Consider the following 54,833-nt stretch of genomic DNA (forward strand, 5'->3'; position numbering starts at 1 on the left):
CGGCAGGGATGGTACGGCCTGTGCACGGTGGGGGGGGAGGAGTTGTCTCGGGCCTGAGGGGTGGGCCCGGAGCCCCCTGCCCCCCCGCGGGGGGTGCCGCGACCCGCGTCGCGGCACCCCCGGCGGCATGCAGTGGCCCGGGTGGGAGCAGGCTCAGCCCGCCTTGGCGGCAGCCGGTTCGGCCGGACGCCAGGGGCGGCAGAGCACGAGGTAGGACGCCAGGGAGAGCAGGGCGCAGGCCAGGACGACCACGGCGAGCAGGATGGCGGAGGGTCGGCCGCCGATGCTGCTGAGCGGGGCGACGGCGGCTCCGCAGAGGAAGGTGCCGGTGCCGAGCAGGGCGGAGGCGGAGCCGGCCGCCTGCGGGGGGACCAGGCTGAGGGCCTGGGCGGCGGAGTTCGGCAGGATCACGCCGAGACTGCCCATCAGCACGAACAGGGCCGGGCAGACACCGAGCAGCCCGAAGTCCCAGACCGCCGTCACCAGGACCAGTGCCACCCCGGCGGCGACGGCCGTGCCGAGGCCGCCCAGCATCAGCGCGCCCGAGGTGAAGCGTCGGGCCAGCACCCGTCCGTTCAGCTGGGTCACGGCCACGATCGCCAGCGAGTTGAGGCCGAACAGCAGGCTGTAGGTCTGCGGTGAGACGTGGTAGACGTGCTGGAGCACCACCGAGGAGCCGCTGATGTAGCCGAACAGCGCGCCGAAGGCGAAGGTGCTGGTCAGGACCAGTCCGAGGAAGGGCAGGTCGCGCAACAGCCCGCCCATGGTGCGCAGCGTGGCGGTGAGGCCGCCGCCGCGCCGGCTCGCGGGCGGCAGCGTCTCGCGCAGCACCGCGAAGGCGATCAGGGTGAGCAGCAGGCCGAGCGCGGCGAGGGCGCCGAAGGTGCCGCGCCAGGAGGTGACGCGGAGCAGTTGGGCGCCGAACAGCGGGGCGAGGATCGGTGCGAGGCCGGATATCAGGCCGATCGAGGCGAGGAAGCGGAGCATCGCGACGCCTTCGAAGCGGTCGCGGGCGATGGCCCGGCCGATCACCAGGCCGGCGGCTCCGGCGGCTCCCTGGACGAAGCGGGCGGCCACCAGGACGGTCAGGTTGGGGGCGATGACGCAGGCCAGGCTGGCCAGGGTGTAGACGACCAGGCCGGCCAGCAGCGGGGGGCGGCGGCCGAGGCGGTCGCTGAGCGGGCCGAAGACCAGCTGGCCGGCGGCGACCCCGAACATCGAGAAGGTGAGGGTGAGCTGTACGGCGGCCGGTTGCGCGGAGAAGTCGTCGGCGATCGCGGGCAGGCCGGGGAGGTAGAGGTCGGTGGTGAGGGGGCCGAGGGCGACCAGTCCGCCGAGCATGGCGACGGTGCCCCGGCCGGGGGCGGCCGCGGCGGGGGCCGGGCCGGGAACGGAGCCGGGGGCGGGGACGGCCGTGACGGCGGCTGCGGCCACGGTGGCGGCGGGGCTGGTGGGGAGGGCCGAGGCGGCCGCGGCGAGGTCGGGGGCGGAGTCGGGGGCGGTCGACATGTCGCCGGTGGAACCGGCGGTCGGACCAGGCATGGGGCTCCTCACAGGACGGGCACGGGGTTTGTACTCGCTCCGTCCTACCCCAGCGGCCCCGGGTGCCGATACCCGGGGTCCGCCGCGCGGATCATCACCCGACCGCCGATCCGGGCACCGCGCCGCTCAGCCCGGCGCCCGGCGTCCGGCGTCCGGGGCGCTCAGTGCTTGGCCGCGTGCTCCGCGCGCTGGGCGGCCTGGACGGCGGCGCCGTCCTGCCAGGCGTACAGCTGGTTGCCCGCCAGCGTGACGTTGTAGTGCCCGCAGGTGCCGCTGGCCCTGGCGGTGACCCCCGCGGGGAACCAGCCGGCCTTCAGCCTCACCGGCGCCGGGTGGGAGCCGCCGGCCGGCACGGTGGTGGTGCAGCCGACGGGCAGCCGGCCGTCGGGGAGGGTGGCGCGCAGCAGGCGGTCGTCCCCGGTGGTCGACATCAGGTACCGGACGGAGGCCGCGTTGTCGGGCAGCCAGGCCGGCAGCGAGCGGCTCTCCGCCTTGGCCTCGCTGCCGGTGGTGTACGTCGCCTGCTTCTGGTGGCGCTCGTCGTACCAGTCGGACACCCGCGGGCCGACCACCACGGCCGCGACGGCGAAGGCCATGCCCGTGCCCGCGACTCCGAGTGCGACCTTGCTCATGATGCCGTTCATGCCCGCCCTGCCCTCTCCCTGTCCGTTCCAGGTGCCCGGGCCCGCTGCCCGCGCCCTGTGGTGTCCATCCTGACCGGCCGTGCCCTGTCGGGGCGTCACCACGAGGTCGCGATCGGGTCTGCGACCAAGGGGGTACGGCCTCCACCTTCAGAGGTACATGCAGCCACCTGATGTCGGGGTTGCAGCGTGGTGGAGTCCCGCTCAAGCCCTGCTGGAGCGGGCGTCCAGCGGGGCTGGTGGGGCCGACGGGGCTCAGACGGGGTTCGGCGGGGGTTCAGACGGAGGCCGCGACGGGCCGCGCGACGGGGAACGGCCGGCCGTCCAGAGTCCAGTGCGGGTCGATGGGCCGGCCGAGTGCCGTGTACACCTGGGCGGCGACGTCCGGATGGCGGATCTCCCCGGTGGGCGGCGCGGCGGGGATGCCCGGACCGGAGCAGGCCACCCAGGCGGTGCGCTCCTCGGCGGTGCGCCCGCCGTGGCCGCCGGCGTCGACGTGGCCGTGGTCGGTGACGACGATGACCGTCCACGCCTCGTCCGGGTAGGAGGCGCGGCCGCGTACCGCGTCCAGCAGGCGGCCGAGGCGCTCGTCGGCGGTGCGCATCGAGGCCCGGTACTCCGCTCCGCAGCCGAGGAAGTGCGCGGTCTCGTCGACCGCGCCGAGGTAGACGAAGGAGGCCTCCGGGTCGGCGCCGCCCAGTACGTGCACGGCCTCCCGGGTGACCTCCTCGTCGACCGCCTCCCAGGCCTCGGGGGTGTCCTCGGCCGGGGAGACGTAGGACAGCCGGCCGGGCGCCCGGAAGAGCGGGCCGCCGGCCTCCCTGATCACCAGCGGGTCCCAGCCGGCCGCGACGAAGGTACGGCGGCGGTCCTGCCGGGCGAGCCGGGTGGCGAAGTCGGGGAAGACGTCCAGCCGGTTGCCGCCGAGGTGGTTGCCCCAGACGCCGTGCTTGGCCGGCTCGACGCCGGTCACGATGGTCGCCCAGCAGGGGCCGGACATGGTGGGCGTGGAGTCCGCGACCGTGACCGGCGCCAGGAACCCGGCCTCGGCCACCTCCGCCAGCCGCGGCATCGGGACCTCGTCCAGCAGGTCGTACCGGACGCCGTCGATGCCGACGACGAGCACCCGGGGCCGGGGCAGCGGAGCTATGGACATGGGAGGGGCTTCCTTTCGGGGGTGTGCGGCCGGCCGCACACCCGCAGGCGCCGCCGACCGCGCCATGGTCCACGGCACGCCGTACCGGATGGTGTCCCCCGGGGGAACGGCCGGTGTCCGAGCGGTGTCGGCGCAGTCGCCGCCCTGGGCTTCCCCGAACCCGGACATCGGACCCGGACATCGGACCCGGAGCCGGACCGCAGGTCAGCGCGTCACGGCGTCGGGCGGAACTCGTGGACGACCTCGATCCGGCCCACGATGTGCCGGTTGAACTCGGGCAACTCCTCCGCCGGTACCCAGAGTTCCAGGATCGTCCGGCCGCCGGCCTGCCGGACGGGGTAGCGGGCCAGGAAGGCGGTGTCGACCTCGAAGCGGGTGACGTAGCCGACGCCGGAGGCCGGGACGTTCCAGTCCCTGGCGATCCGGATCGCGTAGTCCTCGTTCAGCACCGGGTAGAAGATCGGCTGGTCGGGCAGCCGGGGCGGCCAGGCACGCCGGCCGGAGGCCTCGACCAGGGCCAGCTCCGCGGGCCCGGTGGGGCGCCAGAGCGTCGTGGTGGGGGTGCTCGCGGGGGTGCCGCTCCAGCCGGTGTCCATGGCAGCCGACCGTAGCCGGGCCGCCGCCGGGGCGGCCAGCCGATTTCCGCCGGCCGTACCGCTCACCGCTCGCCCGCGGTACGGCCGTGCGGGTGGGTGCCGGTCAGCGGTACGCGGACTCGCCGGTGATGGCCTCGCCGAGGACGAGGGTGTGGATCTCGCTCGTCCCCTCGTAGGTGAGCACCGACTCCAGGTTGTTGGCGTGCCGCAGGACCGGGTACTCGGTGGTGATGCCGTTGGCGCCGAGCACCGTGCGGGCGCTGCGGGCGATCTCCAGTGCGGCCCGCACGTTGTTGAGCTTGCCGAAGCTGACGTGGGCCGGGCGGGCCGCGCCCTCGTCCTTGAGCCGGCCGATCCGCAGCGCGACCAGGTACGCCTTCTCGACCTCCAGCATCATCTCGACCAGCTTCTGCTGGGTCAGCTGGAACCCGGCGATCGGGCGGTCGAACTGGATCCTGCTCTTCGCGTAGTCGAGCGCGGTGGTGTAGCAGTCGCGGGCGGCGCCGACGGTGCCCCAGAGGATGCCGTAGCGCGCCTCGTTGAGGGAGGACAGCGGGCCGCGCAGACCGGTGACGCCCGGCAGGACGGCGTCGGCGGGCAGCACGACCTCGTCGAAGACCAGCTCGCTGGTCACCGAGGCGCGCAGCGAGAGCTTGCCGTGCACGTCGTTGGCGGTGAAGCCGGGCATGCCGGGCTCGACCAGGAAGCCGCGGACGCCCTCCTCGGTCTGTGCCCAGACCACGGCGACGTCGGAGATGCTGCCGTTGGTGATCCACATCTTGGCGCCGGAGAGCACCCAGTCGCCGCCCCTGCGCCGGGCGGTGGTCCGCATGTTGGCCGGGTCGGAGCCGAAGTCCGGTTCGGTGAGGCCGAAGCAGCCGATCAGCCGGCCGGCCGCCAGGCCCGGCAGCCAGCGCTGCTTCTGCTCCTCGGAGCCGAAGGCGTGGATCGAACGCATCGCCAGCGAGCCCGTGACGGAGACGAAGCTGCGCAGCCCGGAGTCGGCCGCCTCCAGTTCCATGCACGCCACGCCGTAGGCGACGGCCGTGGAGCCGGTGCAGCCGTAGCCGTCCAGGTGCATCCCGAGGACGCCGAGCGCGCCGAGTTCGGGGGCGAGTTCGCGGGCCGGGAAGACGCCGCGGTCGTACCAGTCGCCGATGTGCGGGCGGATCCGCTCGTCGGCGAACTTCCGCACGGTGTCGCGGATCAGCCGCTCCTCGTCGGTGAGGAGGTCTCCGACGGCGAGCAGGTCGGCGGGGTCGATCCGGGTCGGCTTCGTCATTGAAGCTCCTTGCAGTCTCTGGTCGCGGCGCGGCGGCGGGGTCGCGGCGCGGCGGCGGCGACCGGCCGGCGCGTGGCGGGTACCGACGGGTACAGGCGGTTGCGGCGAGTATTCCGCACGCCGTGGCGGGTGGGACGGAGCGGAGGCAAGGAGTGACCATGTTCACGATCGGCGGGCCGGCCGCCCGCGGTCGCGGCGCCCCCGGCCACCGCCCTCCGCGCGGCGGCGGGGTCGGTGGGCCCGTGGGCGGCGTGGGTACGATGAGCCCTTCTGGAAGCCGAACGAGGGGTGGAGCATGCCGCGCTGGGCACTGATCGTCCAGGAGACCGAGGGCGTCGGCAACGACCGGATCTGGGGCACCAAGGTGCTCGACGAGCTGGAGGGGACCCGGGAGGAGGCGCTCGCCGAGCTGAAGCGCCTCGTCCCGACGTACACCCCGCAGCATCCGTTCAACAGCCGTCAGCGCACGCTGCTGCGGGACGGCGACACCTATCTGCTGATCTCCAAGGGCAGCATGCGGGACTACCACTGCGTGTTCAAGGTGTGGGAGCTGCTCTGGGACAGCAAGCGGCCCGAGATCCAGCAGGAGCGGCTGGAGGAGGGCGCGGCCGGCTGAGAGCCGGTCAGGCCACCCCGCACAGCCGGAGTACCGCCGTGGTGGCGGCTCCCGCGACCACGACCGCGGGGAAGGGTGCGCGGCGCAGGGCGAGGATCCCGGCGACCAGGACGCCGCCCGGGCGCGCCCAGCCGGCGAAGTCGTGCCCCTGGGTGAGGGCGCCGGTGGCCACCAGGGCGACCAGCAGGACGGCGGCGGCCACCGAGAGCAGCCGCTGCACGCGGGCGGAGATGGTCAGGCGGTGGCCGAGCGCCGGTCCGGCGATCCGGAACGCATAGGTGCCGACGGCCAGCAGCAGGATGGCGTACAGGGGCATCAGTGGGCCTCCTCGGCGAGTTCCACGCGCGGCTTCCGTCCGGCTGCCTGGTCCCGCCCGGTTGCCGGCTCGCGCTCGGGGTCCGGCTGCTCGGCACGGTCCGACGGCGCGCGCCCGGCGAGCAGCAGCCCGGCGAGGGCCAGCAGGACGGGCAGGCCGGAGGGCAGGAACGGGGTGGCCGCCACCGCGACGGCCGCGCCGAACAGGGCGGCGTTACGGGTGCGGCGGTCCGTCAGCGAGGGCAGGACGAGGGCGAGCAGGACGGCCGGGAAGGCCGCGTCCAGTCCGAGGGCGTCGGTGTCCCCGATGAAGCCGCCGGCGGCCGCGCCGAGGACGACGGCGGCGTTCCAGACCACGAACAGCGCGAGGCCGCAGAGCCAGAACGCCGCCCGCCGCCGGGGCCGGTCGGGTTGGAGCAGGGTGAAGGCGACGGTCTCGTCCGTCAGCAGGTGCGCGCCGAGCAGCCGCCGCCACCGGGGGCCGTCGAGCACGCCGGCGACGGTGAAGCCGAACGGCAGCAGGCGGGCGTTGAGCACCAGCCCGGTCGCGACGGCGGCGAGCACGCCGCCGCCGGAGAGCACCACGCCGATGGCGGCGAACTGGGCACCCCCGGCGAAGACCAGGACGGACATGGCGACCGGCACCCAGAGCGGCAGGCCGCCCGAGACGCCGATCGCGCCGAAGGAGACGCCGACGAGGGCGTCGGCGAGGCAGACCAGAGCGATGTCACGGAGCGTGGCACGTTCGAGGGTTCGTGATAGCGAACGCATGTCCAGTAGAATGAACCCGATAGCCGCCGTTCGTCAAGCCGAACGAATTGACCTGTGGAGCGAACGCATGAGTGCGAACAGCGTCGGCAACACCTCCCCGACCTCCGCGTCGGCCCCGGCAGCGACCCGTCCACCGACCTCGGGGTCCAGCTCCGGCTCGGAGCTGATCGGGCTGATCGCCGCCGCCATCCGGCGCGAGCGCGAACGCGCCGGGCTCTCGATGGCCGAGCTGGCCCGGCGCGCCGGGATCGCCAAGTCCACGCTGTCGCAACTGGAGTCGGGCGCGGGCAACCCGAGCGTGGAGACCCTCTGGGCGCTCGGCGTCGCCCTGGACGTGCCGTTCAGCCGGCTCGTCGACCCGCCGCGCCCGGTGGTGCGGGTGATCCGGGCGGGCGAGGGGCCGGTCACCCACTCCGAGCGGGCCGACTACGCCGCCACCCTGCTGGCCTCCTGTCCGCCGGGCGCCCGCCGCGACATCTACCGGATCGAGGCCCAGCCGGGCGAGACCCGGGCCTCCGACCCGCACATGCCGGGCACGGTCGAGCATGTGCTGCTGAGCGCCGGGCGGGCGCTGGCCGGACCGGCGGACGCACCGGTGGAGCTCGGTCCGGGCGACTACGTCAGCTACCCGGGCGACGCCCCGCACGTGTTCCGCGCCCTGGCGGCGGGGACGCTCGCCGTGATCGTGATGGAGCACGTCTGAGCGGGCCAGATCACCGCAACAGCCCGTCCAGGAAGGCGTTTCCGAACACCCGGTGCGGGTCGTGGCGATCCAGTACGGCGACCGCCTCGTCCCAGCCCGCGCCGCCGCCGGCCCGGTGGGCGGCGGGGATGACCCGGCCGAGCACGTCCGGATCGGCCCAGGCGGCGTCGTCGGTGTAGGCCCAGCCCTTGGACCACTCGACCCGCAGTCCGGCCCGGCCGCCGTCGAAGGTGCGCAGCAGGAACTGCTCGATCTCCCGGTAGAACCGGTGGAGTCCGGGGGTGCCGGGCAGGCTGAGGATGTCGAGCCAGACGGCGGTGTCCCACTCGGGGCGGTCGGGGCGGGGGCGCAGTGCGGACAGCAGGGGCGGCCGGGCGCCGGGCACTCCGGACGCGGCCGGGTCGTCCAGGCCGGTGACCCGGATCTCCACCGCGCCGTTCACCGGGAACTCGCCGCGGGCCCGGTAGGTGTCCAGCAACTGCCGGTAGTAGGCGGCGAATTCGGAGACGACCCACTGCACGTCGGCGCGCCGGGCGAGGACGGCGTAGCCGTTGGCGGTGACCCGCAGGGTGGTGGGGCGGACGTACTGCAGCAGGGTGCGGGAGGGGCCCCAGAGGTCGGAGTGCAGGCCGCCGGCCAGCAGGTGGGTGAGGACCTCGCCGGTGAGCAGGTCGCGGATCAGTCCGCCGGAGAGCAGTACGTCGGTGATGTCGCCGGTGAGTGCCACCTTGGCGACGAGGTACTGGAGTTGGCCGAAGAGCGGGGCCGATGCCCAGGTGCCGGAGACGAGTTGGCCGGCCAGTCGGGCGACGGGCTCGGGGATGCTGTCGGAGAAGGGGTAGTTGTAGGGCTCGTCCACGGAGCGGGAGCCGAAGGGGCGGTTCGGGGTGACGGTCCAGGTCTTCAGCCAGGGGCGGTCGGTGTAGGCGAACCAGATGGCCTCCGCGCGGCCGTCGCGGTCGACGAAGTCGGCGAAGGTGCGGGGGCGGCCGGCCGTGCCGGGCGGTGCGAACAGCTCGGTCGCCGGGATGTCCAGCCGGCTGACGCAGCGCAGCGGCCGGTCGGCTCCGGCGCGCAGGACGACCTCGGTCACGAGGGCCCGGCCGAGGTGGACGAGGAAGGCGGCGCTGTCGGCCTCGGCGCGGTCGAAGGTGCGCAGTGCGTAGCGGTCGGTGGCGGGGTCGTGGACGACGGCGGTGAGCCGGGTGACCTGGTTGCTGAGCGAGCCGTAGCCGTGGCCGTCGGGTCGGGTCTCGCCGGCGGCGGGGACGGCCGTCCCGTGGCCGCCGATGGCGAGGACGCCGCCGACGGTGAGTTCGCCGGGCGCGGGGCAGGCGGTGACGCCGAGGCCGCGGGCGGCGAGGTGGGCGAGCAGGTCCTCCATGGAGGCGCCGGTCTGGACCCGGACGGTGGCCGGGGAGTCCGCCGCGATGGCGGTCAGGTGGCGGCTGGTGTCGAGCAGCAGGACGCGGGCCGACCCGGGGGTCGCGTCGGCGACGGTGAGCGGTGCCCAGGTGTGCCGGTGGCCGTGGGCGCGCAGCCGCCAGCCGTTGGCGCGGGCCCAGTCGGCGAGGGCGGGGACCTCCTCGGGGGTGCGCGGGGCGCAGGTCCAGAGCTGGTCGGTGCGGATCTCGCCCGCCCAGTTCTCGTACACCCGCTGGTAGAGCTCGGTGCCGGCCGGGAGGCCTGGCGGTACCGGCGCGGCGGCCTCGGCGCTGCCCGGTGCGATCGTCCCGCGGAGCAGCCAGGCCGCGCCGCCGAGTGCCGCCGAGGCGCCCAGCAGCTCCCGCCGGTTGAGGCCGTCCCCGTGTCGCCGTCCCGTCGTCATGCGTCCGCCCCCTGCTTGGTGGTTGTCCCGCCTCGGTGATCATTCGCCCGGTGCCCGGCCGAGCGTACGAACCCGGGCGTCCGGTTGCGGGCCGAATGGTCGCGATCTTCACATCCTGTTCACTCGATCGAGTGAAGATCGCCCGTTTCGCCCCGGCCGACCGGGTTGGTCGCGATCATGATCTGCCGACTATGGCCCGCCCCGACCATGACCCGCCCGACCATCACCCGCCGATCCCGGTTCGGCAGCCGTTGCGGCGCGCCCGGTTCGCAGCCCTCTCCCCCGGAGGGAAATACCCGGGGCGGCGGCGGGGCTGTCGTGATCGGAAACGGATCAGGCCGACCAGGAGGTGTGGCGCGCGATGGGTGACCAGGACGTGACGGGCGACGGGCAGCAGTACCGGATCGAGCACGACTCGATGGGCGAGGTGCGGGTGCCGGCCGCGGCGAAGTGGCAGGCCCAGACACAGCGGGCGGTGGAGAACTTCCCGGTGTCGGGCCAGCGCCTGGAGCGGGCGCACATCGCCGCCCTGGCGCGGATCAAGGCGGCCGCGGCCCGGGTGAACGCCCGGCTCGGGGTGCTGGAGGGGGAGACGGCCGAGGCCATCGCGGCGGTGGCCGAGGAGGTCGCGGAGGGCCGCTGGGACGCGCAGTTCCCGGTGGACGTGTTCCAGACCGGCTCCGGGACGTCCTCCAACATGAACACCAACGAGGTGCTCGCCACCCTGGCCGGCGAGCGGCTCGGCCGGCCGGTCCACCCGAACGACCACGTCAACGCGAGCCAGTCCTCCAACGACGTGTTCCCGTCCTCGATCCACATCGCGGCCACCGCCGCCGTCACGCACGACCTGATCCCGGCGCTGGAGCACCTGGCGGAGGCGCTGGAGCGCAAGGCGGCGGAGTTCTCGCAGGTGGTGAAGTCCGGGCGGACGCACCTGATGGACGCCACGCCCGTCACCCTCGGCCAAGAGTTCGCCGGGTACGCGGCGCAGGTCCGGCACGGCCGCGAGCGGCTGCTGGCCACGCTCCCCCGGGTCGCCGAACTGCCGCTGGGCGGCACGGCGGTGGGCACCGGCATCAACACCCCGCCGGGGTTCGCCGCGGCCGTGATCGAGGAGGTGGCCCGTGCCACCGAACTGCCGCTGACCGAGGCCCGCGACCACTTCGAGGCGCAGGGCGCCCGGGACGGCCTGGTGGAGCTGAGCGGCCAGCTGCGGACCGTCGCGGTCGGCTTCACCAAGATCGCCAACGATCTGCGCTGGATGGGCTCGGGCCCGCGCACCGGACTCGGCGAGATCAACCTGCCGGACCTGCAGCCGGGTTCGTCGATCATGCCGGGCAAGGTCAACCCGGTGCTGCCCGAGGTGGTGCTGATGGTCGCGGCCCAGGTGATCGGCAACGACGCCACCGTCACGGTGGCCGGCGCGAGCGGCAACTTCGAACTCAACGTGATGCTCCCGGTGATCGCCCGCAATCTGCTGGAGTCGATCCGGCTGCTCGCCAACTCCGCCCGGCTGCTGGCCGACCGGGCGGTGGACGGCATCACCGCCAACGTCGAGCGGGCCAGGGAGTACGCGGAGTCCTCGCCCTCGGTGGTCACCCCGCTGAACCGGTACATCGGCTACGAGGAGGCCGCCAAGGTGGCCAAGCGGGCGCTGGCCGAGCGCAAGACCATCCGCCAGGTCGTCCTGGAGCAGGGTTATGTGGAGCAGGGCCGGCTCACCCTGGAGCAGTTGGACGAGGCGCTGGACGTCCTGCGGATGACCCGCCCGTAGCGCGGGCCGCGCCCGGTCCGGCCGCGTCCGGTCGCTCCCGCCGGACGCCGGGACCCGGGACGCCGGGACCCAGGACGCCGAGACCCGGGACGCCGAGACCCGGGACGCCGCCGGGGCGCGGAGGCGGCCTCGCCGCTCCGCGCCCCGGGTTCCGGACCGACCGGGGTCTCCCCGGGGGACGGCCCTTCGGGTCAGCCCTTCGCGCGACCTGCCTGGCCGCGTCGCATCGACGCTCCGTTCGACGTCATGGTGGCCATCGAGATCGCCGCGAGTCCGAGCAGGAACATCACGGCACCGGTGATCAGGCAGACCACGATGTTCTTGCCCCGGGCCACCTCACCGGAGATCACCCAGGGGGAGATGATCGTCCAGGCGCCGAGCACCGTCGCCGCCCATGCCCGGGCGTGGGTCCGCTCGTAGGCGGAGCCGTACCCGGCCATCAGCACGGTGTAGGCCAGGCCGACGATCAGGCAGGTGACGGTGAGCGTGCTGAAGGCGGTGAAGCCGACGATCCAGGGCGAGGCCGCCAGGAAGAGGCCGGCCAGGACGGCCAGGGCCTCGACGCCCTGGGCCCGCGGGGTCAGGGTGACCCGCTCGTAGCGCTCCCGTAGTTCGACGATGTCCGGATGATGCTCCATGCCCATCGGAATCTGGGTAGACACCGATACCACCTCCTAGGTCTGGCACATGGAAGGCGCTTGCCCATACCATTCTGGCGCCGTTCTGGCGTTTTGCACCATTTCGACCAGGAAGCTACCCTGCCCGCCACCCGCCGGTGAGCTGCGTCTCACCCGGGCCCGCGGCCATTGCCTATGCAACTCGTTGCATAGCAGGATGCGGGCATGGCACTGGAGCACGCGATCCTCGTCTCGCTGCTGGAGCAGCCCGGGTCGGGCTACGAGCTGGCCCGGCGCTTCGACCGCTCCATCGGACGCTTCTGGACCGCCACCCACCAGCAGATCTACCGGGTGCTGCGGCGAATGGAGGCGGACGGCTGGATCGCGGCCGAGGAGGTCGCCCAGGACGGCCGGCCGGACAAGAAGGTGTACTCGGCGGCCGACCCGGGCCGGACCGCGCTGGCCGGCTGGCTGCGCGAACCGGTCGAGGCGGAGACCGTCCGGCACGAGCTGGCGGTCAAGATCCGCGCCGCCGCCTTCGACGACCCGGCCGCGCTGATCTCCGAGGTCGAACGGCACCGCGAGGGCCACGCCGCCCTGCTGGCCCGCTATCTGCACGGCGAGCAGCGCGACTTCCCCGACCGGAGCCCCGTCGACGGCCCTCTCGGCGCCTCCGACCGCGACCCGCTCGACGCCCGCCAGGAGCTGCAGCACGTGGTGCTGCGCGGCGGCATCGAGTACGAGCGGATGACCCTCGCCTGGCTGGACGACGTGCTCGCCACCCTGCACCGCCTCGCCGCCCGGAACCGCCCGGACGGCACCCCACCCTCGACCCCCGGGAGCCCGTGATGCTCTTCAACCCGCGCACCTACGACCCCGCGCAGTTCGACGAGCCGACCCGCCGGCTGCTGCGCGCGACCGTGGACTGGTTCGAGTCCCGCGGCAAGAAGGCGCTGATCGACACCTACATCGACCGCAGCTGGTACGGCGACTTCCTCGAATTCGCCGCGCGCGAGGGCCTGTTCGCCCAGTTCCTGACGCCCTCCTCGGCCGACCCCTCGGGCGACCCGGAGACCTCCGGCAAGCGCTGGGACACCGCGCGGATCGCCGAGCTGAACGAGATCCTCGGCTTCTACGGGCTCGGCTACTGGTACACGTGGCAGGTCACCATCCTCGGCCTCGGCCCGGTCTGGCAGAGCGAGAACGAGGCCGTCCGGGCCCGTGCCGCACAGCTGCTGACGGAGGGTCACGTGATGGCGTTCGGCCTCTCCGAGCGCAGCCACGGCGCCGACATCTACTCCACCGACATGATCCTCACCCCGGACGGCGAGGGCGGCTTCACCGCCACCGGCCCCAAGTACTACATCGGCAACGGCAACGTCGCCGGCCTGGTCTCGGTGTTCGGCCGCCGCTCGGACGTCGAGGGCCCGGAGGGCTACGTCTTCTTCGCCGCCGACAGCCGGCACGAGGCGTACCACCTGGTCAAGAACGTGGTGAACGCGCAGATGTACGTCAGCGAGTTCCGCCTGGAGGACTACCCGGTGCGCGCCGAGGACGTGCTGCACACCGGCAAGGCGGCCTTCGACGCGGCGCTGAACACCGTCAACGTCGGCAAGTTCAACCTCTGCACGGCGTCGGTCGGCATCTGCGAGCACGCGATGTACGAGGCCGTCACGCACGCCCACAACCGGGTGCTGTACGGCAAGAAGGTCACCGACTTCCCGCACGTGCGCCGGGAGTTGACGGACGCCTACGCCCGCCTGGTGGCGATGAAGCTGTTCAGCGACCGCGCCGTGGACTACTTCCGCACCGCCTCCCCCGAGGACCGGCGCTACCTGCTGTTCAACCCGATGACCAAGATGAAGGTCACCACCGAGGGCGAGAAGGTCATCGACCTGATGTGGGACGTCATCGCGGCCAAGGGCTTCGAGGCGGACACCTACTTCGACAAGGCGGCGAAGGACATCCGCGGCCTGCCGAAGCTGGAGGGCACCGTCCACGTCAACCTGGCGCTGATCCTCAAGTTCATGGGCAACTACCTGTTCAACCCGGCCGACTACGCGCCGGTGCCGACCCGGCTGGACGCCGCCGACGACGAGTTCCTGTTCCGCCAGGGCCCGGCCCGCGGCCTGGGCGCGATCCGCTTCCACGACTGGCGCACCGCGTACGACGCGCACGCGCACGTCCCGAACGTCGCCCGCTTCCGCGAGCAGGCCGACGGCTTCTGCGAGCTGCTGCTCAAGCACGCGCCGAGCGCGGAGCAGCAGGCGGACCTGGACTTCCTGCTGGAGATCGGCCAGCTGTTCGCGCTGGTCGTCTACGGCCAGCTGGTGCTGGAGCAGGCCGCGCTGACCGGCCTGGAGGAGGAGGTGCTGGACCAGATCTTCGACGCGCTGGTCCGGGACTTCTCCGCGCACTCCACCGAGCTGCACGGCAAGGCCTCCACCTCGCCGGAGCAGGCGGCGTGGGCGCTGGCGCACGTGCGCCGCCCGGTCGCGGACGGCGAGCGCGCGGCCCGGGTGTGGGCGCGGGTCGAGGCGCTCTCGGGCGCCTACGAGATGCAGCCGTAGCGGGCGCGCTGCCCGATCGGACGGGGGTGCCGGCTTCGGCCGGCACCCCCGTCCTGTTCTCTCGACCCGTTCGACCCGGTCAGCCGGTCACCGGCCGGTTCAGAAGGTCAGCTTCCAGCTGTCGATGTAGCCGGTGTCCTGCCGGCCGACGTCCTGGACCTTGAGCTTCCAGGTGCCGTTGGCCGGTACCGCCGAGGCGTCCACCGAGTAGGTGGTGATCACGTTGGCGGCGGAGTCGCTGCCGCTGGAGTTCTTCAGCCGGAAGGTGGTGCCGTTCGGCGCCACCAGGTCGATCACCAGGTCGCCGCGCCAGGTGTGCTTGATGTCCACGCCCACCTGGAGGGCGGCCGGCGCGTTGCCGGTGCGCCCGGTCACCGCGTTGTCGGAGGTCACCGCCGCGCCGTAGTCCGGGATCTGGACGTCGTTGGTGTTCTCGAAGACCGTCCCGGTGGGCGGGGTGGTGGTGCCGGCCGAGAGCGTCCAGACCGCGTAGGCGATGGCGTCGCTCATCTTGTCCAGCGCCGCGTCGTTGATGTTGGCGCTGGTGTCGCAGGAGGAGTGGTAGCAGCGGTCGAACGGCTGGCCCGCCGTCCCGCCCCACTTGGCCGCCTGGGCACTGGTCTTGGTGTAGTCGGCGCCGCTGAACAGGCCGCCGACCCGGATGCCCGCGTCCTGGAACGGGGCGTGGTCGGAGCGGCCGTCGCCCTCGAAGTCCTGCTCGGTGCTGATGCCCAGGCCCGCGAAGTAGTCGCGGAACAGCGCGTCCAGCGCGGTGTCGTAGCGGTAGGTGAAGTAGCCCGGGTTGGGCGAGCCGATCATGTCGAAGTTCAGGTATGTCTCGATCTTCGAACGGTCGGCGGCCGGAAGGCTGTTGACGTAGTTCTTGGAGCCGACCATGCCGTACTCCTCGGCGCCCCACCAGCCGAACCGCAGGTGCTTGGTGGGCTGGAGGCCGGCGCGGGAGACGGCCAGTGCGGTCTCCAGGATGCCGGCCGAGCCGGAGCCGTTGTCGTTGATGCCCGGACCGCCGGTGACGGAGTCCAGGTGGGCACCGGCCATGATGACGTGCGAGGTGTCACCGCCCGGCCAGTCGGCGATCAGGTTGTAGCCGGTCGAGCCGTTGTAACTGAAGGTCTTCAGCGCGGTGGTGAAGCCCGCCGCGTCCAACTTGCCCTTGACGTAGTCGATCGACGCCTTGTAGCCGGCCCTTCCGTGGGCGCGGTTGCCGCCGTTGGCGGTGGCTATCGACTGCAGCTGGGCCAGGTGGGCCTTGACGTTGGCGACGGGGATGTCCGGGGCCGCGACCGCGCTCTGACGGGCTTCGGCGGGCGCGGGGGACGATGGGGCCGCGACGGCGGCGGGGGCGAACAGGGCGGCGGCGAGTGTGACGACCGCCCCGGTCGAGAGGGCGGATCGGCGCAGGCGGGATCGCCGCGGGGCGCGCTCGGTCAATGGAGGCTCCAGATTCTGGTGGGGCAGAACGGAAGCGCGGCACCTGGCGGCTGGGAGTCCGGGTGGGCCCCGGGCCGGACTCCGGGCGTCCGGATTGGGGTCCGGCCCGGGATCCGGATCGCGGTCCGGTGAAGTGAGGGGAACAGCTTCGGAGTTCACAGCCGCAAAAGTTGACGCGACCATGATGATTGAGCCAAGTCCGGGTTCCGTCAAGAGGTCCACGAAGGACAGCCGGAACCATCCGTGGTCGGACCGCCCGCTTCGGGCACGACCGGTGTCCGCGGGAGCACCGCCCGGATCACCGCGCCGCCGTCCTGGTTGACGGCGCGGAAGCTGCCGCCCAACTCCTCGGCGCGGTCGGCCATCGAGCGCAGCCCGAGGCCCGCACCGGAGCGCCGTCCGCCCACCGCGTCCGCCTCCTGCGGGAACCCGCGGCCGTCGTCCCGGGCCTCGACCACCACCTCGCCCGGACGGACCCGCAGCGCCAACCGGGCCCGGGCGGCGCCCGAGTGGCGCAGTACGTTGTTCAACGCCTCGCCGCTGATCCGCAGCACCGCCACCTCGACGGCGGCCGGCAGGGCGGGCGGCGGATCGGGGTCGAGCTCCAGGGTGATCCGCACCTCGCGCCCGTCCAGCCCGGTGACCAGTCGGCGCAGCGCTCCCGCCAGCCCCTCGCCCGCGAGCGCGGCGGGCGCCAACCCCTCGGTGATCCTGCGCAGTTCGACGATCGCCTGGCCGATCCCGGCGGAGACCGCGCCCAGCGAGCGGGCGGCCGGGGAGTCCTCGGGGACGGCGGCCCGGGCGGTGTCGACGCCGAGCCGCAGCCCGGAGAGCGTCGGCCCGAGCCCGTCGTGCAGGTCGTGGCGCAGCCGGCGCCGCTCCTCCTCCCGGGCGAGGACGATCTGCCGCCGCCCGGCCTGGAGTTCCTCGTACATCCGCAGCGAGGCGATCGCGGGCGCCGCCTGGTCGGCGAGGAACCGCAGCACCTCGCGGTCCTGGGCGTCCAGGACGGGCTGGCCGGCCCGCGGCGGCGCGTACAGGTCGCCGATCACGGCGCCCTCGTAGCTGAGCGGGAAGACCTGGCTGTCGGGGCCGGTCGCGCCGACCGACGCGAGCTCGTGCGGTCCGCCGCTGGTGTGCAGGACGACCCGGGCGCCGGGCAGGCCGAGGGCGTTGACCACGGTGTCGCAGAGCAGCGGCGGGGCGTCGGCCGGGCTGACCGCGCGGCTCAGCCGTTCGGCGAGCTCCCGCACCACCTGGTAGGGGCGGGCGCGGTCGCCGTAGTAGAACCGGTCGACGGCGCGCACCACCCAGCGGGTGGTCGGGCCGAGCAGTCCGCCGATGGCGAGGGCGCCGGCGGCGAGCAGTTGGGCGCCGGTGGTGCTGGCCTCGGGCAGGGCGTGGCGCAGCAGCAGCGCGATGCCGAGGTAGCCGGCGATCAGCAGGGCGGTGAGGGCGAGGACGCTGAGCATCCGGCGGGTGGCGCGGTCGAGGTAGCGGGAGCGGTCCCGGGTGAAGGCGTAGCCGACCGCGCCGAGCATCCACAGGGCCGAGCCGGTGAAGTAGACGGCGGCGGCGAGGCCCTTGGAACCGCCCAGCCTGGTCGCGGTGTTGGTGGTGATCAGCCAGACCAGGTAGGGCGCCAGCACGGCCGCGACGGCGCGGTTCGGCCCGGACGAGCGCCGCCAGCGGACGGCCGCCACGACGAGGCTGACGACGGCGAGGACGGAGGACACGAGGACGGTCCGGTCCTCGCCGAGCGCCAGCGCCTCGCCGGACAGCCCGCCGCCCAGGGGTCCGCTGCCCGCCGGAACCGGTACGTCGCCGATGTACGGGAGCGGTCGGCTCGCGCGGGCCGTGTAGGCGTGCAGACAGCTCCACACGGCGAGCGCGGTGAGGTACGGCGGGCCCCAGCGGCCGCCGGGCGGCCGGCCGTCCGGGAGCCAGAGCGGGAGCGCGATGGCGAGGAAGATGAACAGGGCCACCGAGCCGAACAGCAGGGCGGTCGCGAGGGCCTCGGCGACGGGCCCGGCGTCGGCGGCGGCCACCGCGAACAGGGTGAAGCGGGACAGGCAGCCGCCGAGGCCCGCCGCGAGCATCAGCCGGCCGAGGCTGCGGCCGGGCGGGGCGGCGGGGTCGGGCGCGGTGGCGGGGCGGGTGGCGGGGCCGGGGCGGGTGGCGGGGCGGGTGGCGGGGCCGGGGCGGGTGGCGGCCCGGGGTTCCGCCGGGGGCTGGGCGGGGTGGTGGGAGAGGACGAGCAGCCCGGAGAGCGCGAAGCCGAAGCCGAGCAGGACGGTCTCGCCGTCGTAGGTGAAGTACGGGCTCGCCCAGGGGTCGTCGAGGTGGGTGAGGACCAGAAGCACCCAGCCGAGCCCGCTGAGCAGGGTCGCGACGCACACCCAGGCGGCCGGGGTGCCGGGCCAGGCGGCCGGAGCCGGTCCGCGCCCGGCGGGCGGGCGGAGGTCCGGGGCCCGTCCGGTCGGCCCGGCGGGTCCGGTGGGCCCGGCCTGCCGGGATCGCCCGGTTCGCTCGCTCATCGCACCTCCCTCGTCCCTCGGCCCTCGCCCGTGCCCCGGGGTACCTCCGTGCACCTCCGTGTACCGGCATCATCGGCGGCCCGCGGTCCCGGTCGCCCGGGACCGCGGTCGGGTCCCCGCCCCGGGTCGGGGCGTCCGGGTCGGGGCGTCCGGGACGGGGCGTCCGGGACGGGGCGTCCGGGTGGGGGCTGCCGCCGGTTCCGGCCCCCGGGGGTCAGCTGTCGCCGAGGCCCATGTCGCGGGCCCGGGCCACGGCCTCGGCGCGCGTCGCGACGTGCAGCTTCTCGAAGATGTGGGTGACGTGGTTGCGGACGGTCTTCTCCGCCACCACCAGCTCGCGGGCGATCCGGCGGTTGTCCAGGCCGCGCGCCACCAGGTCCAGCACCTCCGCCTCCCGCGCGGTGAGCGCCGGGAAGAGCTGCCCGGCCTCGCGCAGCCGGGCGCCCGCCAGCAGGGCCGTGATCCGGCCGGCCACGTCCGCGCCGAAGACCGCGCCGCCGGCCGCGACCGTCCGCACCGCGTGCAGCACCTCCTCGCGCCCGGCGCCCTTGACCAGGTAGCCGCGCGCCCCCGCCTGGAGGGCGGCGAGCAGGCTGCCGTCGTCGTCGGCCATGGTCAGCATCAGCACCGGCGGGGCGGGCTGCCGCGAGGAGAGCAGCCGGGCGGCCTCCAACCCGGAGCCGTCCGGCAGCGAGAGGTCCATCACGACGACGTCCGGGCCGGACCGGGCGACCGCCTCGGGCACCTCCGCGACGCGCTCGGCCTCGGCGACCACGGCGATGCCCTCGGCGCTCTCCAGCGCGGCCTTCAGGCCCTCCCGGAAGAGGGGGTGGTCGTCGACGATCAGTACCCGCACGGCCGAGTCCTCCCGCGGGCCGACCCGCTGCTCGTCCGGTTGTCCAACGCGCTGCTCTTCATCCACCCGGCCGACACTACCAGCGATGGCATCGTGACTTAACGTGATGTGCTCCGGTGCCCGATCGGCCGGGGAGCGGCCCTGCGGGCGCTCGATCGGGCACTCGATCGGCCATTCGACCGGGTGCCCGGTCGAGTGGTCGGTCCGGGCCCGGCTTCCGGGCGTCCGGCCGGTCGTCGGGGGTGCGGGACCGGACTTCGAGACCGCTGCCCCATGCGCCCGGGACCGCGGGCCGCCCACACTGGTAACAGTGCCCGGCGAACGGCCGTCGGTGGACCACATCCCCAGCCCGTTTCGAGGCGGTGCCATGACCACGGTGACCTACCCCCGTCCCCGGACGCCCGCCCACCACCGGCGCTCCGACGACCCCGACCGCCGCGCCCGGCTCCAGCTCAGCGCGGCGGCCGCCGTCATGTCCCTGTGCCTGGCCCTCGCCACCCTGTGGACCTGCTACGTCCTCGCCCACCTGGGCGACCCCGGGGTGGCCCAGCCCCGCGACCAACTGGCCGTCCTGGCCTACGCCCTGCCGACCGCCGGGGCGGGCATGCTGCTGCACGCACACCGGCCCGGGAGCCCGCTCGGCTGGGTCATGCTGGCCTACGCCCTCGCGGCGATCCTGCCCAAGGCGGCGGCCGCGCCGGTCTGGGTCGAGGTCACCGATCCGGGCATCGTGGGTGCGGCCACCGTGCTCAAGGCGGTCTGCGACACCGTCCGCGAGACGCTGTTCTTCGTGCTGCCGCTCTGGCTCCCGTCGGGGCGGCTGACCGACCGGCGGTGGTGGTGGTACATCGGCGCGGTCGCCCTGTGGGAGGTGCCGATCTACCTCTCCTACCTGGGCGAGAGCGAGCTCTTCGGCCGCCCCAACCCGCTGGCGGACACCCCGCCCGCCCGGTTCCTGATGGCGGCCTACGACCGGCTCGGCGGCCACGACGACCAGGTGTTCTACGTCCTGGTCGGCATCGCGGCGGCCGTCCTGCTGACCCGGATGCTGCGCGCCGCACCGAAGGCCCGCCCGCGCATCGGCCTGATGCTCGGCGCCTACCTGCTGTGGGCCGGGATGCAGGACTACTACACCCGCGCCCCGGCCGACGACTACTGGCTCGCCTACGGGCTGTTCGCCGCGGCCGGGGCGGTCTGGGCCGTCGCGATCGCCTACCTGGTCATCAAGGACGGCGGCTGGCGACTCGACCGGGCGGCCCGCCGGATCCTCAGCGGGCTGCTCCTCGCCACCGGGCTGACCACGCTGTTCGTCGTGTTCGCCACCGTACTGTCCAGCTGGCTGGTGCCCGGCCGGGGTGCGGCGCTGCTCCTGATCGCGCTGGTCTTCACCCTGGGCTCGGGGCTCCCCCGGGCCGCCCGGTGGGCCGTCGGGCTGGTCGACCGGCTGTACTACGGCGAACGCGCCCAGCCCTACCAGGTGCTGCGCAGGCTGGCCGAACGGGTCCGGCAGGTCGTCGACCCGCAGCGGCTGCCGGCCGCGCTGTGCGACACGGTGGCGCAGGAGCTGCGGCTGCCGGGCGTCGCCCTGACCGTCAGCACCCGGGCCGGACAGCGCCCGCTGGCCGCGGTCGGGCACCTGGACGGCCCGCGCCAGGACTTCGCGCTGGTCCACCACGGCACGGTGATCGGCGAGTTGACCGTCGGCCTGCGCGCCGGCGAGGAGCGGCTGGACAGCAGCGACATGGACATCCTGCGCTCGCTGGCCGACCAGGCCTCGCCCGCCGTCGCCTCGCTCCGGCTGCAGGAGGACCTCCAGGCGAGCCGGGAGCAGATCGTCGCGGCGCGCGAGGAGGAGCGGCGCTGGCTGCGCCGGGACATCCACGACGGCCTCGGGCCCGCCCTGGCCGGACTGCGGCTGCGGGTCGACAACGCCGGTGCCGCGCTGGCCGCGCAGGCCCCGCTCTCGGGCACGCTGCGCGGCATCTCGGGCGACCTCGCGATGGCCATCAAGGAGGTCCGGCGGATCACCGACCGGCTGGGGCCCGCGCCGCTCGGCGAACTCGGGCTGGCCCGGGCGATCCAGCAGCTCAGCTCCACCTTCAACGGCGCGGGGCTGACCGTCACGGCGGAGCTGTCCCCCGATCCGCTGCCGGAGCTGCCGGCCGCCGTCGAGGTGGCCGTGTACCGGATCACCGCCGAGGCCCTCAACAACGTGCTGCGCCATGCCCGGGCCCACTCCGCCCAGGTCCGGGTGCAGGTGCAGCGCGAGACGCTGACCCTCGTCGTCCAGGACGACGGGATCGGGTACCGCGGGCTGTCGGCGGGCGACCCGGCGGAGGCGGGCGGTGCGGGCGGTGCGGGTACTGCGGGCGAGGCGGGTACTGCGGGCGAGGCGGTCGAGGGGGGCCAGGTGGTCGAGGGGGTCGACGCTGCCCTCGGCGGCGGGGCGGTCGCGGCCGGGGCGGAGGCGGGCAGCGGGGTCGGGCTGCGCTCGATGTCGGACCGGGCTGCGGAGATCGGCGGCCGCTGCACCGTCGGGCCGCTGGAGCACGGCACCCGGGTGCTCGCCGTACTGCCCCGCTACCCGTCGCACCCCGCCCGGGAGTGACGGCCTCGGCCGGTCCCGCACCGTCCCATGGCCTGCCCCCGGCACCGGGGTGGTGTCGGGGGCAGGCCTGGTGAGGGGATCGGGCATCAGTGGCAGTTCTTCTCGCCGGTGTCGCACTTTCTCGGTTCGTCCGCACCGGGCGGTGCCACCAGGCCGGTGCCCGGGGAACCGTCGGCACAGGCCGACCTGATGGCGCCGGTGATCGCGCTCCTGAGTGCGAGGCCCGCTGTGGCGGCGCCGACGACCAGCGAGGCCATCCGAACTACCTTGGTCGTTGTACTGGTTGTCATGGAAATCACTCCAGATCTTCCGAGTGTCGAACCGATCGGCTGTTCTTCCTTCACTCTGCGCGGGGGTCCGCCCCGGGCGCATGGGCCCGCCGTCCCGTTCCGGTCCCAAACGCGGGCGCGACGGCCGTGGCCGGGTGGTGTGCCGGAGCCGGTGGCGGTCACGGTGCCGGGCGGCGGGGGCCCGGCGGCTCGCGGTGCTCATCAGGCGGCCTCGGGGAGGGCGGCGCGCAGCTGGTAGCCGGCCCGTTCCAGGCTCGGGGCGCCCAGGTAGCCGTGCAGGGCGGTGGCCGGACCGGCCCGGTCGGTCCGGAAGCCGTGCCACTCGCCCGCCGGGAGGTAGACCAAGTCCCCACGGGAGAGGTGGAGTCCGCCCGTTGCGGTGAGGTGCCGGCCACCGCCCGAGACGAGCAGGAAGAACTCGTCCGCACCCGCGTGCCGGTGCAGGCCGTGGCTGCCGCCCGCGGCGAAGGCGGAGGCCGCGACGGTGATCCGTCGGGCGCCCACCGTCTCGGCACTGGCCAGCCAGTGCACGCCCGTTCCGGCCGAACCGGGGACGGCGGCTCCCTCGGCGGCGCCGCCACCGGGGGGCGGCGCCAGCGGGACGGCGTACGGCCGGGGCGCTTCCGGCCGCCTCGCCGGGGACGGCGGCCAGGGCGTCGGCGTCCGTAGCGGCGACCCGGTGCCGGGTCTCGGCCGGACGGTGAGGATGGCGGCCGGTGCGCCGGGCAGTGCGGTGAGACCGCCGGCACTGCCCGGCGGGTGGTAGAGGCCTTCACCGGGACCGAGGATCCGCCCGGCCGAGCGGATCCGCCCGGAGAGCACGACGGTCACCGACTCGGCTACCCGGGAGGGGTGTTGTTCGATCCGCACGCCGGGTGGCAGGGTCTCGACGATCAGTCCGCCGTGCGCGGACGGCAGGAGGTCCGGGTCGATCAGCCGGCGGAACGCGGGTGCCGTGCCGGGCACGGCGGCGGGTACGAGGATCATCACGTCACGCTTCCTGGAGCGTCTGAGGAATCGGGGGGGTCGTAGACGTCGGGGCCGGAGGCGTCGGGGGGGCTTGGCGGAGCACTGCGGCCGTTCGCGGGCAGCCGGAACGGCCGCGGACCCGCCGGGCCCGGGCGCCCCCGGTCGGGGCGCCCGGGCCGGCGGGTTCACGGGCAGTGGGTTCACGGGCGGGTCCGCCGCTCGGCGCGGCGCCGGGCCAGGGCGTCCATGGTCCCTGCGGCCCGCCGCGCGGCGGTGAGCGTGAGGCAGAGCAGCTCGGCGCCCAGCGGGCCGGCCTCCAGTTGGAGCGGGTGGCCGCGCCGGGCCAGCAGGAGGTCGCCTTCGGAGGCCAGGTACTCCGGCTCGTCGGCCACCTCGCCGGCCAGCACGGCTCCGCGCAGGACGTAGACCACGCTCTCGGCGTCGTCGCGCCCCGGCAGGACATGGTGGGCGCCGGGGCTGAGCCGCAGCTGGTCGAAGGACTCGCAGGCGCTGGCGACCATGGACCGCCGCGCGAGGCAGCGGACGCGGACGCGCTCCCCGTGCGGGCCGATGATGACGGCGGCCGAGCCGGAGTCGGTGGTGACGATCATCGTGAATCGCCTTCTTCCGGAGTCTGCGGGGTCGAGGGGTGCTGCGCCGCCGGACGGTTCTGCGGGGTCGAGCGGACGGCGAGGATGGCGTGGAAGTACTCCAACCCGGCCGTCCCGGCGGTCAGGACGGTGCGGGTGCCGAGCGGCAGCGTCAGGGCGGTGCCCTCCAGCAGCGGGATGCCGTCGGCGGACTCCTCCTGGCCGGCGGGGTCGCCCGGTTCTGCGGCGTCAGGGTCGGCGTCGGGGTCGGGCACGGAGGCCGTGCCCGAGCCGGCGGTGATGTACAGGGCGTGCTCGATGCCGTCGGAGGCGACTTCGGTACTGCGGCCCGGGTCGAGCCACTGCAGACCGACCGCGCGCAGCGGTCCGGTGAGCACTCGGCCGGGGTCGACGGCGCCGCGTCGGCGGAGGTCGGTGATGACGGTCCCGGTCATGACGGGGGCTCCTTCTGCTTCGGCTGCTGCTCGGGTTGCTCGGTTTGTACTGGTCTGCGGCCCGTCGGGGTCCGCTTCCGAGTCCACGGTGCGGCGCCTGCCGTCCCGGCCACACGGGGACCGGGTCCCGTCCTGATCCCGGCCACCGCCCGGCCACCGCCCGGACGGCGCTCAGACCGTCACGGGCACGGACACGGGCACAGACCGCGGTGCGGGGAAGGTGCTGCGGGCGACGGACGCCCGGGCCGGACCGTCCGCGGCGGCGGCTCGAAGTACCGGGTCGGCCACCGGGGTCAGCAGCCGGCCGTCGGCGCAGCGCGGGCGGCCGAGGCCGCCGAGCAGCAGCAGGCCGGGCTCGGCGGCCGTGTGCAGGGCGTCCACCAGGGCGGTGTCCCACTCGGCCGGGAGCGCGGTCGCGCTGCCGTTGCGGGCCAGCAGCTCGCAGTGGGCCCGGGCGTCGGCGCTGTCCAACAGTCCGAGCCGCACCGCGATCCGGGCCGCCAGCAGCAGTCCGAGTCCGTCGGCGTCGCCGGGGGCGAGCGCGAGGCCGTCGGGTGTGTCCCCGCCGCCGCAGACGCGCCGGACGGCGTCGCCGAGGCTCCGGCCGTAGCGCAGGGCCAGCGCGGGGCCGGTCTCGTACGGGTCGAAGCAGACCAGGGTGGCCCGGGCGTCCGCGCAGACGGCAAGGAAGGCGCAGAGCGCGCGATCGGAGTAACGGGCGTCGGGGCGCAGCGCGTTGGCGACGGAGTCGTACAGGGCCGGGCAGACGGCCAGCACGTGCCGGATCACGGTGACCATCCCGGCGCGGGTCTCCGGTGCGGGCCGGTCGGCCAGGAGGTCGCTGCGGACCCAGACCAGCACGGGTTCGGGGTGTCCCGGGGCGGGGCGGCGCATCGACAGGGCGGGACCGCAGGCGGCGGCGAGGGTGGTCGGCAACCGGACCTGGGCGGCGATGCCGCCGACCTGTTCGCCGCCGAGGGCGATCACGACCGTCCGGCCGTCCGTGGGCCCGGTCGGCTGCCGCCAGTCCTGCACGGTGGTGGGTGCCTGGGCGGTCGCGAGTGTGCGGACGTGGGCGAGGTAGGCGGCGGGCGCGGCACCGTCGGTGGCGATGACGAACCGGTCGGCGTGGAACCCGGCGAGGTGGTCGGCGAGTTCCTGCCAGCAGGATTCGCCGCTGCGCACCAGCAGACTGAGGTACGAGGCTCCGGCCTGGATGCGCCGTTCGAATCCGGCACTGGGGGTCATGGCGGTCCTCCTCCCGCTTCCGACCACCCACGATGGGCGGCCCGACGCCCCGGGCACCTGAGCCGCGGTTCCCGAGTCCACCCGTGCGGTGCCTGGGTCCGGCGGGAGGACGGGGGTCGGAGTGGGACGGGGGGCCGGGCAGGCGGCCGGGCAGGCGGCCGCGTGCCCCGGCACCGATCGGCGCCGGGGCACGGGGAGGGGGAGGAGGATGGCGCGCCGGTGTCGCGATGACGGGTTTCATCATCTGTCAGCTGTCATCTGTCAGCTGCTATTCGTCAGCTGCCATCCGCCGTCCGTCAGCTGTCGGCCCCCGCCCCGGTGACGGCGCCGGAAGCCAAGGGTCGCGGCCGCCGGCCGGGAGGTCGGACACGGCGGCTCAACACAGGCACGTCCGCGAACCCGACCGGGCTACGCACGAATCCCCGCCCGCTCATCGGCCGCCCACTTCCTCAACTCATCGGCGGCGTCCGTAAACTCACCGATCGTCAGATCACCGACGAAAGCCCCCCGCCCGAGCCCCGAAGGCAGCGGAAGCCGCCGGCCCTCGTGGTGGCGGGCGGTGTCGGCCAGCGCCTCGCCGAGCGTGAGCGGCTCCATCAGCGGGTGCCAGACCGGGAGTTCGAGCCGCCGCATCAGCCGGAGGATGCGCTCGCTCTGCCCCGCGTCGAGCAGTCCGCGCCGCCGGGCGAGCACGGTGGTGAGCGCCATGTCGACGCAGACGGCCTCACCGTGCAGCAGTTCGGGCAGGGCGCGCTTCTCGACCGTCGGGCTGAACGAGTGCCCGTAGTCCGTCAGGCGCTGCGGCCGGTGCTCCCCGAGGTCGGGCCGGAGTTCCCGGAGCGTCCCCTGCACCGCCCGGGTGAGGACCTCGGCACCCGCGCACCGGTCCTGGAACCGCCCGTCGAGCAGGTCCGGGCCGTGGCGTTCCAGCATTTCGAAGAGCCGCCGGTCCTTGATCAGCGCGACCTTGAGGATCTCGGCGAGCCCGTTGCCGATGTGCCGCCGGTCGAGGGTGGCGAGGAACGCCGGGTCGAGCAGCGTCTCGGCGGCCGGGCGGTAGGGGCCGAGCCGGTTCCCGCGGCGGCCGCGGTCGGCGGCGCCGGCCATCGCCCCGACGCCCGCGTCGACCAGTCCGATCAGCGTGGTGGGCACCCGGACGAACGGGGTGGCGCGCCGGTAGAGGCTGCAGGCGAGGCCGACGATGTCGGTCAGGGCGCCGCCGCCGATCGCGATGACCGGGTCGCCGCGGCGGGAGACGCCGACGTACTCCATCCGGTCGGCGACCCGGAACACCGGGTCCATGGTCTTCAGTTGCTCGTGGGCGAGCAGGACCAGGACCTCGTAGTCGATGCCGCGGCCGGCCAGGTAGGCGTGGATCCGGCGGCCGTAGAGCTCGTACACGCGGGCTTCGACGACCACCAGGCGGGGCCCGGGCGGTCCTCCGGCGCGGGCCAGCGCGGGGTCGGCCGGATCCAGCAGGTCGGGGGTGAAGCGCACCCGGTGGCGGGCGGGGGGCACGGTGGCGACGGCCCGGCCGGTGCGCGGAGCCCCCGTGGCGGGCAGGCCGTGGGCGGCGGGGCGGTGGTGGCGCTGGGGAACGGACACGGGTGCTCCTCGGGGTGTCGGGGCGGGCGCGGACCTTCCGGCACCGGGTGGGGCACCCGGCCGGCAGGTCCCACCCTCCGGTGCCCGCCGTCCCGGGCACACGGGCACCGGGTCTCACCCGCGTCCCGGACCGCGTCCCGGACGGCATCCCGCGCCGCGTCCGAGGCGTCGCCCCGGGATCCCGAAGCGGGGACCCGCCCCCCCCGCCACCCGGCCGACGTACGGTGGAACCCGGAGGCCGTGCCATGCATGTCACCGGGACCGGGTTCACCGACCGTACCGACGCGGGCCGCCGACTGGCCGCCCGCCTGGAGCACCTGCGCGGCGCCGGCACCGTGGTCGTCGCCCTGCCGCGCGGCGGCGTCCCGGTGGCCGCCGAGGTGGCCGCCGCGCTCGGCGCCCCGCTCGACATCTGCGTGATCCGCAAACTCGGCGTGCCGTACCAGCCCGAGCTGGGCATGGGGGCGATCGGCGAGGACGGCGTCCGGGTGCTCAACGACCACGTCCTGCGCATCGCCGGCGTCACCGCCGACCAGCTGGCCCGCGTCGAGGAGCAGGAGCGCGCCGAGCTCGACCGCCGGGCCCGCCGCTACCGGGGCGACCGGCCGCGCGCCGACCTGCGCGGGTGCACGGTGGTCGTGGTCGACGACGGCATCGCCACCGGTTCCACCGCCCGGGCGGCCTGCCGGATCGTCCGGGCCCGGGGGGCGGCCCGGGTGGTCCTGGCCGTGCCGGTGGCGCCGCCCGACTGGACCGACCGGCTCGCCGAGGTCGCCGACGAGCTGGTCTGCGTGCTCACCCCCTCGCCGTTCTACGCGATCGGCGAGTTCTACGCCGACTTCTCGCAGACCGGCGACGACGAGGTCCTGCGGATCCTCGCCGAGGCGCGCGGCGAGGACACGGCCGGCGCGGGACTCGTGGCAATACCCGTCGACCGCGAGCTGGACCTGCCCGTCGGCGGGGTCCGGCTGGCGGGCCGGCTGACCGTCCCGGCCGACGCGTCCGGGCTCGTGGTGTTCGCGCACGGCAGCGGCAGCAGCCGCCACAGCCCGCGCAACCGCCACGTGGCCACCCGGCTCAACCGGTCCGGCCTGGCGACCCTGCTGTTCGACCTGCTCACCGAGGCCGAGGAGCCGGACCGGCGCAAGGTGTTCGACGTGGAGCTGCTGGGCTCCCGCCTGACCGCCGTCACGGAACTGCTCTCCGGCCGACGAGCCGACCGGTCCACCGACCGGCCCACCGACCAGCCCACCGACCGAGGCGACCCCGTCGGCCCGCCTCCCGACCTCCCGCCCGGTCTCCCCCTCGGCCTCTTCGGCGCCAGCACCGGCGCCGCCGCCGCACTCTGGGCGGCCGCCCGGCTGGGCGACGGCGTGGCCGCCGTGGTCTCCCGGGGCGGGCGCCCCGACCTCGCCGGGGCCGAGCGGCTGGCCGAGGTCACCGCGCCGACCCTGCTGATCGTCGGCGGCCGGGACACCACCGTGATCGACCTGAACCGGCAGGCGCGGTCCCGGCTGCGCTGCGAGAGTGAACTCGCGGTGGTGCCGCACGCGGGGCACCTGTTCGAGGAGCCGGGCACCCTGGACCGGGTCGCCGAACTCGCCCGCGACTGGTTCCTGTCGCATCTGCGGTACCCGTGAAGCCCACGCACCCACCGGACCCGGACCCGAGCCCGGACCCGACCTCGGACCCGCGCCCGGCCACCCGGAGCGTCCGCCGTACCGACCAGCGGAACCACCCGATCCGGCAGCACAATTTGTTCAGCCGACCCGGGGATTTTCTGATCACCTTGTACACATTGAACAGTGAAATCCCGACCTGTTGCCCAACCACCCCGACAGGAGCAAGCTCTCCGCTCAGCCGCACCGCCCACCCCTGCGGCGCGGCCGCCTCAAGCGGATGCCTCAATGCCGAGGCCTCAATGTGGAGGAACGACCGATGACCCCGCAGACCCACGCCCTTGAGCTGACCCCCGAGGAACGCGAGGCCGGTCTCGACGCCGAACAGCTGCGCCGCCTCGTCGGCCTCGTCGAGCACGACCCCGCCACGGACCCGTTCCCTGTCATCGCACAGGACGCGATCGTGTTCGTCGTGGGCAACGCCACCCAGACGGCCCACTTCTACCAGGCCGTGTTCGGCATGGAGCTGGTCGCCTACTCCGGTCCGGAGACCGGCCGGCGCGACCGCAAGGCCTTCGTGCTGCGGTCCGGCTCCTGCCGCTTCGTGATCAAGGGCGGCGTCTCCCCGGAGAGCCCGCTGCTGGACCACCACCGCCGGCACGGCGACGGCGTGGTCGACCTGGCGCTCGAGGTGCCGGACGTCGACAAGTGCATCGCGCACGCCCGCGCCCAGGGCGCCATCGTGCTGGAGGAGCCGAACGACGTCTCCGACGAGCACGGCACCGTGCGCCGCGCGGCCATCGCCACCTACGGCGAGACCCGGCACACCCTGGTCGACCGCTCCCGCTACCACGGCCCCTACCTGCCGGGCTTCGTGGCCGCCCAGACCCGGGTGACCCGCCCGGCCGGGCAGCCGAAGCGGCTGTTCCAGGCGCTGGACCACGCGGTCGGCAACGTCGAGCTCGGCCGGATGGACGAGTGGGTCGGGTTCTACAACCGCGTCATGGGCTTCGTGAACATGGCCGAGTTCGTCGGCGACGACATCGCCACCGAGTACTCCGCGCTGATGTCCAAGGTCGTCGCCAGCGGCAACCACCGGGTGAAGTTCCCGCTCAACGAGCCGGCCGTCGCCAAGAAGAAGTCGCAGATCGACGAGTACCTGGAGTTCTACGGCGGCCCCGGCTGCCAGCACCTGGCGCTCGCCACCAACGACATCCTCAGCACCGTCGACATCCTGCGCGCCAACGGCGTGGAGTTCCTCTCCACCCCCGACTCGTACTACGACGACCCGGAGCTGCGCGCCCGGATCGGCAAGGTCCGCGTCGACGTCGAGGAGCTGAAGAAGCGCGGCATCCTGGTCGACCGCGACGAGGACGGCTACCTGCTGCAGATCTTCACCAAGCCGCAGGGCGACCGCCCGACCGTGTTCTTCGAGTTCATCGAGCGGCATGGCTCGCTCGGCTTCGGGAAGGGCAACTTCAAGGCGCTCTTCGAATCCCTGGAGCGCGAGCAGGACCGTCGCGGCAACCTCTGATCGACACCCCTGATCGGAGCGCACCCGGCGGCGGACCAGACGGGTCAGTCGGCGAACGGCCCAGGAGGAGCAGGACGATGGCGCACTACCGGCAGCTGGGCAGCATCCCGCCCAAGCGGCACACGCAGCACCGCACACCCGAAGGCGGTCTGTACTACGAGGAGTTGATGGGTGAGGAGGGGTTCTCCTCGGACTCCTCGCTGCTCTACCACCGGGGCATCCCCTCGGCCGTCGTGGACGCGGTGCCGTGGGAGCTCCCGGACCAGTCCACGGTGCCCAACCATCCCCTGCTGCCCCGCCACCTGAAGCTGCACGAGCTGTTCGCGGGCCAGGAGTGGAAGGCCACGGACGTGGTCGGCGGCCGCCGGCTGGTCCTCGGCAACGGCGACGTGCGGATCTCGTACGTCGCCGCCGGGGCCCCGAGCGAGCTGTACCGCAACGGGCTCGGCGACGAGTGCGTGTACGTGGAGTCCGGCTCGGGCACCGTCGAGACGGTGTTCGGCACGCTGGAGGTCGGCCAGGGCGACTACGTGCTCATCCCCCGGGCCACCACGCACCGCTGGGTGCCCTCCGGCGACGAGCCGCTGCGCGCCTACTGCATCGAGGCGAACAGCCACATCACCCCGGTGAAGCGCTTCCTCTCCAAGTACGGGCAGCTGCTGGAGCACGCGCCGTACTGCGAGCGGGACCTGCGCGGCCCGTCCGGTCCGCTGCTGGTCGACGGCGAGGACGTCGACGTCCTGGTCAAGCACCGCGGCCCGAACGGCGTCGCGGGCACCCGCTACACCGTGCCGCACCACCCGTTCGACGTGGTCGGCTGGGACGGCTGCCTGTACCCGTACGTCTTCAACATCGGCGACTACGAGCCGATCACCGGCCGGATCCACCAGCCGCCGCCGGCCCACCAGGTGTTCGAGGGCAACGGGTTCGTCATCTGCAACTTCGTGCCGCGCAAGGTGGACTACCACCCGCTGTCGATCCCGGTGCCCTACTACCACTCCAACGTGGACAGCGACGAGGTCATGTTCTACTGCGGCGGCGACTACGCGGCCCGCAAGGGCTCGGGCATCGCCCAGGGTTCGATCTCGCTGCACCCCGGCGGCCACACCCACGGCCCGCAGCCGGGCGCGTACGAGCGCAGCATCGGCGCCGAGTTCTTCGACGAGCTCGCCGTGATGGTGGACACCTTCCGTCCGCTGGAGCTGGGCGAGGGCGGCCGGGCCAGCGAGGACGGCAACTACGCGTGGACCTGGGCGGGCCGGGGGCCGAAGCGATGAGCCGCATCCCCGCGCTCTTCCAGGGCCTCTTCGACGACGCGGCGGTGTTCCCACCGGGGAACCTGCCGGTCGCCGAAGCGGTGCCCGCCCACCGCGCGCACCGCTCCGCCTGGTACGCCGAGGCGGTCGGCCCGCTCCTCTGCGGGGCCGGCCGACTGGGCGAGTTGGCCGGAGCAGCCGGGGCGGCCGACCCGGTTCTCCGGGTCGGGCTCGTGCTGCCGGGGGGCAGCGCGGAGCTCGGCCCGGCGCTGGCGGCCGCCGCGCCGTTCGAGATCGCCGGCGTCGAACTGGCCACCCGCGACGCCCGCGAGGCCGTCACCGCACTCGACCTGCTGCTACCGCCGGACGTTCCGGCCGCCGTCGAGCTGCCACGCGAACTCCTGCGCGGCGACGGGCTGGACGAGGTGCTGGACGTCCTCGTCGACAGCCCCTACCGGGCGAAGTTCCGTACCGGCGGGCTGGTCGCGGGCGCCTTCCCGGACGAGCAGGAGCTGGCCGCCTTCCTCACCGGCTGCGCCCAACGCGGCCTGCCGTACAAGTGCACCGCCGGCCTGCACAACGCCGTCCGGCACACCGACCCGGTCACCGGCTTCGAGCACCACGGCTTCCTGAACGTCCTGCTGGCCGCGCTCGCCACCGACCGGTCGGCCGCCGCCGAGGTGCTCGCGGAGCGCTCCGGCGAGGTCCTCGCCAAGGCCGTCGGCGAACTGACCGGGCATCAGGTTACGGTGATCAGGAACTCGTTCACCGCGTTCGGCACCTGCAGCATCGCCGAGCCGCTGGACGACCTGGCCGGACTCGGCCTGCTGCCCCCCAGTTCACCGCACCAGCCCCCGTCCCAGGAGGACCGTTGACCACCCCCCGCAGCTGGCTCGCCACCGCGCAGGACTCGCCGTTCGGCGTGCACAACCTGCCGTACGGCGTCTTCACCGCAGCCGACCGGCCGGGCCGGCGGCGCATCGGCGTGCGCATCGGCGACTTCGTCCTCGACGCCGGGGCCGCCGCCCGCGCCGCCGGGTCGCCGTCCGTCCTGCTGGACGCCGAGACCCTCAACCCGCTGCTCGGCGCGGGCCGTCCGGTGTGGACCGAGGTCCGCACGGAGCTCACCCGGTGGCTCACCGACGAGTCGTACCGGGACGCCGTCTCGCCGCTGCTGGTGCCGCTGACCGAGGTGGAGCTGCACCTGCCGTTCGAGGTGGCCGACTACGTCGACTTCTACTCCTCCGAGCACCACGCCACCAACCTGGGCCGGATCTTCCGCCCCGGCGTGGATCCGCTCACCCCCAACTGGAAGCACCTGCCGATCGGTTACCACGGCCGGGCCGGGACGGTCGTCGTCTCCGGCGCCCCCGTCATCCGGCCGCAGGGGCAGCGCAAGGCGCCCGCCGAGGCCGTGCCGTCCTTCGGCCCGACCCGCCGGCTGGACATCGAGGCCGAGGTCGGCTTCGTGGTCGGCGCCCCCTCCGCGCTCGGCACGCCCGTCACCCTGGACGACTTCCGCACGCACGTGTTCGGCGTCTGCCTGGTCAACGACTGGTCCGCACGCGACATCCAGGCCTGGGAGTACGTGCCGCTCGGCCCGTTCCTCGGCAAGTCCTTCGCGACCTCGCTCTCACCGTGGATCGTCCCGCTGGACGCCCTGGAGCACGCCCGGGTCAGCCCGCCCGCCCGGGACGTCGAACCGCTCCCCTACCTGGACGACCGGGGCGGCGAACCCTGGGGCCTGGACCTCGCGCTGGAGGTCGGCCTGAACGGGCACACGATCTCCCGCCCGCCGTTCGCCTCGATGTACTGGACGGCCGCGCAGCAGCTCGCCCACATGACGGCCAACGGCGCGTCGCTGCGCACCGGCGACCTGTTCGCCTCCGGCACCGTCAGCGGCCCCGAGCGCGAGACCAGGGGCGCGCTGATCGAGCTCACCTGGAACGGCGAGGAGCCGCTCAAGCTGCCCGACGGCACCACCCGCACCTTCCTGGAGGACGGCGACGAGGTCACCATCACCGCCACCGCCCCGGGCCCCGACGGCAGCCTCGTCGGCTTCGGCGAGGTCGTCGGCCGCGTGACACCGTAGGCCGTCAGGTCCGACCGCTCGGACCACGCCGGCCGCTTTGGCCACCGAAGGGCGGCGCCGGAGAACGGCGCCGCCCTTCGGCACGGGCTCGACGGCCCGTCCGATCCCGCCCCGACAGCGGCAGGCCGCGGTGATCAGGTCGCGGAGGGGAGCGGGCTGCCGATCCGCAGCAGGTTGCCGCTGCGGTCGACGAGGGCGAACTCGCGCATCCGGTAGTCGGTGTCGACCGGCGGCTGCAGCCGGCTGCCCGTCGCCCGGTCGCTCGGCACACCGATCCGGGCCCACTCGCGGTGGAGGGCGTCCGCATCCGCGACATGCACGTAGCAACTGCCCGCCGTGGCCAGCGGATCCACCTCCGGGTGGTGCCAGAAGTGCAGTTCCACCGTCCCCCGGACCATGATCAGGTAGCCGTACTGCTCCGGTGACACGCCCCGCTGCTCGAAGCCGAGGCGGGCGTAGAACTCGAGCGTCTCACCCAGCTCGCGGCTGGGCAGGATGGGCACCGCGTACTCGTCCATGCGGCACACCGTAGCGCCCCGCTCCGACACCGGTGCCCATGCCGGGCCCGATCGTGGAATCCCGTGGCGGGACACGGGAGGAGGGCGGCTAGTAGCGTGTCACGCGGATCTTTCCAGGGCGGACGAGGGACGGGAGCGGGCCCGATGAGCGCAGAGGTGCGGGTATTCACGGAGGGCCGGGTCGGGCGGATCGTGCTCGATCGGCCGAGGGCGCTCAACTCGCTGACCCACGGCATGATCGGCGCCGTTCGCGCGGCGCTGGACGGCTGGGCGGCGGACGAGGCCGTCCACGTGGTGGTGCTGACCGGTGAGGGCGAGCGCGGGCTCTGCGCGGGTGCGGACATCCGCGCCATCCACGACGACGCCAAGGCGGGCGGAGCCGGGTCGCGGGCCTTCTTCCGGGACGAGTACGAGCTCAACGCGCTGATCGGCCGCTACCCGAAGCCGTACATCGCGGTGATGGACGGCATCACCATGGGCGGCGGTGTCGGCCTCTCCGCGCACGGCGCGGTGCGGATCGTCACCGAGCGCTCCGTGGTGGCGATGCCGGAGACCCGGATCGGCCTGGTGCCGGATGTCGGAGGGAGCCTTCTGCTCGCCCGCGCGCCGGGCGGGGCGGGCACCCACCTCGGGCTCACCTCGGCGTCGATGGGTCCCGGCGACGCGCTGTTCTGCGGCTTCGCCGACCACTTCGTCCCCTCGGCCGCCGTCCAGGCCCTGCTGGCGGACCTGGCCGCGCTCGACCTGACGGCGGCGGCGAACGCGGCGGACGCGGCAGGCGCAGCAGATGTGGCGGCGGCGGTCGCCCGGGTCGTGGCCGCCCACGCCCGGCCCGCGCCGCCCGCGGTCCTCGCCGGGCAGCGGGACTGGATCGACGCCTGCTACTCCGCCGACACCGTGGAGGAGATCGTCGAACGGCTGCTCGCCAGCGGCGTCCAGGAGGCCAAGGAGGCTGCCGGCCAGCTCCTCGGCAACTCGCCGACCGCCGTCAAGGTGACCCTCGCCGCCCTCCGCCGCGCCCGCGACCTGGCCTCCCTGGAGGCGGTCCTCGACCAGGAGTACCGCATCTCGTGCGCCGCCCTGGCCGCCCCCGACCTGGTGGAGGGCATCCGCGCCCAGGTCGTCGACAAGGACCGCAACCCGCGCTGGTCCCCCGCCACCCTGGGCGCCGTGACGCCCGAGGACGTCGCGCGCTTCTTCGCCCCGCGCGAGGGCGACGAGCTCGGCCTGGCCTGACGCCGGATCGGGCCCGGCCCCGGGCGGCCGGACCGGCGGCCTGGACCGGCGGCAGGGACCGGCCTGCAGCACGCGCCCGGAGCCTGTGGCGTCCCCGTGATGACCGTCTCGCATGGCAAGACTGGCGCGAGGCGGTCCGTGTCGGAGATCGTTGGGGGGTCAGGGCGCCCGGTGTGGCGCCGAGCAGCGGAATGGGAGTCAATGGCGATGACCGAGACCTACGAGACCATCCTCGTCGAGCGCAAGGGCCGGGTCGGGCTGATCACCCTGAACCGCCCGAAGGCGCTGAACGCGCTCAACACGCAGCTGATGAACGAGGTGGTCGCGGCGGCCACCGCGTTCGACCGGGATCCGGAGATCGGCTGTCTGGTGATCACGGGCTCGGAGAAGGCCTTCGCGGCCGGGGCGGACATCAAGGAGATGCAGGGGAACAACTTCCCCGCCGTCTACCTGGACGACTGGCTGGGCCCGTGGGACCGCCTCGGCGAGCTGCGCAAGCCGGTGGTCGCGGCGGTGGCCGGCTTCGCGCTCGGCGGCGGCTGCGAGCTGGCCATGCTGTGCGACATCCTGCTCGCCGCCGACACCGCGAAGTTCGGGCAGCCGGAGATCAAGCTCGGTGTCATCCCGGGCATCGGCGGCTCGCAGCGCCTGACCCGGGCGATCGGCAAGGCCAAGGCGATGGAGCTGTGCCTGACCGGCCGGATGATGGGCGCCGAGGAGGCCGAGCGGGCCGGCCTGGTCTCCCGGATCGTCCCGGCGGACCAGCTGCTGGCCGAGGCGCTGGCCACCGCCGAGACCGTCGCGGGGATGTCCGCCCCCGCCGCCATCATGATGAAGGAGAGCGTCAACCGGGCCTTCGAGACCACCCTCGCCGAGGGTGTCCGGTTCGAACGGCGGCTGTTCCACGCCACGTTCGCCACCAGCGACCAGAAGGAGGGCATGGCGGCCTTCGCCGAGAAGCGCCCGCCGTCCTTCAACCACCGCTGATCGAGGCGCCCTTGGGCAGGCAGCCGGGCGGATTCGCGACCGCGGACTGGCGGCCCGCCGAGGTCCGACGGGGGCCTGGGTCGACCGCCCGGACTGGCGGCCGGTTCCAGCCGGTCGGCCGTCAGTCCTCGCTGACCATCGCGGTGTTCAGCCGGGCGAGCCCGCTGCGGGTGGCGGCGACCACGATCCGGTCGCCCGGTGCCAGGCCCCTGGTCCGGTCGGCGTAGCTCCACAGGTGGACGGCGGGGTTGGCGGCCAGCCGGACGGCGACCACCCGCACCCCGCCCGGGTCCTCGATGTCGTGCCGGTTCATGCCGACCAGGCCGCCGCCCTCCTCGGCCCGCAGTTCGGCGATCAGCAGGACGTGCCGGAACACCGCTAGCGTGCCCAGGACTTCACGCCCCATCAGGGCGGCGGCGAAGGCGGGCGCGGCCAGGTAGGACACCGAGCGGGACGCCGCGTTGTCCAGCGTGGCGTACAGGTGGCCGGCGAAGTTGTCGTCGAAGATCCGTACCACCACCCGCACTTCGGGCTTTCCGGCACGGGCCTCCAGCGCGGCCTCCAGGTTGGTGGCGTCGTCGCCGCTGACCGCCACCAGGGCCCGGCTGTGCTTCAGCCGGGCCCTGCGCAGCTGGTCCTCCAGCGGGCCGTCGCCGACCACCACCGGGATGCCGAGGGCCCGCAGGGCGGCGATGCCGCGCGCCTGGGGGTCGCGCTCCAGGCCGACCACCGGTACGCCGAGGCCGTGCAGTTGGGTGGCGACCCGGGTGCCGACGTTACCGAGGCCGACCACGATGACGTGGTCCCGGGTGCCGGCACCGGGGTTCCGGGGCTGGCCGCGCCGACCGGAGCCCAGCACCTCGACCATGATCGCGGTGGCGACGGGCGCGAAGGTGATCCCGCAGAAGGTGATCACCACCTGGGCGACCCGCTGCCAGGTGCCGCCCGTCCCGGTGGCGCCGGCCGCGCCGCCCGGCTGGTCGGGCTGCGCCGCGCCGGCCAGGTCCAGCAGGGAGACGTAGAGCGACCAGCCGAAGTCCCGGTTGAGGTACCAGAGCAGGCCGAAGGCGAGGAGCACGGCGGCGAGCGCGGTGATCAGCACCAGTCGCAGCCGGGCGCTGGTGAAGAAGCGCAGGGTGTCGAGCAGCCGCCAGCGCACGCGGCGCAGCCAGGCGATCCGGACGACGGGTTCGCTCGGCAGCGCCTGGAGGGCGGCCACCCCGCCGGTCTCCGCCGGGTCGGGTTCGGGCGCCGGGTCGGGCCGGGCGCCGCCGGGGCGGATCGGGCCGCCGTCGCCGAACTCCCCGGCCAGCCGGACGAAGGAGGCGGAGTCGGTCTCCTGGTCCGGGAGCAGGCGGATCCGGCTGAGGTCCTGGCGGTCGATGTGGTCGGCGACCACGCAGATCCGGCCGGAGTCGATGTCGTCGTCGAAGGCGATGTGCAGGAAGCGGTCGCCGACCTGGACGGCGTTGGGGCGGGACAGCGCGGCGGCGGCGAGGGCGGGCGCGGCGGTGGCGGAGCCGGAGAGCGCGGCGCCGTTCTTCAGCAGCCCTTCGATGTTCTCGCCGAGGCGCTGGTTGAACATCCGCAGCACGATCCGGATGTCCGGGTTGTGGCCCTGGGCGCTGAGCGCGGTGTGGATGTTCTCCTGGTCGCTGCCGTCGACCAGGGCGAGGCCGCGCGCGGTCTCGACCCGGACGGCGCGCAGCGCCTCCTCGGTGACGCTGCTGTACTCGACCACGGCGGCGACGCCGGGCAGCTGCTCGATCCGCGGGGCGTGGTCGCGTGTGCGGTCCGGGACGAGCACCACCACCGGGACTTCGTAGTGCTCGACCAGTTCGACGACCAGCCGGTGGGCGAGCGCGTTGCCGCCGCACACGATGTAGTGCTGGCTGATCGGCTCGACCGGAGGGGTCCCCCACCCTTCAGAAGTCATATTGCCGGATGGTATCGACGCGAGGTAATCGGGAGGTGTCGTTCCGGCGACCGAGGGGCGATCAGTTCGGCGGCCGCCGGCCCCGAGGGCGTCCCCCGAACGGCCGTACCCGGCGCGCGGGGCGGCCCGGCCGCGACGACCATGAGGAACGCCCCCTGCCCGTCACGAGTCGCCAGGAGTACGCCGCCGTGGTCTCCCCGATCATCACCCCCAACGGTTCCCCGGTCCCCGGGCCGCTCGGAATGCTCGCCAAGGCCGCCTGGCAGGTGCTGCTGGCCGCCGGGCTCGCCTCACTCGCCCTCGGGATCATCGTGTTCGTCTGGCCGAAGCAGACGCTCACGGTGGTGGGCGTGCTGTTCGGCCTCTACCTGCTGATCATCGGGATCATGCAGCTGGTGGCGGCGTTCGGCACACACGCCAGCACCGCACTGCGGGTGCTGGCCTTCATCAGCGGCACGATCTGCGTGCTGCTCGGGCTGCTCTGCTTCCGCAGCGCCGTGCAGTCGCTGCTGCTGCTGGCGATCTGGATCGGTATCGGCTGGCTGTTCCGGGGCATCACCCAGCTCGCCGCCGCGGCCTCCGACCCCGACATGCCGGCCCGTGGCTGGCAGGCCTTCGCCGGTGTGGCCAACACCCTGGCCGGCGTGCTGCTGATGGTCTGGCCGGTCGGCTCGATCAAGGCGTTGACCGTCCTGGCCGGGTGCTGGCTGCTGATCCTCGGACTGATCGAGATCGTGACGGCGTTCCAGGTCCGCAGCCGGGCGAAGCAGATCCCGGCGGGTGTCTGACCGCAGGCCCGGGGGCACCCCCGACCGCGGGGTGCCTACGGACGGGGTGTCTACGGACGGGGGGCGTAGCCGAGCGTGAACTCCGCCTCCCGCAGCCGCTCCGGGGTCAGCCGCAGACCGGTGAGCGCCTCCCCCAGGGCGAACGCCGCCTCGGTGGTCAGCGCGATGTCGCGCTCGTCCTCCCCGCGGAGGTCGAACCCCGCCTGCGCCAGCAGCGCCACCAGCTCCGGCGCCTGCGCGTCGGTGCCGTCCCGCTGCGTGGGGAAGAGCGGCTCGAAGTTCAGCCGGTTCCGCTCCCCCTCCCACCAGTGGAAGTGGTCCGCCGCGTTGACGTTGCGCTGGTGCGCGACCAGCCGGGTGCCCGCGGCGAGCCCCGGCAGCAGCTCCCAGGTGATCCCGAGGTAGCCGTTCACCTCGACCGCCACCGCCCAGCCGTCAATTTCGGTGACGGCGACGACCATGAGCTCCTCGTCCTCGCGCCCGTGCAGCGCCTCGTCCCCGTCGAGCTCGCCGTCCTCGTACGACTCCCAGGCGCGCAGCACCTCCAGGACGCCGGTGACCGGTCGGCCGGGGACGGCCCGGAAGCGGTGCAGCAGCTCCCCGGCGGATATCCCCTCCACCATGGTCAGGCAGTACGCCTCGGTGATCGGGGCGTACTCCGTGCCGTCGATCCAGGTGTAGTCGGTCGCGTGTGCGGTCATGCCGCAGATGCTGCCACCCCGGTCTGACATCCGGTCCGGCGGTCGGCCGGTCGGCCGGTCGGCCGGTCAGCTCCAGAGCGGCCGGTCCGTCCCCCAGCGACCCGGCGGGCGGGACCAGTCCGCGGGGCCGCCCCGATAGGAGACCGGCGGGAGGGCGTAGCGCAGCCGGCCGTACGCGGAGTCGGTCTCGGCGAGCCGGAGCGCGGCGTCGTACGGCTCGTCCTTCGACGGCTCACCACCCGGCGATCCGACGGGCGGTCCGGCGGGTTCGATGTCGTCCGTCAGCCAGGACGCCGTTCCGGCGAGCGAGAACCTCAGGTGTCGGCCGCCGGGCCGCCCGGTGCGCTGGTCCGTGAGGGCGCGCAGGACCCCGGCGGCGAGCAGGTAGCCGGTGCCGTGGTCGAGGGCCTGGGCGGGCAGGACGCCGGGGCGGCCGTCGGCGCCGGCCAGGGTGGCGGCGATGCCGACACCGGCCTGGACCAGGCTGTCGAAGCCCCGGCGGGCGGCCCACGGACCGGTCCAGCCCCAGGCGCAGAGCTGGGCGACGACCAGGTCGGGGCGGCGTTCGAGCAGGGCTTCGGGGGCGAGGCCGAAGCCGTCGAGGGCGCCGGGGCGGTAGCCGGTGACGACGACGTCGGCGGTGGCCAGCAGGTCCTCGAAGGCGGCCCGGTCGGCGGGTCCGGTGAGGTCGAGGCGGGTGGAGCGCTTGCCGAAGCCGGTGTCGGCGTGGGCGTCCTCGGCCTCGGGCAGGCGGGGCGAGTCGACCCGCAGGACGTCCGCGCCGAGCAGGGCGAGGGTGCGGGTGGCGACCGGCCCGGCGATCACCCGGGTGAGGTCGAGGACCCGGACGCCGGCGGCGGGCAGGGCGGCGGCGGCGAGCGGGCGGGCCGGTGCCTCGCCGACCACCCGGGACTCCGCCAGCGGGTGCCGGACGCCGGGGGCCGGGGGTGCGACGGCGACGGCCAGCGCCCCCGCCTCGTACGCGCGTTCCTGGATCCACTCGGCGGGGTGCTCGCGCAGGGTCCTGCCGAGCTGCTCGGCGTCCGTGTCGGCGGGCAGTCCGAGGGCGGTGAGCAGCCGGACCCGGTGGTGCGGGTAGTTGGCGTGGGTGCGGACCCAGCCGTCGGCGGTCTGCCAGAAGCCGGAGAGCGGAGCGAAGCTGACCGGTGTGCGGCCGTCGATCTGCAGATGGCGCTCGCTCACGAAGGCGGTGGCCACGGCTCCCTGGTCCACCCGGACCTCCGCCACCGCGCCCGGCTCGCCGCCCGGCTGCGGGTCGGCACCGCCCCCCGCCCCCGCGCCGCCCGCCCGCAGTGCGGCCAGTTCGGCGGCGGCCAGCGAGCAGGCGGCGACCGTCGCCCGGGCGAGGCGGCGCACCGGCAGCCGGGAGGGCAGCACGGCGTCGGGGCCGTGGAAGGAGACCCGGTCCAGCAGGTCGGGCCGGCCGCCGAGGGCCGCCCAGGCCTGGGCGGTGGGCTGGTCGGCCGCGGCGGCCGGGTCGACCGAGGGCATCGAACGCTCTGTCATGTGCGCATTCTGCTCCTGATCTCAGGCGCTCGCCGTGACCCCCGCCACCAGCATCAGCAGCACCGCCGAGACCACGGTCATCCGGCGGGCCGCCTGCGGGGTGCCGCCGAACCGCCCGCCGAGCCGCCCGCTGGCGTGCGCGACCAGTGCGTAGACGACGGCGCAGGCCAGGACGTTGAGCGAGCCGAGGGCGAGCACCTGGCCGCCGACCGGCAGCCGGGCCGCGGGGTCGACGAACTGCGGCACCAGGGAGAGGTAGAGCAGCAGGCCCTTGGGGTTGAGCAGGGCGGTGAGCATGCTCTGGCGCAGCACGGTGGCGGTGGGCTGCGCACGCGGCGCGGCCAGCGCGGTGGCGGCGCCGCCGCGGCGCAGCGCGAGCAGCATCGTCACGGCCAGCACCAGCAGGTAGAGGGCGCCGACGATCCGCAGTGCGGGTAGGGCCGCGGGGACGGCGCGCAGCGCGGCGGCGAGGCCGGCGCTGGAGAGCAGGGTGTGCACGGCGTAGCCGGCGCAGACGCCGCCGACGGCGATGAGGGCGGAGCGCCGGCCCTGGCCGAGGCCGCGGGCGGCGATGTAGAGCCAGTCCGGACCGGGGGTGCAGACCAGCAGCAGGTCGACCCCCACGAAGAGGAGGAGGGCGTGCGTATCCATGGGTGGTGACCTGTCGTGTTCGCGCAGAGGGTTCTGGTTACTGAAGGTAGCCGGACCGGACTGGCAGCCGATGGCCACTTCAGGCTGCCCCGCGCCCGGTTTTGGCAGAATGTTGCGCTATGGACCGCATCGACCGCAGAATCCTCCACGAGCTCCAGCAGGACGGCCGCCTGACCAACGCGGAGCTGGCCGCCAGGGTCTCCCTCACCCCCTCACCCTGTCTGCGCCGGGTCCGGCAGCTCGAACAGGACGGGGTGATCCGCGGCTACCGGGCGCTGCTGGACGGCGCCGCGCTGGGGCGCGGCTTCCAGCCCTTCGTGACGATCACGATGCGGCACGAGGACCGGGAGACGGTGGCGGAGTTCGAGCGCCGGGTGGCCGGGCTGCCGGAGGTGGTGGAGGCGCACCGGCTGTTCGGCGAGCCGGACTACCTGCTGCGGATCGCGGTGGCCGACATCGCCGCGTACGAGCGGTTCATCACCGACGTGCTGTCGGGGCTGCCGGGGATCGCCCAGGTCAACTCGCACCTGACGATGAAGCGGGTGAAGGCCGACCACGGCATCCCGACGGGCGGCTGACGGCCCCGGCGCGGTCAGGGGTCCGGGGTCCGGGGTCAGGGATCCGGGATCCGGGATCCGGCCGCTCGGGTCGGCGGGTGGCCGGAGGCGTCAGTAGCGGTGTCAGTAGCCGAACCGCAGCGCCCGCACCCGGTGGTCGAAGTTGGACGGGATCAGCTCCGGCTCGCCGAGCGAGTGCACCTCGGGCAGCCGGGTGAACAGCTCCCGGTAGAGCACCTTCATCTCCTGCCGGGCGAGGTGCGCACCCAGGCAGTAGTGCGGCCCGCCGCCGCCGAAGCCGAGGTGGGGGTTGGGGCTGCGGGTGATGTCGAAGGCGTCCGGGTCGGTGAACACGGCCTCGTCCCGGTTGGCCGAGCCGAAGAACAGCACCACCTTCTCGCCCGCCAGCAGCAGCGTGCCGCCGGGGCCGCCGAGCTCGTGGTCGGTGGCCAGGGTGCGGCGGAACTGGATGATCGGGGTGGAGTGCCGGACGATCTCGTCGACCGCGCCGCCGAGGTGGCGGTCGAGGTCGCCGAGCAGCAGGGCGCGCTGCTCGGGGTGGGTGGTGAGCAGGTGCAGGCCGTGGGCGAGCGCGTTGCGGGTGGTCTCGACGCCGGCGACCAGCAGCAGGGAGAAGAAGGCGCCGAGCTCCCGCCCGGTCAGCCGGCGGCCGTCGACGTCGGCGGTGACCAGGGCGGAGACGAGGTCGTCGGTGGGCCGGCGGCGGCGCTCGCGGCCGAGCTCGGCGACCATGCCCTGCATCCGGGCCAGCGCGCGCAGCCCGCGCCCGGGGATCCGGATCCGGCTACGCAGCGGGCGGGCGACACCGGTGTGCTCGGAGGCGTGGTTGACCTGGTCCAGGATGGCGCGGCGGGGCTCCTCGGGGATGCCCATCATGTTGCAGATGACCTGGAAGGGGAGCTCCGCGGCGACGGCGGTGACGAAGTCCGTGGGCCGCTGCTCCACCACCTGGTCGACCAGGCGGCCGGCCACCCGGCGGATGTCGTCCTCGGCCCGGGCGAGCAGGCGCGGGGTGAACGCCTTGGAGACGATCCGGCGCAGCTGGGCGTGCCGGGGGTCGTCGAGGTTGACCATCGAGTCGCCGAACAGCGTCCGGACCCAGCGCGCGGGCTCGGGGGTGGTGACGCCTGGTCCGCTGAGGAAGACGGCGGGGGTCCGGCTGGCCTCGACCACGTCGGCGTGCCGGACCAGTGCGTGGAAGCCCCGGCCGGGGCCCTTGGCCGTCGGGTCGCCGAAGTAGACCGGTCCGGGCCGGCGGCGCAGTTCGGCGAAGGCGGCGGCGCGGGCGGGCGCGGGCTGCCGCCAGAACAGGGGGTCGGCCAGGTCGGCGGGGGGGCCGGGCTCGGTCACCGTGCCCGTGCCGGGTGTGCCCATACCGGGTCTCCTGTCCTGTCGGCGTTCCCGCCGGGTGTCCTGGCGTTCCCGCCGTGCTGTCCTGTCGGCGTGTCCTGTTCGGCGCTCCCGCCGTGGTCGCGCCATGTGCCCGCGCGGTGTGGGCACCCTGGATGAGCACATTTAGGGAGCATCGACAGGACCGTGTCAAACCGCAACTATCGTCATATGGGCGGACTATGGCTGGTTTTCAGACCCTGGCGTGGGAGGTGATGTCCGCGCCGAACTCCTCGATCATCGCCGGGGTGACGGTCGGCCGGGCCTGCGCGATGGCCGCCAGGTAGTCGGCGGTACCCGCGCCGTCCAGGTCTCCCGGCCGGTCATCCCGGCCCTCCCAGTCCTCCTGGTCCGCGCCCTCCGACACCGTCAGGTCCCGTTCGAAGGCGGCCTGGGCCGCGACCCGGGCCGCGTGCTCGATGTCCGCCGGGGTGAACAGCTCGCTCGCGCCGACCAGCACGCCGAGGTCCACGTCCGCCCGCCCGGCCGCGTAGCGGGACCAGATCGCGGACCGGGCGGCCGCGTCCGGGGTGCCGATCGGGATCAGGTAGTCGAAGCGGCCCGGGCGCAGAAAGGCCGGATCCAGCGAGCGGATCGAGTTGGTCGCGCAGACCAGCAGCCGCTCCTCGCCCTCCCGGAAGCCGGGGATCAGCTTCAGCAGCTCGTTGGTGACGCCGTGCATGCCGCCGTGCGCGCCCTCGGTGCGGACCGGGGCGATCTCCTCCACCTCGTCGATGAAGACCAGCGCCCGCTCCAGCTGCCCGATCCGGGCGAACGCGTCGCGCAGCGCCGCCGCCAGGTTTCCCTCGTCCGCCAGCCGGGACGGCAGCAGCTCCACGAACGGCCAGCCGAGCCGGGAGGCGATCGCCCGGGCGAAGGTGGTCTTGCCGGTGCCGGGCGGCCCGAACAGGGCGATCGCCCGAGGCGGGCGCACCCCGTGCCGGGCCGCCCGCTCCGGTTCGGCGAGCGGTAGCACCACCCGGCGCTCGATCAGGTTCTTCTCCGCCTCCATGCCGGCCACCTTCGCCCACAGGTCGCCGGGCAGCAGTCGCCCGCCCAGCTCCTCCAGCAGCCCGCTCGCGGCGCCCGCCTGCGGTTCGTCCTTCTCGAAGTAGGCGGCCGCCGGGCGGCGGGTGTAGCCGGCGTTGTGCAGTCCCTCGCCGAGCAGCTCCTCCTCGGGCAGGACGTAGGCGATCCGGCGGACCCGGTTGGAGACCAGGCGGCGCTCCAGCTCGCGCAGCAGTGAACTGGCCAGTCCGCGGCCGCGCCAGGCCGGGGCGATGGCGATCCGCATCACCCAGGCCCGCTCCCCCGCCACACAGGCCAGCGCGGCGCCGATCGGCGCGCCCTGGTGGACGGCGACCACGGCCGGCTGGCGGGAGGTCAGCGCGCCGATGCACTCGGCGAGCGAGAACACCGACTCCTGGCCGAGCTCCGCCGTGGTGTCGATCAGGTGGACCACCGCCGCGAGGTCGTCCTCGCGATAGTCGTGAATCAGCCAGTTCACCACTCTGCCGCCTCTCCGTCCTCACCGGTCCGTGCCGACCCGTGCCGGCACACCGGCCCGCCGGCCGTCGGCCGCGCGGTGCCCGAACGCTACGGTCGGGCCCCGCCCGCGGTCGCGCGCCGGAACGGACAACGGCGCCGCCGGCAACCGTACGAACCGCCTCTGGCGCGACGGCGTCCGGCGGACACCCGCCGGGCGGCCGGCAGGCCCGCCCGCGGCGCCCCGACCAGCCCGCGGACCGGGCCCGACCGGGTGGCCGGGCATGTTCTCACGGGAGCGGAACCGGCCAATACCCGAGGGGGAGGTACGGGGTGACACGGGCGAGTGCGACGATGAGTGCCATCGTGATGACCGACCGGATTCGCTCGCTGCGCGCCGCGGTCTTCGCCGCGCTGTGCGTGGCGCTGGCCGCCACGGCGCACGTCGCCATGGGCGGCGCCGGGGTGTCCCCCGCCGTGCTGGCGGGGGCGTTCGGTCTGGTCCTCGGCTTCTCCTGGCTGCTCGCGGGCAGGCAGCGCGGCCTCGGTCTGATCAGCCTCTGGATGGTCGCGGCGCAGACCGTGCTGCACCTGGTGTTCCAACAGGCCGGCACGTCGGCCACCGGCGGCGGAGGGCTCGGCCGACTGGCCGGGACGGACTGGGCGGGCCTGCTGCTGTGCAACCCGCAGAGCCTGCCGGCCGACATCTCCCCCACCGAGCTGGCCCGGATGGCCGGGCTCGACCCGGACACGCCTCCGGTGAGCGGCATCCGCGCCATGGCGGGGATGCACCATTCGGCCTCCTCCCTGGGCGCGGTGCTGCCGGGCTCCTCGGAGGCCTCCGGGATGTCGGGGATGGCAGGCATGTCGGACATGCCTGGGATGACCGGGATGACCGGGATGGGCTCCTCCGCGGGGACGCCCCCGCACGGCATGTCGGCGCACGGTATGTCCGCGCACGACATGTCCGCGCACGGCATGTCGGCGCACGGCATGTCGGCCGGGATGCTCGCCGCCCACGTGCTCGCCGCCCTCGCCTGTGCGCTGCTGCTCTGGCGCGGCGAGGCGGCGTTGGTCCGGCTGTTCGACCTGCTGGCCGCGCTGGCCGGCGCCCTGCTCCCGATCCTCGTCCTGGCCGCGCCCCGCGGCTACCGACCCCCGGCCGCGCCCAGACCGGTCGCCCGGCGCGCCCGGCCGCCCCGGCTGGTGCTGCTCTCGCACGCCCTCGTCCGGCGCGGCCCGCCCTCCCTCGTCCCCGCCTGCTGACGCGCCCGCTTCCGGTCACCGCCCACGGTCACCGCTGTGGCGGGCAGGTCGCCCTGCGCCGCACCGGCTCGAACCGGTCGCGCCGCCAGGGCCAGGGCCCGCGTGCCCGCCGCCGAGTGCGGCGCCGGCCCGCCGAAGCCCCGTCCGATGCCGACGGTGCCGTCCGCAGACTGCACCGCGCCCAGCACTCCCCCGGGACCACTCATGCCTGACCACGACGGCGCACCGGCCTCGCCCGCCGCCACCGTCCTACCGCTCCGGACGGCCGGCACCCGGCCGATCACCGGGCGCCCCGCCGGGGCCGCCCGCAGCGCCTCCCGCCACCTCGCCCTCCCGGTCGTCCTCCCCGGTGCGCCGCTCCTCGGCCAGCCGGGCGAGGAGGCCCGCCGACCAGTCCGCCGAGGGGCCGTCCGCCGGACGCAGTCCGCGCAGCCGCTCCGCCCGCTCCAACCACTCGCGGCAGACCGGGCACCGCTCCACGTGCTTGTCCAGCCGACGGTCCGGCAGGCCTGCCGGTTCACCGTCGAGGCGGCTGGACAGGGCGGAGCGGAATCGGGCGCATCTCATACGGTCATCGTCCCGCACCCGCACCCGTCCCGGACCGCCCGGGTGGGAGGCCGTCGTGGATGACGATCAGCTGACCGCGCTGGCCCTGGCCGCGCGCGAGGGCCGGGCGGCGGATGTCGAGGCCTTCGTCCGCGAGACCCAGCGGGACGTGTGGCGGTTCGTCGCGCACCTCACCGACGTGCAGTCGGCGGACGACCTGGCCCAGGAGACCTTTCTGCGGGCCCTGCGCAGCCTGCCGGGCTTCGCGGGCCGCTCCTCCGCGCGGACGTGGCTGCTGTCCATCGCGCGCCGGACGGTGATCGACCGCTACCGCAGCGCCGCCGCCCGGCCGCGCTGTGCTGCGCTGCCGGACTGGCAGGAGGCGGCCGAGCGGCAGAGCACCCCGCCGGCCGCCGGCTTCGAGGACGGCATCGCCCTCGGCGACCTGCTCGACCGCGTCCCGGCCCAGCGCCGGGAGGCCTTCGTCCTCACCCAGGTGGTGGGGCTGAGCTACGCCGAGGCCGCCGAGGTGGCCGGCTGCCCGGTCGGCACCGTCCGCTCCCGGGTCGCCCGCGCCCGCGAGGAGCTGATAGCCCGGCTGCGGGCCGCGGAGAACGGCGAGGCGCCCGCCGCTTCGGCGTCCGCCGAGCTCGCGGCGGCCTGCTGACGTCGGGCGGCCGACGCCGGGCTGTCGACGGCTGAACGGGTGGCGGTGCCATGGCACCGCCACCCGTTCCAACCGGCCGCCCGCGCCCGGCGTCAGGGCCTAGCCGCGGAACGCCTCGGGCCGCTCGGGGCTGGCCGAGGCCAGGGCCTTGGTCACCTCGTCCACGCCCGCGCGCAGGCCGTAGACGGGGGTGTCGGGCTGCTGGCGCCAGGACTCGTCGATGCCGCCCGCGTCCACGGTGTCGAAGCCCAGCTCGTCGATCAGGTCGCGCACGACCTGCTTGGCCGCCTCGTCGTCGCCGGCCACCGGCAGCGCGATGCGCTCCGCGTCCCCCTGGGCGCGGGGCCGGTCGAGGATGTCCTCCGCATAGGTGCCGTTGAAGGCCTTGACCACCGGGTGGCCGATCTGCCGCTCCGTCCAGCGGCTCTCGGTCAGCCCCTCCTCGATGTCCGCGATCCGGCCGTCCCGCTGCTGCGGGTAGTAGTTCCCGGTGTCGATCACGGTGACGTTCTCGGCGGCGCCGTCGAACAGCCCCGGCGGCAGGTCCGGCACGTTCTTCAGCGGTACCGTCACCACCACGAGCTGGGCGCCGCGGGCCGCCTCGGCCACGGTCACCGGGGTGGCGCCGGTCTCCTCGGCGAGCGCGGTCAGGGTGTGCGGGCCGCGCGAATTGGCCACGGACACCTCGTGCCCCAGTGCGGTGAGCCGCCGGGTCAGGTTGCCGCCGATGTTCCCCGCACCAATAATGCCGATCTTCATGATGATCCTCTCGGGCCTTCCGCAACCGTGCGTCGTGCCTGGCTGCAACCCCGGGCGGGGCGGGGCTATTTCCGACCCGGCGGGGACATTCGGGCGAGGGCCTGCCCGGCACCGCGGAATTCCGGCCCGCCCACCTTGATCGTGGGCGATCGGGACCGGCCAGGACCGGCGCAATCCGGCCAACCGGAAAAATTCCTTCAAGTGTTCGGAACCAGGGCCGCCGCGCCTCCGACTGCTGTACCGGACCCCGCCGCCCTGGCGGTGTCCGGCACGGCACGGGGACGGAGGAAGATCCATGGCAGCGCAACAGCCGCTGGCCACCGCTGGACTGACCGGTGATCAGGCACAGCCTGAGGACCGGTGGAGCCTGGTCGTGGCGGCGGGGCTGCTCTCGTTCGTGGCGATGCTCGACATGAACGTCGTCAACCTGGCGCTCCCCGACATCGCGGACAGCTTCCACATCTCCGCCGCCACCGCCCAGTGGGCCGTACTCGGCTACCAACTCCCCTTGGTCGCCCTGCTGCTGCCCGCCGGACGGTGGCTCGACCAGGTCGGCACCCGGTCCGCGCTGCTGCTGGCGGTGAGCTGCTTCGCCTTCTGCAGCGTGCTCGCCTCGCTCGCCCCGTGGGCGAGCTGGCTGATCGCCGCACGACTCGCCCAGGGCGCCTTCGGCGCGGTGCTGTTCGTGCTGATGCCGGTCCTGGCCGCCCGGTCCGTCCGGCCCGAACTGCGCGGACGGGCGATGAGCGTACCCGCCACCCTCGGACCGCTCGGCGCCGTCACCGGACCGGTGATCGGCGGCCTGCTGCTCGACCACACCGGCTGGCGGGCCATCTTCCTGGTCAAGCTGCCGGTCTGCCTGGCCGCCCTGCTGATCGCCCGGCGCCACGCGCCGCTCGGCGGCCGGCTGCGGCTGCCCGACCGGGACTCGCTCGTCGACGCCGGCCTGATCGGCTCGGCGGTGGCCTCCGTGATGCTCGCGCTCACCCTAGCCCCCGACGCGCCCCTGTGGCTGCTGCTCGCCCTGCCCGCCGCCCCGCTCACCGCCTACTGGCTGCGCCGGCCCGGCGGGCGACCCGTCGCGGGCGTGCTGCGCGCCTCCGGGACGGCCGGGGTGAACGCCTCGGTGCTCTGCCTCGCGGCCGGCTTCGCCGCCAACCACTACCTGCTCGCCCAGCACCTGCGCCGGGACGACGGGGACAGCGCCACCACCACCGCACTGACCATGCTCGCCTTCCCGCTCGGCATGGTGGTCGCCGGCCGCTTCGGCGGACGGCTCGCGGACCGCTGGGGCACCCGGCCGACCGCGCTCACCGGCGCCGCCGTCACCGCGTTCGGGATGCTGCTGCTCATCCCGCTGGACGGCGACTGGGCACCGATCGACATCTCCTGGCGGCTCGCGCTCGCCGGGGCCGGCATGGGCCTCAACGGCGGCCCGGTGCAGGCCCTGGTGATGACGGCCTCCCCGCCGGCCCAGATGGCCACGGCCGCCTCCGCCGTCCAGCTCTCCCGCAGCCTCGGCTTCGCCCTCGGACCCGCCCTCGCCACCGCCGCCACCGTGTTCGGCGGCACCGGCGCCTCGGGCAACCGGGCGGGGCTCGTCCTCGCCACGACCGCCGCCGTGCTGGCCGTGGCCCTCCTAGCCCTGCACCACCGCACGACCCGCAAAACCGGCACGACCGGCGCCTCCGGTTCCCGGTAACCGGGCCGGGGCGCACCGCACCACCGCACCACCGCAGTTGGCACCACCGCACACCGCACCACAGCACATGGCACCGAAGACCCGACCGGAGGAAACACCCGCATGACCGACACCGTCCACGAGCCGACGGCCGGCGATCCGGCCGAAGCCTCCAGCTGCCCATTCGGCTACGACCGACTCCCGGACCCGGTACCGCTGTACGGCCCGGAGTACAAGAGCGACCCCTATCCCCTCTACCAGCGGATGCGCGAGGCCGGCCCGGTCCACCGGGTCAAGTTCCCCAGCGGGATAGCCGCCTGGCTGGTGACCGGCTACAAGGCCGCCCACGAGACCCTCAACGACCCGCGCCTCGGCAAGAACCACTCACTGGGCAACGAGGGTTGGCGCAAGCTCGCCTCGATCATGCCCGAGCCGCAGCACTCCCAGCTCCAGGTCCACCTGCTGCACCAGGACCCGCCGAAGCACACCACGATGCGCAAGCTCGTCCTGGACGCCTTCGCGCCCCGCCGGGTGGAGGCCCTGCGCCCGCGGCTGCAGGAGCTCGCCGACGACCTCGTCGACGAGCTGCCGGAGAGCGGCGACACCGACCTGGTGGCCGGCTTCGCGGCCCACTACCCCTTCCGCGTGCTGGCCGAGACCATCGGCCTGCCCCAGGAGTTGGCCGTCCGCTTCGACCGCGACTGGGGCAAGGTCGTCCAGCCCGTCGGCCCGCAGGACCCGGGCCGTCCGGCCTACGAGGGCCGGCTGCGCGGACTGCAGACCTACATCGCCGACGTGGTCTCCCACAAGCGCGCCACCTACGACCCGGCCGGGCCCGACGTGGACCTGCTCGGTCGCCTCGTCGCCGCCTGCGACGCGGGCGAGTTGAGCCCCGAGGAGCTCGACTCCATGGTGTTCCAGCTGCTCGTGGCCGGCCAGGAGCCCGTCACCAACCAGATCACCACCATGGTGATCACCCTGCTGCGCCACCCCGAGCAGCTCGCCCGGCTGCGCGACGGCCTCGCCGACGACCCGGGCCTGCTCACCCGCGCGGTGGAGGAACTGCTGCGCTACGACGCCGCGTTCGAGCTCACCACCTGGCGCTTCTTCGCCGAGGACAGCGATCTGCACGGGACGGCCATCCCGGCCGGCGACTCGGTGATCGTCTCGCTCTGCGCCGCCAACCGTGACGGGGAGCAGTTCCCGGACGCCGACGTCCTGGACTTCGACCGCTCCCCCAACGCCCACCTGGCCTTCGGCCACGGCATCCACTACTGCCCCGGCGCCGCCCTGGCCCGGGCCGAACTCCAGATCGCCATCGGCACCCTGGTCACCCGGCTGTCCGGGCTGCGCCCCGCCGACGGGAACGGCCAGGAGCTCGACGCGCTCACCTGGGTGCCCGCCGTCCTGGCCCGCGGGGTCAACCAACTGCCGGTCGCCTACGACAAGCGGGCCTGACCGGCCCCGATACTCCCCGGCACCACCCCCAGCGTCCTGGCAACCAGTGCCAGGGCGTGGCTCTGCCTGCCCTGAAGCCCGCTCACCGTTCCGTGGAGGACCGCCATGCCGCCCGCCGGCACAGTTACCACCGAATCCCAGCCCACCGAATCCCAGCCCACCGGGCCCCAGACCGCTGCCGCCGCCGTCGCCCAGGACCCGCAGGCCCTGGAGCGGCTCTGCGCCGACATCCTCGACCTCCTGCTGCCGCACCGACGGGCCTCCGACCCGGAGGTCGACGCCACACCGGCGGACTTCCCGCTCCAGCTGGAGCAGTTGGCCGACTTCATCACGGCCGGGGACCCGATCCTCTTCACCCTGCCCGGGTTCCCCTGCAAGTCGCCCAACCTCGCCAAGGTGCTCAGCCACCTGCCCGACGAGGGCGAGCGGCTCTCGCTGACCTTCCTCAACCGCCTGTGCGAGGAGATCGGCAAGCTCTACGAGCCCGGCGCGCAGATCCTCATCTGCTCCGACGGGCACATCTTCGGCGACCTCATCCACGTCCCGGACGACCACATCGACCAGTACTCGGACGAGCTCACCGCGATGATCGAGCGCGAGGGCCTCACCCACCTCTCCACCTTCGACCTGCGGGCCGTCCTCGGCGACCTGCCGTTCGACGAGAAGCGGGCCCGGGTGCACGCCCAGTACGCACCCACCAAGGAGGAGCTGCGCGAGCAGGTCATGACCGACGAGGAGACCCTGCGGCTCTATCGCGGCATCACCCGCTTCCTCACCGAGGACACCTTCGGCTTCGAGGGCACCAAGTCCGCCCTGCAGCGCGACTGCCGCCAGCGCGCCTACGGTGTCATCCAGCGCAGCCGCGCCTGGGGCGACCTGATCGCCGAGCAGCACCCCCGGTCGTTCCGCCTCTCCATCCACCCGCAGAAGGTCGGCGTCCTCAAGTTCGGCATCCGGCTGCTGGAGGCCGCCGACGCGTGGATGACCCCCTGGCACTCCTCGGTGCTCCACCGCCCCGACGGGGAATGGGAGTTGCTGCGCAGCTCGGACGCCGCGAAGGTCGGGCGCCTGGTCGAGCGCAACGGCCGGCCCAGCCACTACGAGACCTCCTGACGCTTCAGCAGGTCTGAGGACGACGCGGGTGTGCGGTGGTCGAAGGCGATCAACGGATCACCGGTGAGCGGATGTTCGACCACCGCCGCCCGCACCCCGAACACCTCGGCGAGCAGCTCCGCCGTCAGCACGTCCCGCGGCACCCCGGATGCCACCAGGGTGCCGCGGTGCAGTACGTGCAGCCGGTCGCAGACCGAGGCCGCCGCGTTGAGGTCGTGCAGCGCGACCAGCGTGGTGCGGCGCTGCTCCCGCAACAGGGCGAGCAGTTCGACCTGGTGGCGGACGTCCAGGTGGTTGGTCGGCTCGTCCAGCACCAGGACGTCCGGCTGCTGGGCGAGCGCCCGGGCCAGCAGGACGCGCTGGCGCTCGCCGCCGGACAGCTGGGCGAAGCGGCGGCCGGCCGCGTCCGCCATGCCGACCCGCTGCAGCGCGTCCGCGACCAGCCGGTGGTCCTCGGCGTCGTCCGCGGCGAACGCCCGCTTGTACGGGGTGCGGCCCATCGCCACCACCTCGAGGACGGTCAACTCGAAGTCCCCGCCGCGCTCCTGCGGCAGGGCCGCGATGTGCCGGGCGGACTCGGCCGGGGTGAGCTCGGCGAGCTCGCGGCCGGCCAGCAGCACCCGTCCGGCGCTCGGCTTCAGGTGCCGGTAGACGGTGCGCAGCAGGCTGGACTTGCCGCTGCCGTTCGGACCGACGAGTCCGGCGATCTCCCCCTCCTTGGCGACCAGATGGACGCCCGCCACCACCGTCCGACCGGACAGGGTGACGCTCAGATCCTCGACCGCGATCCTCAATTCCGCTCCAGACGTCGGTCCAGCAGGTAGAGCAGGGTGGGTGCGCCGAGCAGGGCGGTGACGACGCCGATCGGCAGCTCCTGGGTGTCCAGGGCGGTGCGGGCGATGGTGTCGACCACCACCAGCAGGACGGCCCCGGTGAGGGCGGACAGCGGCAGCAGCCGCCGGTGGTCGCCGCCGACCAGCAGTCGGCAGACGTGCGGCACCATCAGCCCGACGAAGCCGATGGCCCCGGAGACGGCGACCAGGACGCCGGTCAGCACGCTGGTGACGACGAATACCTCGCGGCGCAGCCGGGTGACGTCGACGCCGAGCCCGGCCGCCGTCTCGTCGCCCATCAGCACGGCGTTGAGCCCCCGGGCGCGGGCCTGGAGGAGGGCCAGTCCGAGGGCCACCGCGAGGGCGGGGACGACGAGTTGGCTCCAGACGGCGCCGCCGAGGCTGCCCATCAGCCAGAACAGTACGCCCCTGGTCTGCTGTTCGTCGCTGGTCTGCAGGACCAGGTAGCTGGTGAAGCCGGTGAGGAACTGCCCGATGCCGATGCCGGCCAGTACCAGGCGCAGCGGGGAGAAGCCGCCGCCGCGCCGGGCGAGCACCCAGACCAGGGAGAACGCCCCGAGCGCGCCGAGGAAGGCGGCCAGCGAGACGGTCAGTCCGATCGCGCTGCCGAAGCTCAGCTCCAGGCCGAGCCCGGCACCGAGGACGATCATCGCGACGGCTCCGAGCGAGGCGCCGGAGGAGATGCCCAGCAGGTAGGGGTCGGCGAGCGGGTTCCGCACCAGGGCCTGCACGGCGGTGCCGACCAGGCCGAGCCCGGCACCGACCGTGGCCGCCAACAGGGCACGGGGGAAGCGCAGTTGCCAGATGATGAGGTCCCGGGTGCCGGGCGCGGGGACCCGGCCGGTGAGCCGGCGGGCGACCACCGACCAGACCTCGCCGGGCGGGATGTCGACCGAGCCGAGGGAGACGGCGGCGGTCAGCGCGAGGAGCAGGGCGACGGCGAGCCCGGCGGCCAGCGGCCCGGCCCGCAGGGTGCGTACCCGGCGGGCCCTGTCGACGGTTGCGGTGGCCGAAGTCACCGGCTACTGCGCGTTCTTGACGAGCGTCGGGTGGATGGTGGCGGCGATCGTCCGAACGGTGTCGGCGTTGCGCACCCCCGCGATGGTGGTCACCTCGGAGCCGATCCGCAGGAAGTGCCCGTCCTGGACGGCCTTGAGCCCCTGGGTCGCGG

General features: G+C 74.2%; 50 protein-coding genes (1 of these 50 cut by a window edge). 20 read left to right on the forward strand and 30 right to left on the reverse strand.

What is annotated here, in order from left to right:
* Positions 1-153 precede the first annotated feature (153 nt).
* The 5 genes from ACIGZJ_RS05405 to ACIGZJ_RS05425 form a co-directional block, all read right to left on the reverse strand.
* On the reverse strand, positions 154-1,542 hold the full coding sequence (locus ACIGZJ_RS05405; RefSeq protein WP_396456037.1) for a multidrug effflux MFS transporter: 1,389 nt from the start codon (positions 1,540-1,542) through the stop codon (positions 154-156).
* A gap of 161 nt (positions 1,543-1,703) precedes the next feature.
* On the reverse strand, positions 1,704-2,174 hold the full coding sequence (locus tag ACIGZJ_RS05410) for a hypothetical protein (RefSeq protein ID WP_396456038.1): 471 nt from the start codon (positions 2,172-2,174) through the stop codon (positions 1,704-1,706).
* 286 nt (positions 2,175-2,460) lie between these two features.
* A complete protein-coding gene (locus ACIGZJ_RS05415) occupies positions 2,461-3,339 on the reverse strand; it encodes an alkaline phosphatase family protein (protein WP_396456039.1) in 879 nt (292 codons plus the stop codon).
* A gap of 212 nt (positions 3,340-3,551) precedes the next feature.
* Positions 3,552-3,935 carry an ADP-ribosylation/crystallin J1 gene (locus tag ACIGZJ_RS05420; RefSeq protein WP_396456040.1) on the reverse strand — a complete coding sequence of 128 codons (384 nt, stop codon included), beginning with the start codon at positions 3,933-3,935 and terminating at the stop codon, positions 3,552-3,554.
* A gap of 103 nt (positions 3,936-4,038) precedes the next feature.
* Complete coding sequence (locus ACIGZJ_RS05425) at positions 4,039-5,217, reverse strand: acyl-CoA dehydrogenase family protein (protein ID WP_396456041.1); 1,179 nt, start codon at positions 5,215-5,217, stop codon at positions 4,039-4,041.
* 295 nt (positions 5,218-5,512) lie between these two features.
* Between ACIGZJ_RS05425 and ACIGZJ_RS05430 the strand changes: the two genes are divergently transcribed.
* Complete coding sequence (locus ACIGZJ_RS05430; protein WP_392931860.1) at positions 5,513-5,833, forward strand: hypothetical protein; 321 nt, start codon at positions 5,513-5,515, stop codon at positions 5,831-5,833.
* A gap of 7 nt (positions 5,834-5,840) precedes the next feature.
* Here ACIGZJ_RS05430 and ACIGZJ_RS05435 read toward each other — a convergent pair whose 3' ends face one another.
* Positions 5,841-6,149, reverse strand: coding sequence for an AzlD domain-containing protein (locus tag ACIGZJ_RS05435; RefSeq protein ID WP_396456042.1), 309 nt, complete (start codon positions 6,147-6,149; stop codon positions 5,841-5,843).
* Complete coding sequence (locus tag ACIGZJ_RS05440; protein WP_396456043.1) at positions 6,149-6,919, reverse strand: AzlC family ABC transporter permease; 771 nt, start codon at positions 6,917-6,919, stop codon at positions 6,149-6,151. Before ACIGZJ_RS05440 ends, ACIGZJ_RS05435 begins: the two co-directional genes overlap by 1 nt.
* Positions 6,920-6,986: 67 nt before the next feature.
* Between ACIGZJ_RS05440 and ACIGZJ_RS05445 the strand changes: the two genes are divergently transcribed.
* Positions 6,987-7,622, forward strand: coding sequence for a helix-turn-helix domain-containing protein (locus ACIGZJ_RS05445; RefSeq protein ID WP_396456044.1), 636 nt, complete (start codon positions 6,987-6,989; stop codon positions 7,620-7,622).
* Positions 7,623-7,632: 10 nt separating this feature from the next.
* Here ACIGZJ_RS05445 and ACIGZJ_RS05450 read toward each other — a convergent pair whose 3' ends face one another.
* Positions 7,633-9,450, reverse strand: coding sequence for a cholesterol oxidase substrate-binding domain-containing protein (locus ACIGZJ_RS05450; RefSeq protein WP_396456045.1), 1,818 nt, complete (start codon positions 9,448-9,450; stop codon positions 7,633-7,635).
* A gap of 361 nt (positions 9,451-9,811) precedes the next feature.
* Here ACIGZJ_RS05450 and ACIGZJ_RS05455 point away from each other — a divergent pair, with 361 nt between their 5' ends.
* The gene (locus ACIGZJ_RS05455) at positions 9,812-11,224 is read left to right on the forward strand and encodes a class II fumarate hydratase (protein ID WP_396456046.1); all 1,413 of its coding nucleotides are present in this window, start codon (positions 9,812-9,814) and stop codon (positions 11,222-11,224) included.
* A gap of 191 nt (positions 11,225-11,415) precedes the next feature.
* Here ACIGZJ_RS05455 and ACIGZJ_RS05460 read toward each other — a convergent pair whose 3' ends face one another.
* A complete protein-coding gene (locus ACIGZJ_RS05460; RefSeq protein WP_392931869.1) occupies positions 11,416-11,886 on the reverse strand; it encodes an SPW repeat protein in 471 nt (156 codons plus the stop codon).
* 180 nt (positions 11,887-12,066) lie between these two features.
* Here ACIGZJ_RS05460 and ACIGZJ_RS05465 point away from each other — a divergent pair, with 180 nt between their 5' ends.
* Positions 12,067-12,690, forward strand: coding sequence for a PadR family transcriptional regulator (locus tag ACIGZJ_RS05465; protein ID WP_396456047.1), 624 nt, complete (start codon positions 12,067-12,069; stop codon positions 12,688-12,690).
* Positions 12,690-14,411, forward strand: coding sequence for an acyl-CoA dehydrogenase family protein (locus ACIGZJ_RS05470; RefSeq protein WP_396456048.1), 1,722 nt, complete (start codon positions 12,690-12,692; stop codon positions 14,409-14,411). The genes ACIGZJ_RS05465 and ACIGZJ_RS05470 overlap by 1 nt, the downstream gene beginning before the upstream one ends.
* Positions 14,412-14,510: 99 nt before the next feature.
* On the opposite strand, the gene ACIGZJ_RS05475 is transcribed toward ACIGZJ_RS05470, so the two are convergent.
* The 3 genes from ACIGZJ_RS05475 to ACIGZJ_RS05485 form a co-directional block, all read right to left on the reverse strand.
* Positions 14,511-15,863, reverse strand: coding sequence for a M28 family metallopeptidase (locus ACIGZJ_RS05475; RefSeq protein ID WP_392931875.1), 1,353 nt, complete (start codon positions 15,861-15,863; stop codon positions 14,511-14,513).
* A gap of 209 nt (positions 15,864-16,072) precedes the next feature.
* Positions 16,073-18,400 carry a GAF domain-containing sensor histidine kinase gene (locus ACIGZJ_RS05480; protein WP_396456049.1) on the reverse strand — a complete coding sequence of 776 codons (2,328 nt, stop codon included), beginning with the start codon at positions 18,398-18,400 and terminating at the stop codon, positions 16,073-16,075.
* Positions 18,401-18,614: 214 nt separating this feature from the next.
* The gene (locus ACIGZJ_RS05485; protein WP_392932251.1) at positions 18,615-19,256 is read right to left on the reverse strand and encodes a response regulator; all 642 of its coding nucleotides are present in this window, start codon (positions 19,254-19,256) and stop codon (positions 18,615-18,617) included.
* 367 nt (positions 19,257-19,623) lie between these two features.
* Between ACIGZJ_RS05485 and ACIGZJ_RS05490 the strand changes: the two genes are divergently transcribed.
* Complete coding sequence (locus ACIGZJ_RS05490) at positions 19,624-21,864, forward strand: ATP-binding protein (protein ID WP_396456050.1); 2,241 nt, start codon at positions 19,624-19,626, stop codon at positions 21,862-21,864.
* A gap of 86 nt (positions 21,865-21,950) precedes the next feature.
* Here the strand turns inward: ACIGZJ_RS05490 and ACIGZJ_RS05495 are convergent, their stop codons facing one another.
* The 6 genes from ACIGZJ_RS05495 to ACIGZJ_RS05520 all read right to left on the reverse strand — a co-directional run bounded on the left by ACIGZJ_RS05495 (position 21,951) and on the right by ACIGZJ_RS05520 (position 27,021).
* Positions 21,951-22,154 (reverse strand): hypothetical protein, encoded by a 204-nt coding sequence (locus tag ACIGZJ_RS05495; RefSeq protein ID WP_396456051.1) that lies wholly within the window; start codon positions 22,152-22,154, stop codon positions 21,951-21,953.
* Between the two features lie 201 nt (positions 22,155-22,355).
* Positions 22,356-23,141 carry a cupin domain-containing protein gene (locus tag ACIGZJ_RS05500; protein ID WP_396456052.1) on the reverse strand — a complete coding sequence of 262 codons (786 nt, stop codon included), beginning with the start codon at positions 23,139-23,141 and terminating at the stop codon, positions 22,356-22,358.
* Positions 23,142-23,323: 182 nt separating this feature from the next.
* Complete coding sequence (locus tag ACIGZJ_RS05505) at positions 23,324-23,734, reverse strand: hypothetical protein (RefSeq protein WP_396456053.1); 411 nt, start codon at positions 23,732-23,734, stop codon at positions 23,324-23,326.
* Complete coding sequence (locus tag ACIGZJ_RS05510; RefSeq protein WP_396456054.1) at positions 23,731-24,168, reverse strand: hypothetical protein; 438 nt, start codon at positions 24,166-24,168, stop codon at positions 23,731-23,733. Before ACIGZJ_RS05510 ends, ACIGZJ_RS05505 begins: the two co-directional genes overlap by 4 nt.
* A 171-nt stretch (positions 24,169-24,339) precedes the next feature.
* Positions 24,340-25,416, reverse strand: a complete 1,077-nt coding sequence (locus tag ACIGZJ_RS05515) for a hypothetical protein (protein ID WP_396456055.1) — start codon at positions 25,414-25,416, stop codon at positions 24,340-24,342.
* A 408-nt stretch (positions 25,417-25,824) separates the two neighbouring features.
* Complete coding sequence (locus ACIGZJ_RS05520; RefSeq protein WP_396456056.1) at positions 25,825-27,021, reverse strand: sedoheptulose 7-phosphate cyclase; 1,197 nt, start codon at positions 27,019-27,021, stop codon at positions 25,825-25,827.
* Positions 27,022-27,266: 245 nt separating this feature from the next.
* Here ACIGZJ_RS05520 and ACIGZJ_RS05525 point away from each other — a divergent pair, with 245 nt between their 5' ends.
* The 5 genes from ACIGZJ_RS05525 (at position 27,267) to fahA (ending at position 33,522) form a co-directional block, all read left to right on the forward strand.
* Positions 27,267-28,661, forward strand: a complete 1,395-nt coding sequence (locus ACIGZJ_RS05525) for a phosphoribosyltransferase family protein (RefSeq protein ID WP_396456057.1) — start codon at positions 27,267-27,269, stop codon at positions 28,659-28,661.
* 298 nt (positions 28,662-28,959) lie between these two features.
* Entirely contained in the window at positions 28,960-30,174 is a 1,215-nt protein-coding gene (gene hppD, locus ACIGZJ_RS05530; protein ID WP_392931894.1) for a 4-hydroxyphenylpyruvate dioxygenase, read from the forward strand.
* A 77-nt stretch (positions 30,175-30,251) separates the two neighbouring features.
* On the forward strand, positions 30,252-31,451 hold the full coding sequence (locus ACIGZJ_RS05535) for a homogentisate 1,2-dioxygenase (RefSeq protein WP_396456058.1): 1,200 nt from the start codon (positions 30,252-30,254) through the stop codon (positions 31,449-31,451).
* Complete coding sequence (locus ACIGZJ_RS05540; RefSeq protein WP_396456059.1) at positions 31,448-32,305, forward strand: hypothetical protein; 858 nt, start codon at positions 31,448-31,450, stop codon at positions 32,303-32,305. The genes ACIGZJ_RS05535 and ACIGZJ_RS05540 overlap by 4 nt, the downstream gene beginning before the upstream one ends.
* Positions 32,302-33,522 (forward strand): fumarylacetoacetase, encoded by a 1,221-nt coding sequence (gene fahA, locus ACIGZJ_RS05545; RefSeq protein ID WP_396456060.1) that lies wholly within the window; start codon positions 32,302-32,304, stop codon positions 33,520-33,522. Before ACIGZJ_RS05540 ends, fahA begins: the two co-directional genes overlap by 4 nt.
* Before the next feature lie 134 nt (positions 33,523-33,656).
* Here fahA and ACIGZJ_RS05550 read toward each other — a convergent pair whose 3' ends face one another.
* The gene (locus tag ACIGZJ_RS05550; RefSeq protein WP_396456061.1) at positions 33,657-34,040 is read right to left on the reverse strand and encodes a bleomycin resistance protein; all 384 of its coding nucleotides are present in this window, start codon (positions 34,038-34,040) and stop codon (positions 33,657-33,659) included.
* Between the two features lie 144 nt (positions 34,041-34,184).
* On the opposite strand from ACIGZJ_RS05550, the gene ACIGZJ_RS05555 reads away from it, so the two are divergent.
* Positions 34,185-35,276, forward strand: a complete 1,092-nt coding sequence (locus ACIGZJ_RS05555; RefSeq protein ID WP_396456062.1) for an enoyl-CoA hydratase/isomerase family protein — start codon at positions 34,185-34,187, stop codon at positions 35,274-35,276.
* 207 nt (positions 35,277-35,483) lie between these two features.
* On the forward strand, positions 35,484-36,263 hold the full coding sequence (locus ACIGZJ_RS05560) for an enoyl-CoA hydratase (protein WP_396456063.1): 780 nt from the start codon (positions 35,484-35,486) through the stop codon (positions 36,261-36,263).
* Positions 36,264-36,384: 121 nt separating this feature from the next.
* Here the strand turns inward: ACIGZJ_RS05560 and ACIGZJ_RS05565 are convergent, their stop codons facing one another.
* Entirely contained in the window at positions 36,385-38,199 is a 1,815-nt protein-coding gene (locus tag ACIGZJ_RS05565) for an NAD-binding protein (protein ID WP_396456064.1), read from the reverse strand.
* A 188-nt stretch (positions 38,200-38,387) separates the two neighbouring features.
* On the opposite strand from ACIGZJ_RS05565, the gene ACIGZJ_RS05570 reads away from it, so the two are divergent.
* On the forward strand, positions 38,388-38,987 hold the full coding sequence (locus tag ACIGZJ_RS05570) for an HdeD family acid-resistance protein (protein WP_396456065.1): 600 nt from the start codon (positions 38,388-38,390) through the stop codon (positions 38,985-38,987).
* A gap of 50 nt (positions 38,988-39,037) precedes the next feature.
* Here ACIGZJ_RS05570 and ACIGZJ_RS05575 read toward each other — a convergent pair whose 3' ends face one another.
* The 3 genes from ACIGZJ_RS05575 to ACIGZJ_RS05585 form a co-directional block, all read right to left on the reverse strand.
* On the reverse strand, positions 39,038-39,688 hold the full coding sequence (locus tag ACIGZJ_RS05575; RefSeq protein ID WP_396456066.1) for a DUF6461 domain-containing protein: 651 nt from the start codon (positions 39,686-39,688) through the stop codon (positions 39,038-39,040).
* Between the two features lie 66 nt (positions 39,689-39,754).
* Positions 39,755-41,215, reverse strand: coding sequence for a CoA transferase (locus ACIGZJ_RS05580; protein ID WP_396456067.1), 1,461 nt, complete (start codon positions 41,213-41,215; stop codon positions 39,755-39,757).
* Positions 41,216-41,236: 21 nt separating this feature from the next.
* Positions 41,237-41,866 carry a LysE family translocator gene (locus ACIGZJ_RS05585; protein ID WP_396456068.1) on the reverse strand — a complete coding sequence of 210 codons (630 nt, stop codon included), beginning with the start codon at positions 41,864-41,866 and terminating at the stop codon, positions 41,237-41,239.
* Between the two features lie 119 nt (positions 41,867-41,985).
* Here ACIGZJ_RS05585 and ACIGZJ_RS05590 point away from each other — a divergent pair, with 119 nt between their 5' ends.
* On the forward strand, positions 41,986-42,444 hold the full coding sequence (locus ACIGZJ_RS05590; protein ID WP_392931914.1) for an Lrp/AsnC family transcriptional regulator: 459 nt from the start codon (positions 41,986-41,988) through the stop codon (positions 42,442-42,444).
* Positions 42,445-42,546: 102 nt separating this feature from the next.
* On the opposite strand, the gene ACIGZJ_RS05595 is transcribed toward ACIGZJ_RS05590, so the two are convergent.
* Together ACIGZJ_RS05595 and ACIGZJ_RS05600 are read right to left on the reverse strand one after the other, a co-directional pair.
* The gene (locus tag ACIGZJ_RS05595) at positions 42,547-43,818 is read right to left on the reverse strand and encodes a cytochrome P450 (RefSeq protein WP_396456069.1); all 1,272 of its coding nucleotides are present in this window, start codon (positions 43,816-43,818) and stop codon (positions 42,547-42,549) included.
* Between the two features lie 208 nt (positions 43,819-44,026).
* Positions 44,027-45,340 carry an ATP-binding protein gene (locus ACIGZJ_RS05600; RefSeq protein ID WP_396456070.1) on the reverse strand — a complete coding sequence of 438 codons (1,314 nt, stop codon included), beginning with the start codon at positions 45,338-45,340 and terminating at the stop codon, positions 44,027-44,029.
* A gap of 347 nt (positions 45,341-45,687) precedes the next feature.
* Between ACIGZJ_RS05600 and ACIGZJ_RS05605 the strand changes: the two genes are divergently transcribed.
* Complete coding sequence (locus tag ACIGZJ_RS05605) at positions 45,688-46,584, forward strand: hypothetical protein (RefSeq protein WP_396456071.1); 897 nt, start codon at positions 45,688-45,690, stop codon at positions 46,582-46,584.
* Positions 46,585-46,833: 249 nt separating this feature from the next.
* Here ACIGZJ_RS05605 and ACIGZJ_RS05610 read toward each other — a convergent pair whose 3' ends face one another.
* Complete coding sequence (locus ACIGZJ_RS05610; protein ID WP_396456072.1) at positions 46,834-47,151, reverse strand: zf-HC2 domain-containing protein; 318 nt, start codon at positions 47,149-47,151, stop codon at positions 46,834-46,836.
* 55 nt (positions 47,152-47,206) lie between these two features.
* Between ACIGZJ_RS05610 and ACIGZJ_RS05615 the strand changes: the two genes are divergently transcribed.
* The gene (locus ACIGZJ_RS05615; RefSeq protein WP_392931923.1) at positions 47,207-47,797 is read left to right on the forward strand and encodes a sigma-70 family RNA polymerase sigma factor; all 591 of its coding nucleotides are present in this window, start codon (positions 47,207-47,209) and stop codon (positions 47,795-47,797) included.
* A 99-nt stretch (positions 47,798-47,896) separates the two neighbouring features.
* Here the strand turns inward: ACIGZJ_RS05615 and ACIGZJ_RS05620 are convergent, their stop codons facing one another.
* Positions 47,897-48,556 carry an NADPH-dependent F420 reductase gene (locus ACIGZJ_RS05620; protein WP_396456073.1) on the reverse strand — a complete coding sequence of 220 codons (660 nt, stop codon included), beginning with the start codon at positions 48,554-48,556 and terminating at the stop codon, positions 47,897-47,899.
* Positions 48,557-48,851: 295 nt separating this feature from the next.
* On the opposite strand from ACIGZJ_RS05620, the gene ACIGZJ_RS05625 reads away from it, so the two are divergent.
* From ACIGZJ_RS05625 to ACIGZJ_RS05635, 3 genes are all read left to right on the forward strand, one after another.
* Positions 48,852-50,258, forward strand: a complete 1,407-nt coding sequence (locus ACIGZJ_RS05625; RefSeq protein WP_396456074.1) for an MFS transporter — start codon at positions 48,852-48,854, stop codon at positions 50,256-50,258.
* Positions 50,259-50,360: 102 nt separating this feature from the next.
* Complete coding sequence (locus ACIGZJ_RS05630; protein ID WP_396456075.1) at positions 50,361-51,695, forward strand: cytochrome P450; 1,335 nt, start codon at positions 50,361-50,363, stop codon at positions 51,693-51,695.
* A gap of 105 nt (positions 51,696-51,800) precedes the next feature.
* Positions 51,801-52,808: an L-tyrosine/L-tryptophan isonitrile synthase family protein gene (locus tag ACIGZJ_RS05635; protein ID WP_396456076.1), complete on the forward strand. Its 1,008-nt coding sequence runs from the start codon at positions 51,801-51,803 to the stop codon at positions 52,806-52,808.
* On the opposite strand, the gene ACIGZJ_RS05640 is transcribed toward ACIGZJ_RS05635, so the two are convergent.
* The 3 genes in view from ACIGZJ_RS05640 to ACIGZJ_RS05650 are tightly spaced (at most 3 nt apart) and all read right to left on the reverse strand, a layout consistent with a single transcriptional unit that may run on beyond the window.
* Positions 52,793-53,602 (reverse strand): ABC transporter ATP-binding protein, encoded by an 810-nt coding sequence (locus tag ACIGZJ_RS05640; RefSeq protein ID WP_396456077.1) that lies wholly within the window; start codon positions 53,600-53,602, stop codon positions 52,793-52,795. The genes ACIGZJ_RS05635 and ACIGZJ_RS05640 overlap by 16 nt on opposite strands.
* Complete coding sequence (locus ACIGZJ_RS05645; protein WP_396456078.1) at positions 53,599-54,681, reverse strand: FecCD family ABC transporter permease; 1,083 nt, start codon at positions 54,679-54,681, stop codon at positions 53,599-53,601. The genes ACIGZJ_RS05640 and ACIGZJ_RS05645 overlap by 4 nt, the downstream gene beginning before the upstream one ends.
* Before the next feature lie 3 nt (positions 54,682-54,684).
* Positions 54,685-54,833: the 3' end of an ABC transporter substrate-binding protein gene (locus tag ACIGZJ_RS05650; protein ID WP_396456079.1), read on the reverse strand. It continues 937 nt past the right edge of the window; 149 of the gene's 1,086 nt are visible here — the last part of the coding sequence; its start codon lies beyond the right edge, outside the window; the stop codon is at positions 54,685-54,687.

The sequence above is a fragment of the Kitasatospora sp. NPDC052868 genome (assembly GCF_044547105.1).
Classification (GTDB): domain Bacteria; phylum Actinomycetota; class Actinomycetes; order Streptomycetales; family Streptomycetaceae; genus Kitasatospora.

What these genes read in the sequence shown, in the direction of transcription:
- ACIGZJ_RS05575 (WP_396456066.1), bottom strand. Translation starts at nt 39,688, where the DNA reads ATGACCGCACACGCGACCGACTACACCTGGATCGACGGCACGGAGTAC.
- ACIGZJ_RS05495 (WP_396456051.1), bottom strand. Translation starts at nt 22,154, where the DNA reads ATGACAACCAGTACAACGACCAAGGTAGTTCGGATGGCCTCGCTGGTC.
- ACIGZJ_RS05455 (WP_396456046.1), top strand. Translation starts at nt 9,812, where the DNA reads ATGGGTGACCAGGACGTGACGGGCGACGGGCAGCAGTACCGGATCGAG.
- ACIGZJ_RS05560 (WP_396456063.1), top strand. Translation starts at nt 35,484, where the DNA reads ATGACCGAGACCTACGAGACCATCCTCGTCGAGCGCAAGGGCCGGGTC.
- ACIGZJ_RS05465 (WP_396456047.1), top strand. Translation starts at nt 12,067, where the DNA reads ATGGCACTGGAGCACGCGATCCTCGTCTCGCTGCTGGAGCAGCCCGGG.
- ACIGZJ_RS05420 (WP_396456040.1), bottom strand. Translation starts at nt 3,935, where the DNA reads ATGGACACCGGCTGGAGCGGCACCCCCGCGAGCACCCCCACCACGACG.
- ACIGZJ_RS05625 (WP_396456074.1), top strand. Translation starts at nt 48,852, where the DNA reads ATGGCAGCGCAACAGCCGCTGGCCACCGCTGGACTGACCGGTGATCAG.
- ACIGZJ_RS05450 (WP_396456045.1), bottom strand. Translation starts at nt 9,450, where the DNA reads ATGACGACGGGACGGCGACACGGGGACGGCCTCAACCGGCGGGAGCTG.
- ACIGZJ_RS05505 (WP_396456053.1), bottom strand. Translation starts at nt 23,734, where the DNA reads ATGATCGTCACCACCGACTCCGGCTCGGCCGCCGTCATCATCGGCCCG.
- ACIGZJ_RS05515 (WP_396456055.1), bottom strand. Translation starts at nt 25,416, where the DNA reads ATGACCCCCAGTGCCGGATTCGAACGGCGCATCCAGGCCGGAGCCTCG.
- ACIGZJ_RS05500 (WP_396456052.1), bottom strand. Translation starts at nt 23,141, where the DNA reads ATGATCCTCGTACCCGCCGCCGTGCCCGGCACGGCACCCGCGTTCCGC.
- ACIGZJ_RS05555 (WP_396456062.1), top strand. Translation starts at nt 34,185, where the DNA reads ATGAGCGCAGAGGTGCGGGTATTCACGGAGGGCCGGGTCGGGCGGATC.
- ACIGZJ_RS05480 (WP_396456049.1), bottom strand. Translation starts at nt 18,400, where the DNA reads ATGAGCGAGCGAACCGGGCGATCCCGGCAGGCCGGGCCCACCGGACCC.
- ACIGZJ_RS05410 (WP_396456038.1), bottom strand. Translation starts at nt 2,174, where the DNA reads ATGAGCAAGGTCGCACTCGGAGTCGCGGGCACGGGCATGGCCTTCGCC.
- ACIGZJ_RS05435 (WP_396456042.1), bottom strand. Translation starts at nt 6,149, where the DNA reads ATGCCCCTGTACGCCATCCTGCTGCTGGCCGTCGGCACCTATGCGTTC.
- ACIGZJ_RS05635 (WP_396456076.1), top strand. Translation starts at nt 51,801, where the DNA reads ATGCCGCCCGCCGGCACAGTTACCACCGAATCCCAGCCCACCGAATCC.
- ACIGZJ_RS05565 (WP_396456064.1), bottom strand. Translation starts at nt 38,199, where the DNA reads ATGACTTCTGAAGGGTGGGGGACCCCTCCGGTCGAGCCGATCAGCCAG.
- ACIGZJ_RS05445 (WP_396456044.1), top strand. Translation starts at nt 6,987, where the DNA reads ATGAGTGCGAACAGCGTCGGCAACACCTCCCCGACCTCCGCGTCGGCC.
- ACIGZJ_RS05425 (WP_396456041.1), bottom strand. Translation starts at nt 5,217, where the DNA reads ATGACGAAGCCGACCCGGATCGACCCCGCCGACCTGCTCGCCGTCGGA.
- ACIGZJ_RS05540 (WP_396456059.1), top strand. Translation starts at nt 31,448, where the DNA reads ATGAGCCGCATCCCCGCGCTCTTCCAGGGCCTCTTCGACGACGCGGCG.
- ACIGZJ_RS05585 (WP_396456068.1), bottom strand. Translation starts at nt 41,866, where the DNA reads ATGGATACGCACGCCCTCCTCCTCTTCGTGGGGGTCGACCTGCTGCTG.
- ACIGZJ_RS05620 (WP_396456073.1), bottom strand. Translation starts at nt 48,556, where the DNA reads ATGAAGATCGGCATTATTGGTGCGGGGAACATCGGCGGCAACCTGACC.
- ACIGZJ_RS05405 (WP_396456037.1), bottom strand. Translation starts at nt 1,542, where the DNA reads ATGCCTGGTCCGACCGCCGGTTCCACCGGCGACATGTCGACCGCCCCC.
- hppD (WP_392931894.1), top strand. Translation starts at nt 28,960, where the DNA reads ATGACCCCGCAGACCCACGCCCTTGAGCTGACCCCCGAGGAACGCGAG.
- ACIGZJ_RS05440 (WP_396456043.1), bottom strand. Translation starts at nt 6,919, where the DNA reads ATGCGTTCGCTATCACGAACCCTCGAACGTGCCACGCTCCGTGACATC.
- ACIGZJ_RS05535 (WP_396456058.1), top strand. Translation starts at nt 30,252, where the DNA reads ATGGCGCACTACCGGCAGCTGGGCAGCATCCCGCCCAAGCGGCACACG.
- ACIGZJ_RS05630 (WP_396456075.1), top strand. Translation starts at nt 50,361, where the DNA reads ATGACCGACACCGTCCACGAGCCGACGGCCGGCGATCCGGCCGAAGCC.
- ACIGZJ_RS05595 (WP_396456069.1), bottom strand. Translation starts at nt 43,818, where the DNA reads ATGGGCACACCCGGCACGGGCACGGTGACCGAGCCCGGCCCCCCCGCC.
- ACIGZJ_RS05605 (WP_396456071.1), top strand. Translation starts at nt 45,688, where the DNA reads ATGACCGACCGGATTCGCTCGCTGCGCGCCGCGGTCTTCGCCGCGCTG.
- ACIGZJ_RS05550 (WP_396456061.1), bottom strand. Translation starts at nt 34,040, where the DNA reads ATGGACGAGTACGCGGTGCCCATCCTGCCCAGCCGCGAGCTGGGTGAG.
- ACIGZJ_RS05610 (WP_396456072.1), bottom strand. Translation starts at nt 47,151, where the DNA reads ATGAGATGCGCCCGATTCCGCTCCGCCCTGTCCAGCCGCCTCGACGGT.
- ACIGZJ_RS05580 (WP_396456067.1), bottom strand. Translation starts at nt 41,215, where the DNA reads ATGACAGAGCGTTCGATGCCCTCGGTCGACCCGGCCGCCGCGGCCGAC.
- ACIGZJ_RS05415 (WP_396456039.1), bottom strand. Translation starts at nt 3,339, where the DNA reads ATGTCCATAGCTCCGCTGCCCCGGCCCCGGGTGCTCGTCGTCGGCATC.
- ACIGZJ_RS05510 (WP_396456054.1), bottom strand. Translation starts at nt 24,168, where the DNA reads ATGACCGGGACCGTCATCACCGACCTCCGCCGACGCGGCGCCGTCGAC.
- ACIGZJ_RS05490 (WP_396456050.1), top strand. Translation starts at nt 19,624, where the DNA reads ATGACCACGGTGACCTACCCCCGTCCCCGGACGCCCGCCCACCACCGG.
- ACIGZJ_RS05430 (WP_392931860.1), top strand. Translation starts at nt 5,513, where the DNA reads ATGCCGCGCTGGGCACTGATCGTCCAGGAGACCGAGGGCGTCGGCAAC.
- ACIGZJ_RS05470 (WP_396456048.1), top strand. Translation starts at nt 12,690, where the DNA reads ATGCTCTTCAACCCGCGCACCTACGACCCCGCGCAGTTCGACGAGCCG.
- ACIGZJ_RS05525 (WP_396456057.1), top strand. Translation starts at nt 27,267, where the DNA reads ATGCATGTCACCGGGACCGGGTTCACCGACCGTACCGACGCGGGCCGC.
- ACIGZJ_RS05590 (WP_392931914.1), top strand. Translation starts at nt 41,986, where the DNA reads ATGGACCGCATCGACCGCAGAATCCTCCACGAGCTCCAGCAGGACGGC.